The sequence below is a fragment of the Pseudomonas sp. NFPP04 genome (genome assembly GCF_900113815.1).
Lineage (GTDB): Bacteria > Pseudomonadota > Gammaproteobacteria > Pseudomonadales > Pseudomonadaceae > Aquipseudomonas > Aquipseudomonas extremorientalis.
Window position 1 is genome coordinate 283751 of sequence record NZ_FOQS01000005.1, and the last position, 55692, is coordinate 339442.

General features: G+C 59.7%; 57 protein-coding genes (2 of these 57 only partly in view). 23 read left to right on the forward strand and 34 right to left on the reverse strand.

What is annotated here, in order from left to right; translation table 11 throughout:
• The 5 genes in view from BM017_RS13440 to BM017_RS13460 are tightly spaced (at most 54 nt apart) and all read left to right on the forward strand, a layout consistent with a single transcriptional unit that may run on beyond the window.
• Positions 1-448, forward strand: the 3' portion of a protein-coding gene (locus tag BM017_RS13440; RefSeq protein ID WP_071491921.1) for an alpha/beta fold hydrolase. The gene continues 314 nt to the left of window position 1, outside the view; the window shows 448 of its 762 coding nt (coding positions 315-762); its start codon lies off the left edge, out of view; the stop codon is at positions 446-448.
• 26 nt (positions 449-474) lie between these two features.
• Positions 475-756 carry a BufA2 family periplasmic bufferin-type metallophore gene (locus BM017_RS13445; protein ID WP_092245013.1) on the forward strand — a complete coding sequence of 94 codons (282 nt, stop codon included), beginning with the start codon at positions 475-477 and terminating at the stop codon, positions 754-756.
• Between the two features lie 54 nt (positions 757-810).
• Positions 811-1635 carry an MNIO family bufferin maturase gene (locus BM017_RS13450; protein ID WP_071491920.1) on the forward strand — a complete coding sequence of 275 codons (825 nt, stop codon included), beginning with the start codon at positions 811-813 and terminating at the stop codon, positions 1633-1635.
• Positions 1632-2381, forward strand: coding sequence for an HvfC/BufC N-terminal domain-containing protein (locus BM017_RS13455; RefSeq protein WP_092245016.1), 750 nt, complete (start codon positions 1632-1634; stop codon positions 2379-2381). Before BM017_RS13450 ends, BM017_RS13455 begins: the two co-directional genes overlap by 4 nt.
• Positions 2374-2826, forward strand: a complete 453-nt coding sequence (locus BM017_RS13460; protein ID WP_092245019.1) for an alpha/beta fold hydrolase — start codon at positions 2374-2376, stop codon at positions 2824-2826. Before BM017_RS13455 ends, BM017_RS13460 begins: the two co-directional genes overlap by 8 nt.
• Here the strand turns inward: BM017_RS13460 and BM017_RS13465 are convergent, their stop codons facing one another.
• Entirely contained in the window at positions 2827-3552 is a 726-nt protein-coding gene (locus tag BM017_RS13465) for a carbonic anhydrase (protein ID WP_092245022.1), read from the reverse strand.
• A 179-nt stretch (positions 3553-3731) separates the two neighbouring features.
• Between BM017_RS13465 and BM017_RS13470 the strand changes: the two genes are divergently transcribed.
• Genes BM017_RS13470 through BM017_RS13480 form a run of 3 tightly spaced genes read left to right on the forward strand, consistent with a single transcriptional unit; the run spans position 3732 to position 6757 of the window.
• Positions 3732-5096: an MFS transporter gene (locus tag BM017_RS13470; protein ID WP_092245025.1), complete on the forward strand. Its 1365-nt coding sequence runs from the start codon at positions 3732-3734 to the stop codon at positions 5094-5096.
• Between the two features lie 46 nt (positions 5097-5142).
• Positions 5143-6273, forward strand: a complete 1131-nt coding sequence (locus tag BM017_RS13475) for an MFS transporter (protein ID WP_092245028.1) — start codon at positions 5143-5145, stop codon at positions 6271-6273.
• 16 nt (positions 6274-6289) lie between these two features.
• A complete protein-coding gene (locus tag BM017_RS13480) occupies positions 6290-6757 on the forward strand; it encodes an MEKHLA domain-containing protein (RefSeq protein ID WP_256572974.1) in 468 nt (155 codons plus the stop codon).
• Here the strand turns inward: BM017_RS13480 and BM017_RS13485 are convergent.
• Positions 6754-7275: a DUF3087 family protein gene (locus tag BM017_RS13485; protein WP_092245035.1), complete on the reverse strand. Its 522-nt coding sequence runs from the start codon at positions 7273-7275 to the stop codon at positions 6754-6756. The two genes, BM017_RS13480 and BM017_RS13485, sit on opposite strands and share 4 nt — an antisense overlap.
• Before the next feature lie 113 nt (positions 7276-7388).
• Here BM017_RS13485 and BM017_RS29120 point away from each other — a divergent pair, with 113 nt between their 5' ends.
• A complete protein-coding gene (locus BM017_RS29120) occupies positions 7389-7565 on the forward strand; it encodes a hypothetical protein (RefSeq protein ID WP_170856076.1) in 177 nt (58 codons plus the stop codon).
• Positions 7566-7579: 14 nt separating this feature from the next.
• Positions 7580-7780: a DUF6021 family protein gene (locus tag BM017_RS13490; RefSeq protein WP_083351478.1), complete on the forward strand. Its 201-nt coding sequence runs from the start codon at positions 7580-7582 to the stop codon at positions 7778-7780.
• 21 nt (positions 7781-7801) lie between these two features.
• On the opposite strand, the gene BM017_RS13495 is transcribed toward BM017_RS13490, so the two are convergent.
• The 4 genes from BM017_RS13495 to BM017_RS13510 form a co-directional block, all read right to left on the reverse strand.
• Positions 7802-8311, reverse strand: a complete 510-nt coding sequence (locus tag BM017_RS13495) for a flavin reductase family protein (protein ID WP_092245038.1) — start codon at positions 8309-8311, stop codon at positions 7802-7804.
• A 70-nt stretch (positions 8312-8381) separates the two neighbouring features.
• Positions 8382-9416 carry a methionine synthase gene (locus BM017_RS13500; protein WP_092245041.1) on the reverse strand — a complete coding sequence of 345 codons (1035 nt, stop codon included), beginning with the start codon at positions 9414-9416 and terminating at the stop codon, positions 8382-8384.
• A 27-nt stretch (positions 9417-9443) separates the two neighbouring features.
• The gene (locus BM017_RS13505) at positions 9444-10427 is read right to left on the reverse strand and encodes a DUF1852 domain-containing protein (RefSeq protein WP_092245044.1); all 984 of its coding nucleotides are present in this window, start codon (positions 10425-10427) and stop codon (positions 9444-9446) included.
• Positions 10428-10641: 214 nt separating this feature from the next.
• Positions 10642-10878: a DUF6555 family protein gene (locus BM017_RS13510; protein WP_058425027.1), complete on the reverse strand. Its 237-nt coding sequence runs from the start codon at positions 10876-10878 to the stop codon at positions 10642-10644.
• A gap of 120 nt (positions 10879-10998) precedes the next feature.
• Here BM017_RS13510 and BM017_RS13515 point away from each other — a divergent pair, with 120 nt between their 5' ends.
• Positions 10999-11832, forward strand: a complete 834-nt coding sequence (locus BM017_RS13515; protein ID WP_092245047.1) for an arylamine N-acetyltransferase family protein — start codon at positions 10999-11001, stop codon at positions 11830-11832.
• 126 nt (positions 11833-11958) lie between these two features.
• Entirely contained in the window at positions 11959-12711 is a 753-nt protein-coding gene (locus tag BM017_RS13520) for an outer membrane beta-barrel protein (RefSeq protein WP_092245050.1), read from the forward strand.
• A 354-nt stretch (positions 12712-13065) separates the two neighbouring features.
• Here the strand turns inward: BM017_RS13520 and BM017_RS13525 are convergent, their stop codons facing one another.
• From BM017_RS13525 to BM017_RS13635, 23 genes are all read right to left on the reverse strand, one after another.
• Positions 13066-13380: a helix-turn-helix domain-containing protein gene (locus BM017_RS13525; protein ID WP_071491908.1), complete on the reverse strand. Its 315-nt coding sequence runs from the start codon at positions 13378-13380 to the stop codon at positions 13066-13068.
• The gene (locus tag BM017_RS13530) at positions 13370-13720 is read right to left on the reverse strand and encodes a type II toxin-antitoxin system RelE/ParE family toxin (protein WP_092245053.1); all 351 of its coding nucleotides are present in this window, start codon (positions 13718-13720) and stop codon (positions 13370-13372) included. Before BM017_RS13530 ends, BM017_RS13525 begins: the two co-directional genes overlap by 11 nt.
• A 239-nt stretch (positions 13721-13959) precedes the next feature.
• On the reverse strand, positions 13960-15423 hold the full coding sequence (gene nuoN / locus BM017_RS13535; protein WP_058425023.1) for an NADH-quinone oxidoreductase subunit NuoN: 1464 nt from the start codon (positions 15421-15423) through the stop codon (positions 13960-13962).
• A gap of 7 nt (positions 15424-15430) precedes the next feature.
• Positions 15431-16963 (reverse strand): NADH-quinone oxidoreductase subunit M, encoded by a 1533-nt coding sequence (gene nuoM, locus BM017_RS13540; RefSeq protein WP_010209575.1) that lies wholly within the window; start codon positions 16961-16963, stop codon positions 15431-15433.
• Between the two features lie 49 nt (positions 16964-17012).
• Complete coding sequence (gene nuoL, locus BM017_RS13545) at positions 17013-18866, reverse strand: NADH-quinone oxidoreductase subunit L (protein ID WP_071491906.1); 1854 nt, start codon at positions 18864-18866, stop codon at positions 17013-17015.
• On the reverse strand, positions 18863-19171 hold the full coding sequence (nuoK, locus tag BM017_RS13550; RefSeq protein WP_003174727.1) for an NADH-quinone oxidoreductase subunit NuoK: 309 nt from the start codon (positions 19169-19171) through the stop codon (positions 18863-18865). Before nuoK ends, nuoL begins: the two co-directional genes overlap by 4 nt.
• 2 nt (positions 19172-19173) lie before the next feature.
• Positions 19174-19677 carry an NADH-quinone oxidoreductase subunit J gene (gene nuoJ, locus BM017_RS13555; protein ID WP_016974048.1) on the reverse strand — a complete coding sequence of 168 codons (504 nt, stop codon included), beginning with the start codon at positions 19675-19677 and terminating at the stop codon, positions 19174-19176.
• A gap of 9 nt (positions 19678-19686) precedes the next feature.
• Positions 19687-20235, reverse strand: coding sequence for an NADH-quinone oxidoreductase subunit NuoI (gene nuoI / locus BM017_RS13560; protein ID WP_003174725.1), 549 nt, complete (start codon positions 20233-20235; stop codon positions 19687-19689).
• An 11-nt stretch (positions 20236-20246) separates the two neighbouring features.
• The gene (gene nuoH, locus BM017_RS13565) at positions 20247-21254 is read right to left on the reverse strand and encodes an NADH-quinone oxidoreductase subunit NuoH (RefSeq protein ID WP_071491905.1); all 1008 of its coding nucleotides are present in this window, start codon (positions 21252-21254) and stop codon (positions 20247-20249) included.
• Complete coding sequence (gene nuoG / locus BM017_RS13570) at positions 21251-23965, reverse strand: NADH-quinone oxidoreductase subunit NuoG (protein ID WP_092245056.1); 2715 nt, start codon at positions 23963-23965, stop codon at positions 21251-21253. The genes nuoH and nuoG overlap by 4 nt, the downstream gene beginning before the upstream one ends.
• A 135-nt stretch (positions 23966-24100) precedes the next feature.
• Positions 24101-25456, reverse strand: coding sequence for an NADH-quinone oxidoreductase subunit NuoF (nuoF, locus tag BM017_RS13575; protein ID WP_025858970.1), 1356 nt, complete (start codon positions 25454-25456; stop codon positions 24101-24103).
• The gene (gene nuoE, locus BM017_RS13580) at positions 25453-25950 is read right to left on the reverse strand and encodes an NADH-quinone oxidoreductase subunit NuoE (RefSeq protein WP_003174721.1); all 498 of its coding nucleotides are present in this window, start codon (positions 25948-25950) and stop codon (positions 25453-25455) included. Before nuoE ends, nuoF begins: the two co-directional genes overlap by 4 nt.
• A gap of 2 nt (positions 25951-25952) precedes the next feature.
• A complete protein-coding gene (gene nuoC, locus BM017_RS13585; RefSeq protein ID WP_092245059.1) occupies positions 25953-27737 on the reverse strand; it encodes an NADH-quinone oxidoreductase subunit C/D in 1785 nt (594 codons plus the stop codon).
• A gap of 72 nt (positions 27738-27809) precedes the next feature.
• Entirely contained in the window at positions 27810-28484 is a 675-nt protein-coding gene (locus BM017_RS13590) for a NuoB/complex I 20 kDa subunit family protein (protein ID WP_003174719.1), read from the reverse strand.
• A 10-nt stretch (positions 28485-28494) separates the two neighbouring features.
• Positions 28495-28908: an NADH-quinone oxidoreductase subunit A gene (locus tag BM017_RS13595; RefSeq protein WP_003219575.1), complete on the reverse strand. Its 414-nt coding sequence runs from the start codon at positions 28906-28908 to the stop codon at positions 28495-28497.
• Between the two features lie 599 nt (positions 28909-29507).
• Positions 29508-30833 carry an isocitrate lyase gene (gene aceA / locus BM017_RS13600; RefSeq protein WP_003174717.1) on the reverse strand — a complete coding sequence of 442 codons (1326 nt, stop codon included), beginning with the start codon at positions 30831-30833 and terminating at the stop codon, positions 29508-29510.
• A 491-nt stretch (positions 30834-31324) separates the two neighbouring features.
• Positions 31325-32062 carry a secretin N-terminal domain-containing protein gene (locus BM017_RS13605; RefSeq protein WP_092245062.1) on the reverse strand — a complete coding sequence of 246 codons (738 nt, stop codon included), beginning with the start codon at positions 32060-32062 and terminating at the stop codon, positions 31325-31327.
• A gap of 229 nt (positions 32063-32291) precedes the next feature.
• Entirely contained in the window at positions 32292-32714 is a 423-nt protein-coding gene (locus BM017_RS13610; RefSeq protein ID WP_092245065.1) for a GNAT family N-acetyltransferase, read from the reverse strand.
• Positions 32707-33873 carry a ribosomal protein uL16 3-hydroxylase gene (locus BM017_RS13615; protein ID WP_092245068.1) on the reverse strand — a complete coding sequence of 389 codons (1167 nt, stop codon included), beginning with the start codon at positions 33871-33873 and terminating at the stop codon, positions 32707-32709. Before BM017_RS13615 ends, BM017_RS13610 begins: the two co-directional genes overlap by 8 nt.
• Positions 33874-33957: 84 nt before the next feature.
• A complete protein-coding gene (purB, locus tag BM017_RS13620; protein WP_092245071.1) occupies positions 33958-35328 on the reverse strand; it encodes an adenylosuccinate lyase in 1371 nt (456 codons plus the stop codon).
• Positions 35329-35453: 125 nt separating this feature from the next.
• Positions 35454-36077, reverse strand: a complete 624-nt coding sequence (gene hflD / locus BM017_RS13625; RefSeq protein ID WP_058425015.1) for a high frequency lysogenization protein HflD — start codon at positions 36075-36077, stop codon at positions 35454-35456.
• Positions 36074-37198 (reverse strand): tRNA 2-thiouridine(34) synthase MnmA, encoded by a 1125-nt coding sequence (mnmA, locus tag BM017_RS13630; protein ID WP_071491899.1) that lies wholly within the window; start codon positions 37196-37198, stop codon positions 36074-36076. Before mnmA ends, hflD begins: the two co-directional genes overlap by 4 nt.
• Before the next feature lie 59 nt (positions 37199-37257).
• A complete protein-coding gene (locus BM017_RS13635; protein ID WP_092245074.1) occupies positions 37258-37704 on the reverse strand; it encodes an NUDIX hydrolase in 447 nt (148 codons plus the stop codon).
• 110 nt (positions 37705-37814) lie between these two features.
• Between BM017_RS13635 and BM017_RS13640 the strand changes: the two genes are divergently transcribed.
• The 5 genes from BM017_RS13640 to BM017_RS13660 all read left to right on the forward strand — a co-directional run bounded on the left by BM017_RS13640 (position 37815) and on the right by BM017_RS13660 (position 43456).
• Positions 37815-38792, forward strand: coding sequence for a DMT family transporter (locus BM017_RS13640; RefSeq protein WP_092245077.1), 978 nt, complete (start codon positions 37815-37817; stop codon positions 38790-38792).
• A 39-nt stretch (positions 38793-38831) separates the two neighbouring features.
• Positions 38832-39275, forward strand: coding sequence for a cupin domain-containing protein (locus BM017_RS13645; RefSeq protein ID WP_092245080.1), 444 nt, complete (start codon positions 38832-38834; stop codon positions 39273-39275).
• A complete protein-coding gene (locus BM017_RS13650; RefSeq protein ID WP_092245083.1) occupies positions 39272-40795 on the forward strand; it encodes an acyl CoA:acetate/3-ketoacid CoA transferase in 1524 nt (507 codons plus the stop codon). Before BM017_RS13645 ends, BM017_RS13650 begins: the two co-directional genes overlap by 4 nt.
• Before the next feature lie 84 nt (positions 40796-40879).
• Positions 40880-42436 carry an FAD/NAD(P)-binding protein gene (locus BM017_RS13655; protein ID WP_092245086.1) on the forward strand — a complete coding sequence of 519 codons (1557 nt, stop codon included), beginning with the start codon at positions 40880-40882 and terminating at the stop codon, positions 42434-42436.
• A 141-nt stretch (positions 42437-42577) separates the two neighbouring features.
• The gene (locus BM017_RS13660) at positions 42578-43456 is read left to right on the forward strand and encodes a LysR family transcriptional regulator (RefSeq protein WP_139216857.1); all 879 of its coding nucleotides are present in this window, start codon (positions 42578-42580) and stop codon (positions 43454-43456) included.
• Between the two features lie 61 nt (positions 43457-43517).
• Here the strand turns inward: BM017_RS13660 and BM017_RS13665 are convergent, their stop codons facing one another.
• Entirely contained in the window at positions 43518-45743 is a 2226-nt protein-coding gene (locus BM017_RS13665) for an NADP-dependent isocitrate dehydrogenase (protein ID WP_092245092.1), read from the reverse strand.
• A 493-nt stretch (positions 45744-46236) separates the two neighbouring features.
• Between BM017_RS13665 and icd the strand changes: the two genes are divergently transcribed.
• Positions 46237-47493 (forward strand): NADP-dependent isocitrate dehydrogenase, encoded by a 1257-nt coding sequence (icd, locus tag BM017_RS13670; protein ID WP_028616796.1) that lies wholly within the window; start codon positions 46237-46239, stop codon positions 47491-47493.
• Between the two features lie 76 nt (positions 47494-47569).
• Here the strand turns inward: icd and cspD are convergent, their stop codons facing one another.
• Positions 47570-47836: a cold shock domain-containing protein CspD gene (cspD, locus tag BM017_RS13675; protein ID WP_092245095.1), complete on the reverse strand. Its 267-nt coding sequence runs from the start codon at positions 47834-47836 to the stop codon at positions 47570-47572.
• Between the two features lie 218 nt (positions 47837-48054).
• On the opposite strand from cspD, the gene clpS reads away from it, so the two are divergent.
• Positions 48055-48423, forward strand: coding sequence for an ATP-dependent Clp protease adapter ClpS (gene clpS, locus BM017_RS13680; protein ID WP_071491895.1), 369 nt, complete (start codon positions 48055-48057; stop codon positions 48421-48423).
• Positions 48424-48452: 29 nt separating this feature from the next.
• Positions 48453-50723 (forward strand): ATP-dependent Clp protease ATP-binding subunit ClpA, encoded by a 2271-nt coding sequence (gene clpA, locus BM017_RS13685; RefSeq protein WP_071491894.1) that lies wholly within the window; start codon positions 48453-48455, stop codon positions 50721-50723.
• Positions 50724-50906: 183 nt separating this feature from the next.
• Here the strand turns inward: clpA and infA are convergent, their stop codons facing one another.
• The 3 genes from infA to aat form a co-directional block, all read right to left on the reverse strand.
• Positions 50907-51125 carry a translation initiation factor IF-1 gene (gene infA / locus BM017_RS13690; RefSeq protein ID WP_002553999.1) on the reverse strand — a complete coding sequence of 73 codons (219 nt, stop codon included), beginning with the start codon at positions 51123-51125 and terminating at the stop codon, positions 50907-50909.
• 100 nt (positions 51126-51225) lie between these two features.
• The gene (locus BM017_RS13695; protein WP_071491893.1) at positions 51226-51933 is read right to left on the reverse strand and encodes an arginyltransferase; all 708 of its coding nucleotides are present in this window, start codon (positions 51931-51933) and stop codon (positions 51226-51228) included.
• 55 nt (positions 51934-51988) lie between these two features.
• Entirely contained in the window at positions 51989-52669 is a 681-nt protein-coding gene (aat, locus tag BM017_RS13700) for a leucyl/phenylalanyl-tRNA--protein transferase (RefSeq protein ID WP_071491892.1), read from the reverse strand.
• A gap of 282 nt (positions 52670-52951) precedes the next feature.
• Between aat and BM017_RS28860 the strand changes: the two genes are divergently transcribed.
• The 3 genes in view from BM017_RS28860 to lolA are tightly spaced (at most 54 nt apart) and all read left to right on the forward strand, a layout consistent with a single transcriptional unit that may run on beyond the window.
• On the forward strand, positions 52952-53194 hold the full coding sequence (locus BM017_RS28860) for a hypothetical protein (RefSeq protein WP_139212897.1): 243 nt from the start codon (positions 52952-52954) through the stop codon (positions 53192-53194).
• Complete coding sequence (locus BM017_RS13705) at positions 53169-55577, forward strand: DNA translocase FtsK (protein ID WP_071491891.1); 2409 nt, start codon at positions 53169-53171, stop codon at positions 55575-55577. The genes BM017_RS28860 and BM017_RS13705 overlap by 26 nt, the downstream gene beginning before the upstream one ends.
• Positions 55578-55631: 54 nt before the next feature.
• Positions 55632-55692: the start of an outer membrane lipoprotein periplasmic chaperone LolA gene (lolA, locus tag BM017_RS13710; protein WP_071491890.1), read on the forward strand. The gene runs 563 nt beyond the window's last position; the window shows 61 of its 624 coding nt (coding positions 1-61); it begins with the start codon at positions 55632-55634; its stop codon lies beyond the right edge, outside the window.

Genomic DNA, 55692 nt, shown 5'->3' on the forward strand with positions numbered 1-55692 from the left:
CCGCGACAAGGTCAAGTCGCTGGTCTACGTGTCGGCGCTGCAACCGGAAGTGGGCGAGAACATGGCCCAGTTGATCGGCTCCATGCCGGCGCCCAGCGATGACATCAAGCAGAGCCGCGACGGTCACCTGTTCTTCGACCGTGCCAGGTTCAACGCCGACTTTGCCGCCGACCTGACCACCAACCGCACCGACTTCATGGCCGCCTCCCAGGTGCCCGCGACCACTGCCCTGTTCGGCGGCACCGTGTGGGCCGCGGCCTGGCACAAAAAGCCGACCTACGCGGTGGTCTCCACCGAAGACCGTGCCCTGAGCCCCGACCTGCAGCGCTGGATGTACAAGCGTGCCGGTTCCAAGGTCACCGAAATCAAGGCCAGCCACTCGGTGTACATCTCCCAGCCCGAGGCTGTGGCGAAGGTCATCGAAGACGCTGCGTCCGTTATCAAGTAATTCACCCCAACCCTGGAGAAACACCCATGAACACTGCACTCAAATCCCGCCTGAGCCTCGCTGCCGCTGCCGCCCTTATCGCCATGGCCTCGGCCTCATTCGCCAGCGCCGCCAGCGCCGCCAGCGCTGCCGACCAACAGGAAAAACCCGGGCGCTGCTACGGCGTCAATACCTGTAAAGGCACCAGCCTGTGTGCCACCGCCAAGAACGACTGCAAGGGTCTCAACAGCTGCAAGGGCGAAGGCGTGATCGTCAAGACCCCGTCCGAGTGCCTCAAGGCCGGTGGCACCTTGACCGAACCGAAGTAATCCACCCGGCGGGCCCTGTGTGGGCTCGCCACTTATTCGTTGCGGAGATCCGTCATGTCGACATCCAACCCTCACTTTTCAGGCTACGGCCTGGGGCTGCGCAAGGAGCATTACTGCGACTTCCTGGAGACTTCGGTGCCCGTGGATTTTGTCGAAGTGATCTCCGAAAACTTCATGGTCGCGGGCGGCCAGCCCCGGCACATCCTGCGCCAGGTGCGCGAGCGCTACCCGGTGGCACTGCATGGCGTGTCCATGTCCATCGGCACCGCCGAAGGGCTGGACACCGACTACCTGCGGCGCCTCAAGTCGCTGGTGGATGAAATTGAACCGCTGTTTGTCTCCGACCACCTGAGCTGGTCGCGCAGTGGCGGTTTCAATGCCCATGACTTGTTGCCGGTGCCCTATACCGACGAAGCGCTGGACCGGGTCTGCGCCAATATCCACCAGGCCCAGGACGTGCTGGGCCGTACGATGCTGTTCGAGAATCCCTCGAGTTACCTGGCGTTCGAGGGGGCCTGCATGACCGAGTGGGAGTTCATCACGGCCATGGCCCGGCGCACCGGCTGTGAACTGCTGCTGGACGTCAACAATGTGTTTGTCAGTGCGAGCAATCACGGTTTCGACGCCCTGGCGTTTCTCGACGGCATCCCCGCCGAGCGAGTACGCCAGGTGCACCTGGCCGGCCACAGCCAGGGCCGTGACATCTTGATCGACAGCCATGACAGCCCGGTGTGCACCGGCGTCTGGGAACTGTACGCACGGGCCATGCAACGGCTGGGGCCGGTGGCGACCATGATCGAGCGTGATGATGAGATCCCGCCGCTCGCCGAGCTGCTTCAGGAACTGTCGATGGCCCGGACGTTGGGGGCGGCGCTATGAACCTGGCGCAACTTCAGCAGGCTTTTCGCCGCTGGCTGGTGAACGCGTCAGATGAATCCGCGCAGTTGCTGGGCAGCAATCACGTCGGTTTGGCGGTGTACCAGAACAACTACCGCGCCCAGTTGGTGGGCTGCCTCGAACAGGCGTTCCCCAACCTGCGCCGTTGGCTTGGAGAGCAAGCGTTTCTGGCCGCGAGCATTACCCATATCGACAACCATCCGCCCCATGCCTGGACCCTGGATGCGTACCCCGAGGGGTTCCACGCCACCTTGAAGGATGTGTTTCCACAGAATCCGGATGTGCATGAGCTGGCCTGGATCGAGTCGGCGCTGAATGAGGCCTTTGTCGCCGCTGACGCGCAACCGCTGGCCCTGGAAGCGCTGGCCGAGCTGGACTGGGACACGGCGGTATTGCAGCTCACACCGTCGTTGCGTTGCCACGGCTTGACCACCAATGCCGAGGCTATCTGGTCGGCGCTGTGGCAGGAAACGTCCGCGCCGGAAGCGGTGATGCTGGAACAGGCGGGCGGTTTGCTGGTGTGGCGGCGGCAATTCACCTCGCGGCTGCGTCAGGTCGATGCGCTGGAACTTCAGGCGGTGCAGCAGGTACAGGCTGACGGCAGTTTCGCCGGGTTGTGTGAGTTCCTGGTGCAACGCCAGGGGGAGGACGCGGGCGTGATGCAGGCAGGTGAATACCTGGCCGCTTGGCTGGGCAGTGAATTGATCGTGGGGGTGAGAGATGTTTGACCGTCGTGGTTTTTTATTGCTGGCGACGGTGGTGATCACCGCCCCGGCGTTTGCGCTGCAACAGGTGAGCACGGATGAGGGGGAGGTGCGTTATGAGCAGTTCGGGCCGGAGGACGGCCGCGCGATCATCTTGCTGGCGGCGGATGTGCAGGTGTTTGCGGCGGTCAGCGGGCCGCTGGCGGCGCAGGGTTTCCGGGTGATCGTACCGTACCTGCGCGAGGCCGATGACGTGGCGCTCGGCCAGGATGTGCTGGAACTGATGAACGCGCTGCATATCCCCGAGGCGGTGCTGGCCGGTGTGGAACAGGGCGCACGCGTGGCGACGCACACGGCGACCCTGAAACCGACACGCTGCGTGGGGCTGGTCACGCTCAACACAGTGCCCCAGGCGGGTTTTGCCGAGGCGGTAGGGGTGATGACGAAGACTGGGCACTGGCGAACCTGATCACGCCAGGAACTCCACTTTGCCACTGCGCAGTCGGTAAGTGCCGCCGACAATGCTGAGTTTTCCTTGGGCAAGGGCATCGGCCAGCACGGTCGATTCGCCCTTGAGCCGTGCCACGGTGTCCCGGACATTTTGCGCAATGGCGTTGTCGAGCAGGTTGCCGGGCGCTTTCAGGATTTTGTTCACGGAAGGCTTGATCGCATCCGCCAGACTCTGGATTTTACCGGGGAAGGTCACGTTATCCTTGACGGCCTTGACCCCGGCCGAAATGGCGCCGCAGCTGTCATGCCCCAACACCAGGATCAATGGCGTCCCCAGCATCACGACGGCGTATTCGAGGCTGGCGAGGCCGTTTTCCGTCACGAAGTTGCCGGCTACCCGTACGCAAAACAGTTCCCCCAGGCCGGTATCGAAGATGTATTCGGGGGCAATCCTCGAATCGGCGCAAGCGAGTACTGCCGCGAACGGATGCTGGCCGCTCACCAAGGCCTCGCGCTCCACCATCAGGTCGCGGCGCTTTGTCACGTCGGCGGCGTAGCGGCTGTTACCCTCCATCAACCGCGCCAACGCCTGCTGCGGGTCGATAATGCTGGTTGACGTGTCGGCCGTGTGAGCCGAGGCGATTGGCAACTGACCTGCCAGAAGCACAGCCCCGGCGCTGGTGGCCGCCAGGCGCAGAAAATGCCGGCGTGCATCGCAATGCGCGGTTTCACGATCGTTGTCCATCAGTGAGTTTCTCGTAAGGGCAGAGGAGCGTCACCCTCGCAAAAATTGCAGCGGGACAATGTAGGAGGTCTCTTTCAATAGGCGCGAACATGAAAATACGGACAGTTAGCCAATCGGCCACTGAATAAATTCGCGGCTGCCATTAATCTAACCGCCTTAGTCACCTGCGCGGATTGTTCATGTCTTCTGTTGCCGATGGGTTGCCCCTCGATAAACGCCTGCCGGCCGTGATCGCGATCTCCCTGGGGATCGGCATGGCGACCCTGGACACGGCCATCGTCAACACGGCGTTGCCGACCCTGGCCGAGGGGATCGGCACCGATTCCGCTTCGGTGATCTGGGTGGTCAATGCCTACCAGTTGGCGATCATCGCCACGGTGCTGCCGTTTGCTTCGCTCAGCGATGTGCTGGGGCATCGCCGGGTGTACCTCGGCGGGTTGTTGCTGTTTATTGTGTCGTCGCTGTTTTGCGGGTTGGCCGGCTCGCTGCTCACCCTGACTGCCGCGCGAGTGGCGCAGGGGCTTGGGGCGGCGGCGATCATGAGCGTGAACACGGCGTTGCTGCGGCATATCTACCCGTCAAAAATGCTCGGGCGCGGGCTGGGCTATAACTCGTTGGTGGTGGGGTTGGCCTTTACCCTTGGGCCGACGGCTGCGTCGGCGATTCTGTCGGTGGCGACCTGGCATTGGTTGTACCTGATCAACGTGCCGCTGGGGTTACTGGCCTTGGGGTTGGGCGTGCGCTCGTTGCCGACCCTGCCAATGACCGGGCATGCCTTCGACCGTCTTGCCGCCGTACTGTGCGCCGGGCTGTTCGCCCTGCTGGTGCTGGGCCTGGGCACGGCGGTGCACGGTGCCCAGGGTGCGCTGACGCTGGGTGTGATTGCGGTGGCACTGGTCTGTGGCGTGCTGCTGTTGCGGCACCAGGCCGGGCACCCGGCACCGATGCTGGCGCTCGACCTGTTCAAGCGCCCGGTGTTTGCCTTGTCTTCCTTGACGGCCGTGTGTGCCTTCAGCGCCCAGGGCCTGGCCTTTGTGTCGCTGCCGTTTTTGTTGCAGGCGGTGCTCGGCCATAGCCAGGTGGAAACCGGTTTCCTGATGACGCCATGGCCGGCGGTGGTGGCGGTGATGGCGCTGGTTGCGGGGCGTCTGGCGGACCGTGTGTCCCTGGGCGTGCTGTGCGGCATCGGCTTGTTGATGCTCAGCGTGGGGATGGCTGCGTTGGCCACCCTGGGCAGTGGCGCCTCGGCATTTGATATCGGCTGGCGCATGGCGCTGTGCGGGGCCGGGTTCGGTTTTTTCCAGTCACCCAACCTCAAGGCGTTGATGACCAGCGCACCGCTGGCGCGCAGTGGCGGGGCGAGCGGCATCGTGGCGATTTCACGCCTGTTGGGCCAGACGCTGGGCGCATCGCTGGTAGCGTTGTGTTTCCACCTGTCCGTGGGCAGCGGCCCGCATTATGCGCTGTGGCTGGGCTGCGGGTTTGCACTGTTGGGCGCCGTGGCCAGTGGTCTGCGTTTGTTGCCCTATGGGAAAAAGGGCTGATTAACGCTACCGTGGCGACCTGAATATTTCGGGATGTTTCAGATTTATGTCCAGCCTGGCCCTCCGCACCGCTGATACCCACTCCCGCCGCGCCGCTTTGACCCTGGCGTTATGCCTGCCCAGTGACGTGTTGCTCTACCTGTTGCTGCCCATGGAATCCCAGGCGTTCGGCATCACCCTGGCCCAGGCCGGGGTGTTGCTGGCCGCCAACCGCCTGGTGCGGATTTTCGGCTACCGGCATGTGCTCAATTTCTACGCACGCAACGGCGACCGCCTGACCTGCATGATCGCCGCCGGCGCCGCAGCGTTGTGTGCGGTGGGCAACTCAATGTTGTCCGGGTTTGCCGCATTGCTCTGCCTGCGCCTGGTGTGGGGCTTGTGCTTTGCAGCGTTGAACCTGTCGACCCAAGTGCTGGCCACGTCGGAACCTGCCGGCGCCGCACGCCGCGCCGGGCGCTCACGGGCGTTGATCGCCCTGGGGCCGATGCTGGCGCTGCCCCTGGGCGGCTGGCTGACGCTGTGGGCCGGGCCGCGTCCGATCTTTCTGATTCTGGCCGGGTGTTGCCTGGTGGGCTTGTGGATGGCGCGCGGTTTGCCTACGGTCGGGCATGATTTGCACAGCACCCCGGGCCGACGCTTCAAATGGCCGGACAGTGTGGCAGTGTGGTCGTTTATCGAGGGCGTGGCGCTGGACGGGTTGTTTATCTTCGGCCTGTCGATCCAGGCGCAGAAGCTGCTGGGCGGGGATGCGGTGCTGATCGCCGGCGGCCTGATGGCGTTGCGTTATGTCTCGGAAATGCTCCTGAGCCCTTTGGGCGGTCGAGCGGCCCAGCGGTTTGGCGCCACCTCGATGCTGTTGCTGTTTTCGTTCCTGAGTGCCCTGGCCCTGACGGCGTTCGGCAGTTACTGGGTGATTGTCGGCGCGGCGGCGGTACTGGTGTTGCGCGCACTGCAACTGCCGCTGGTGACTACCCTGGTGGCGGAGCGCAATCCCGGGTCGATGCGGGTGTCGGCCCTGGCCTCGAATGCCGTGTGGCGCGATATCGGCGCCGGCCTCGGCCCCTTGCTCGCCGGCCTGCTGCTGCCGATCGCCTCGGCGCCGTGGGTGTTTGGCCTGGCCGGTGCAGCCATCGCCGTCAGCGCGGTGTTCTGCTGGCGGGCAAAAAATTCCAACTGATGATGTGAGGTTGTACGTGTCCTCTCAAGAAAGCTTCGTAGACGTGCTGGACAAGGCCTATCGACACTGGACCGGCCAGGGACTGCCGGCCCCGGCACACCTGGACGCACAACAGCGCCTGGCCTGGCTGCACCGCGACGCACCTTACAGCCTGCTGGCCCATGACGGCGGCGCAGATCCGCGATTTACGTATGTGAATGAATGCGCCCTGCAGTGCTTCAAATACCCGCGCGAGAGCTTTATCGGCATGCCCTCACGCTTCAGCGCTTCGGCCCTCGACCGCGATGCGCGCCAGCTGCTGCTGGAGCAAGTCACCGCCAACGGCATCGCCGAGGGCTACAGCGGTTGGCGGGTGGATGCGCACAACCAGCCATTCATGATTCATGCCGGGGTGGTATGGACCTTGCTCGATGACGCCGCCCAGCCGTGCGGCCAGGCGGCGCTGTTCTGGCCCGACGAGCAGCGCATCGGCGAGTTGGCTTAAGCGGTTTTCAAGGTTGCCAGCCAGGCGGGGTCGAGACGGGTTTGTTCGGTGTCGATCCCCAGCGCCTGCATCCTGGCCTTGTGCGCCTCGACCTCAGCCACCAACTGCACCTGGGCGCTGGAGTTGGCCTCCAGCTCATGCATCTGCGTCAAGCCCAAGTGGTAGAAGCGCAGCACCTTGATCGCCGCCGGGTCATTGGCCTGCACCCGCTCGATGACCTTGTGCATCACATTGGTCACGCTCATCAGGCTGCGCTTGAGCTGCCAGCCATACACCGCCGGCGCGAGCCACCCCTGGGTCCAGAACGGGCCACGGATCAGGGCCATGGTGATCAGCACCCCGGCGAACACACCGCCGACATTGAAGCGGAAATTGTCACCGCCGGGCTCACCAAACAGCATCACCGCCAGGCTCGACAGCAGCATCGCCAGGGCGACGAACAACACGGCCACGATCAGCGTGCTGCGCCGGGTCTGTTGACGGAAGGTGACAGGGTCGCAGGGTTTGAGCTCGAACATCCGGGGCATTTCTCCAGAAGGGGCCGGCATCATCTCACGCTTGGGCAAACAAGTTGAACGATGCTGCACGGCGGTTTCTCTAAATTGATGTAGACCCTTTGAGGTGAGCCATCATGCCCGAATACAAGCAACCACCGCCCGGTACCCCGAACCCTGACCGCACACCCGGAGAGGAAGAGCGCGACAACGATGCGTTGCGCCCCAACGACCCGGCGGAGCGTCAGGAAGACGACGTGGAGCGCGTCGAGGAAGACCTTGAACGCCTCCATGACAAGGCTCGCCCACTTTAAATGAGGAGAACGCCGTGAGTGACACATCGAAAGGCCCGGCTTCGGGCGAGCATTCCAGTGTTCAGGATGAACTGGGGTTTGATCCGGATTCACCGGATGTATCGGATCCGCAGGTAGACCCGATTGGCCCGGCTATCGCGCCGTTGGATAAGAAAAATACCGACAAGGACGAGCGCAAACCACCTTACGATCCGCTGGGAGATTTGAAGACTTGATCCGGCCACGGTCCTTGCGGCTCATTCTTGCCGACACGCATCGTGCGTGGCGAGGTCGCGATACTGTCCTTTGAAGTACAGCAATGGCCGCGAAGCAGTCGCTTCAGGCGGGTTCATGGCTTTCACTTCGCCGATCACGATCAGGTGATCCCCCGCGACGTGTTCGGCGTGAATTTCGCAATCCAGCCAGTGCAGGCTGCCGGCAATGAGCGGATTGCCCAGTGGTGATGCCTGCCACTCTACGCCGTGCCACTTGTCTGTGCCTCGCCGAGCGAACTGGTTGGAAATCCTGACCTGCTCGCCGGACAGGATATTGACGGCAAACCGGCCGGCCTGGCGCATCCTCGGATAGCTGGCTGAATTGGACATGACGCTGAATGACACCAGTGGCGGGCTCATCGACACGCTGTAGAACGACTGGCAAGTGAAGCCGATCGGCTCGCCGTCAACGTGGGAGGTAATCACTGTGATACCGGACGCGTAGTGCCCGAGGGCTTCTCGAAAGCGCGAGGGCTCGATGGGAGGTGACATGGGCGGTCCTGAATGGGGTGACGTGCGAATGCGCCAGGCAAGGCCTGACATCGTCAGGCCTTGCGTATTCTCAGTACGGGTTCGAGAGTTCGTTTCGGACAATCGCTGCGCCGGCACTCAACGCATTCAGCTTGCCCCTGGCGATGTGACGAGGCAGCGGCGCCATGCCACAGTTCGTGCAAGGGTAGAGCTTGTCGGCATCGACAAACTGCAGTGCTTTTCTCAAGGTGTTGGCGACTTCCTCGGGTGTTTCAATGGTGTGGCTGGCCACGTCGATGGCGCCGACCATCACTTTTTTGCCGCGGATAAGTTCAATCAGCTCCATGGGCACATGGGAGTTGTGACACTCCAGCGAGACGATATCGATACTGGATTGCTGCAGCTTGGGGAAGGCTTCTTCATATTGACGCCACTCTGATCCCAGCGTCTTTTTCCAGTCAGTATTGGCTTTGATGCCGTAGCCGTAGCAAATATGCACGGCGGTTTCGCATTTGAGGCCTTCAATGGCCCTTTCCAGGGTGGCCACGCCCCAGTCGTTCACCTCATCAAAGAACACGTTGAAGGCGGGCTCGTCGAATTGGATGATATCCACCCCGGCGGCTTCTAATTCAAGGGCTTCCTGGTTGAGGATTTTGGCGAATTCCCAGGCGAGCTTTTCACGACTCTTGTAATGGTTGTCATACAGCGTGTCGATCATCGTCATGGGGCCAGGCAGCGCCCACTTGATGGGTTGACTGGTTTGCTGGCGCAAGAACTTGGCGTCTTCGACAAACACGGGTTTCTGGCGGGAAACAGCCCCTACGACCGTTGGCACGCTTGCGTCGTAACGATCACGGATTCGCACGGTCTCGCGTTTCTCGAAATCAACACCGCTGAGGTGTTCAATAAACGTCGTCACAAAGTGTTGGCGCGTCTGTTCACCATCACTGACGATATCAATGCCCGCGTGCTGTTGTTCCTGCAGGGACAGGCGCAAGGCGTCGTGTTTGCCCTCGGTCAATGCCTCATCCTGCAGTTTCCAGGGTGACCACAGTGTTTCAGGTTGAGCCAGCCAGGAAGGTTTAGGCAAACTGCCGGCGGTCGAAGTAGGTAACAACTTTTTCATCAGGGATGACCTTGTAGTATTAATGCGTCAAAGCGCGCAGTGGGCGGACCACTGTTGAAGAACAGCCTGGTAGGGTTTGATAAAGTGCTCTTCAACAAATTTTCCCTGTTCAATCGCCAGGCGGCTGCGTTCTTCTCGATCGTAGACAATCAATGTCAGTGAGTAATCCTGGTGCTTCAAGCTGGGTCGGTAGAATTTGCCGGCGGCAGAATTGGCATTGTAAATTTCGGGCCGGTAAATCTTCTGGAAAGTGTCCATGGTGCTGATGGTGCTGATGAGTTCAAGATTGCTGTAATCCGCCAGCAAATCACCGGAAAAATAAAAGGCCAGCGGCGCAACACTGTTTGAAGGCATGAAGTAGCGAACCTTCAATCCCATTTTATTGAAGTACTCATCGGTCAAGGAGTAGGCGTCCTGTTGGTATTCAAAGCCCAATACAGGATGCTGGTTTTCTGTCCGATGATAGGTCCTGGTGTTCGAAACGCTCAGGCAGATCACCGGCGGCTTCTTGAAGTTTTCTTTGTACGTGTCTGAGTTGACGAAGTGCTTGAACAGTTTTCCATGCAAGTCGCCAAAGTTCTCGGGTGTGCTGAACTCGGTCTGATTCTTGTTGTGTGCTGACAAGGCAACGCTGAAATCGTAGTCGCGAACGTAGGAGGAAAAGTTGTTGCCGACAATACCCTCAATGCGTTCATGGGTGTGTTGATCGACAATCGTCGTTTTCAATATTTCAATCAGCGGGATGGCGTTGCCACGCTGTTCAGGGGCAATGTCCATTTCAACCGAGACGATATCAAGTTCCACTCTGTAGCGATCACCCTTGGGGTTATCCCACTGCGCCAACGCATTGAAACGATTGTTGATCATCCTCAATGTGTTGCGCAGATTCTCCTGGCGACTTTTGCCCCTGGCCAAGTTGGCAAAGTTGGTGGTGATGCGCGTGTTTTTCGAGGGCTGATAATGTTCGTCGAAACGCAGGGTTTTGAGGGTAAAGGCAAACTCGCTGTTCATTGTGGCCTGACATCCTGATTTCCGGAATACACCTGATGGGTTGTTCAGGTGCCAGATTGATTTCTAGAATCAATAATTAGGATGTAGTTTAGGCAGCGCATGGGTCGAGTGAAATTGAATTGATTTCACTGAAGCGTTAGCCCTGTTCATGATGGGCAAATGGTCAACTGCAGAGGGTGTTAAAAGCCCCACCTTGTACGATGGGGCTGTGCACTTACTTGGGTGCGATCCACGTGACATCCGTAATCCCAAACTTCTCCGCCCAGGGCCGGGTGGTTTTCTTGACCTGCTCATGCCCCACGCGCCCCACGCGACTGACATGGGCAATATCGGCATCCACCGCCGCCCAGTGCCAGGCCTCGGCGTTGTTCATCACTTCAGCACGCACCACAAAGGTTTTCGGTTGACCGTGCAGCTGATAATTGATCGTGTAGATTTTTGCGGTACTCATGTTGCCTCCCTGTGTTGTTATAGATGGATAGGGCAGCGTTCAAAAAGGTTCATTCAAAATGACAATCTGCAGGTTGGCGCGGCATAGTGATGCCTTCTTCCTGTGCCCAAGGATCGCGCCATGCCTCTGCTGACCCATAGCCGTCTCTACCTGCAACGCCTGGGTTATGACACGCCGCCGGCGCCCACCCTGCACACCTTGCAGGCCCTGCAACTGCGCCACGTGTGCAGCTTTGCCTTCGAGAACCTGTCGAGCCTGATACGCCTGCCGGTGCCGATCGACCTGCCCAGTGTCGAACAAAAAGTACTGTTGGACGGGCGGGGAGGCTATTGCTATGAGCTGAACCAGATGTTCCTGGCCTTGCTGCAGGAACTCGGCTTCGAGGCGCGTGGCATCACCGGCCGGGTGGTGATGGGCGGGGCGCCGGATGCACGCACGGCGCGTACTCATCGTTTGAGCCTGGTGACCCTGGACGGCGTGCGCTACATCACCGATGTCGGCTTTGGCGGCATGGTGCCCAGCAGCCCGTTGCAACTGGACACCGAAGTGGTGCAGGCCACGGCCCATGAACCGTATCGCCTGACTTTCGACGGGCAGGGCAGTTACACCTTGTGGGCACAAGTGGCCGAGGAGTGGCGTGGCCTGTATGTGTTCGACCTGCAAGTACAGGCGGATATCGATTACGAAATCGGCAACTGGTACGTTTCCACCCACCCGGATTCGGTATTCGTGGGCCAACTGAAAGTCGCACGCCTGGCACCGGGCAAGCGCCATACCCTGAACAACACCCACTATGCGATCCACTCACTGGACCGGCCGAGCGAAAAACGCACGCTTGGCAGTGCCGATGAGGTGGTGCAGGTGCTGACTGAAACCTTCAGGATTCGCGTGCCGGACACGGCAACGCTTCGGCAAACCCTGGATGGCCTGGTCCTGGCTGCCTCCCGGGAATAGTGAGATAGAGCCTCGCTGAACCGTTTTATCTCCAAATCCACGCAAATTAATTCGAACCTTTGGCGCATGCCGGGGTTCGAACCGTTTCCTGAATAATTTGCTCACCAGACAAGGAGATGTAAAACGATGTCCAAGCTATTCGGAAAACTCTTCAAGGGTTCCTCGCTGCTGGCGCTGGTCGCTGCGCCTGCCGTGGTGTTCGCCGCACCGTCCACCGACCCGATCTCCACCTTCGGGATCCTGGGCAGCTACAACGACTTCAAATTCGAAGGCGGCAGCCAGAGCGACAAGGGCCACATGCCTGAGGCGGGCCTGTTCTACAACTTCGGCAACAAGCTCACCGCCGAATCCGGCTTTATCTACCAGGCCGGTATCGAAGCCAAATACGGCGAAAAGAGCGATAACAAACTCAAGGAAGGCCAGGCAGACCTGGATCTCGGCTGGCGCGCCGCGCTGGATGCGCGCAACTTTGTCGACGTGATCGTTGGCGGTGGCTACAGCTGGACCCGCTACGAGCCAGAGATCAACGACCTCGACGTGAAGCTCACCAACAAATCGCCGTTCGCCAAGGCGGCCCTGGGCTATAACCACCAGTTCGATGACATGACCCTGCGTCTCGAAGCCGGCGCCCGTCGCACCATCGACGGTCGTACCAAGCTCAAGGTGGAAGATTTCGGCAGCGACACCGTGGACCTCAAGGACCGCACCAACCCCTACGCCGAAGTCAGCCTGTTGATGAATCAGAAGGGTGACCTGCCGGTGGTCGCGGGCTTGTACTACACCCGCACCGAGTACAAACTCGACGGTAACTCTGAAGTAGCTGACAACACCAAACTCAAGCGAGATGAGTACGGGTTCAAGGTCGGTATCGCGTTCTAAGTGCATCGCCCGGACGTGGGCGGCCAACGCCCACGTTCAACTGTCCCCGCCAGCCCCCCTTTGTGTCCGCCAAAACCCTCAACGCAGTCGCGTCGCTGCCTTAGTGTGGAACCTGCTTTCCATATCCTGAGAAGAGAGGGTGGCCATGCCCCGCATCGCCTACCAGACCCTGGCCTGGGCGATTTTCACCTCGGCGCGTTGGGCGTGGCCACTCGCATCCGCTCGCAGAACCGCACCCCGTATCACCTGCGCGAACGCTAGTGGACCGCCAGGACTGGGGGTGGCTGCGCATAACATGCTCGGCGGCCCATAGTGCTGAATGAAAAAGCTCCGAACCTGTCGGGGCTTTGTTGATCAACCCAATGCAGCGAGTTGCGCAACGGTTTCCGGGAAACGTGCCACCAGGCGAATCAGGGTGGCGGCCTGGGCATTTGGCTTGGCCCGACCTTGTTCCCAGTTTTCCAGGGTGCGGGTGTTGGTGCGCAGGTACATGGCGAACACCGACCGGGAGAGGTTGAGTTGTTGACGCACGGCCACCACCTCCTCGGCGGTAAGCGGCTCCAGTTGATTGAGATGAACCTTATGGGTTCGCAGGGTGACTTTGCCCTGGCGTTCGTTTGCCAGGGCGTCGAAGCCTTCGACCAGTTCGGAAAAGATTTCACGTTTCATGATGTGTTCTCGCTTTGATTTCCCTGTCCAGCATGTGTTTTAGGGCTTTTTTGTGCTGTGGTGTCAGGTCATCCTGTTCGTGCTTGCCGTACAGGGTGAACAGCCAGAATTGCGTGCCGCCCGACCACCAGTAGTAAATGACCCGCAGGCCACCGCGCTTGCCTTTGTTGCGTCGCTCGTCGATGAAGCGAACCTTGCGCAGTCCGCCTGTTCCCTCGATCACATCTCCTGCTTCCGGGTTCTTCATCAACTCTTGTTGAAAACCCTGGAAAAGCTCGTCACTCAGATAGTCCTTGCGATGCCGCTCGAAGGCCGGCAGTTCGATAAATAGAGCAGCCATGTTCTGTACGTAGCCTACGTAGAGTTTGGTGGCCCACCTGCTTATGGTCAAGTGACCTGGCTGTGGGAACTTTCCTAAAACTCAAACACCATACGGCGGGCTTCGGCGTGCATATGCCAGATGAGTAGGCGAGTGGAAGAGGAAATTTCCGTGAGTTGAAAAGGGTGTTTGAACCCATTGCCCAGAATGCAAAACGGCGCCCGAAGGCGCCGTTTTGTTGACTGCATCCCGCTAAGCGATCAAACGCCCAACACCGCGTGCTGCACCAGGGTGAGCAGCGGTTGTGGGTACACACCCAGGAAGAACGCGAGCAGGGCAATGGCCAGCAGCATTACACCGCCTGCCTTCTGTTCCCAGTGCAGTTCGGCATCCACACGGCGCAGGTTTGGCTCGATCAGGTACAGGGTGACCATCACGCGCAGGTAGTAGAACACGCCGATGGCGCTGCCCAGTACCAGGGAGGCAACCAACCACCACTCGTGCGCTTCGACGCCGGTGGCGACGATGTAGAACTTGCCGATGAAGCCCGCCGTGAGCGGAATACCGGCCAGGGACAGCATCATCACGGTCAGGACGGCGGTCAGGTACGGACGGCGCCAGAACAGGCCGCGGTACTCGTACAGGGCGTCGGCGTCACGGCCTTTGAACGGCGAGGACATCAGGGTGATCACGCCGAAAGCGCCGAGGCTGGTGATCACGTAGGTGACCAGGTACACACCCATGGCTTCCACGGCCAGGCCTTTGCTCGCCACCAGGGCGATCAGCAGGTAGCCGAAGTGAGCGATGGACGAGTAACCCAGCAGACGCTTGAGGTTGTTCTGGGTCAGGGCCAGCAGGTTACCGAACAGGATCGACGCGATGGCGATCACGGTCAGCACGTTGCTCAGCACGCCAGTGTTGGCAGCAGGCGAGATCTGGAACAGACGCACCATCACCGCAAACACCGCAACCTTCGACGCGGTCGCCAGGAACGCGGCCACCGGCGCCGGGGCGCCTTCGTACACGTCCGGGGTCCACAGGTGGAACGGCACCAGCGACAGCTTGAACGCCAGGCCGATCAGCATCATGGCCAGGCCCAGTTGGGCAATCGGCGCAGGCAGGCTGGTGGTGGCCAGGGCGTGGCCGATACCGGTGAAGCTCAGGCTGCCGGCTTCGGCGTAGAGCAGGGCCATGCCGAACAACAGGAACGCGGAACCGGCGGCGGACAGCACCATGTACTTGATGCCGGCTTCCAGCGAGCGCTTGTTGAAGAACGCGTAGGCCACCAGGCCGTAGGTCGGGATCGACAGCAGTTCCAGGCCGATGAACAGGCCGGCCAGGTGCTGTGCGCTGACCAGCACGATGCCACCGGCCGCGGCCAGCAGGATCAGCAGGTACAGCTCTTCCTTGTTGCCTGGGTAACCGGTGCCGCCTTCGCCCATGTAGGCGTGGGCGAGGGTGACGCAGGCCAGGGTCGCGACCAGGATCAGCGCGATATACAGCAGGGCGAAGTCATCCACCATCATCAAAGGCGTGACCGCCAATGGCGCGACCTTGAGGGCCGGGATGATCGACAGCAGGGCCAGGTTCAGACCGGCACAGGACAGCAGGAACGTTTGCGAGTGATTGCGGCGCCAGGCGATTGCCAGCATCACCACCACGATGGTGAGGCTGGTGATCAGCAGCGGCGCAAGCGCGATAAAGTGTTGGATCGTGAATTCCATAGCGCTCTTACCGGGCCGAAGCGAGTTGAGAGAAGGCGGTGCCGAACCACTGCTGCACGCCATGCATCGTTGCGGCAGAAGTGTCCAGGAACGGTTGCGGGTACACGCCGATATAGATCAGCAGTACCGCAAGGCCGAGCACCATGATCAGTTCGCGAGCATCCATCCCTTGCAGGACGGTGTCGGACTTGGCCGGGCCGAAGTAGGCGCGGTGGATCATGATCAGCGAGTAGACCGAACCGAACACCAGGCCGGAGGTAGCAATCGCACTGATCCACGGCGTTTGCACGAAGGCACCCATCAGGATCAGGAACTCGCCGATGAAGTTACCGGTGCCCGGCAAGCCCAGGGACGCGGCGGCGAAGAACAGGCTGATCGCCGGCAGGTAGGCGATGCGCGACCACACGCCACCCATTTCACGCATGTCACGGGTGTGCAGGCGCTCGTACAGCTGGCCACTCAGGATAAACAGGGCAGCGGCCGAGACACCGTGGGCCAGCATCTGGATCACCGCGCCCTGCAGCGCCAGTTGGCTGCCGGAGTAGATACCGATCAGTACGAAGCCCATGTGGGAAACGGACGAGAAGGCAATCAGACGCTTGATGTCGGTTTGCGCGAACGCCAGGAACGCACCGTAGAAGATCCCGATCAGACCCAGGGTCATGGCGATCGGCGCGAACTCGGCCGAGGCATTCGGGAACAGCGGCAGGGCGAAACGCAGCAGGCCGTAGGCCGCAGTCTTCAGCAGGATACCGGCCAGGTCCACGGAACCGGCAGTCGGCGCCTGGGCGTGCGCATCAGGCAGCCAGGAGTGGAACGGCACCACCGGCAGCTTCACCGCGAAGGCGATGAAGAAGCCCAGCATCAGGATGTACTCGGTGGTCAGTGACATCTTGGTCTTCAACAGGTCGGCGTAGTTGAAGGTAATCACGCCGGTGTTATTGAAGTTGACCAGTACCAGGCCCAGGATCGCCACCAACATGATCAGGCCGGAAGCCTGGGTGAAGATGAAGAACTTGGTCGCCGCGTAGATCCGGGTTTTCTTGCCGTCCGAAGAACTGTGACCCCAGAGCGCGATGAGGAAGTACATCGGCACCAGCATCATTTCCCAGAAGAAGAAGAACATGAACAGGTCGAGGGCGAGGAACACGCCGACGACACCGCCCAGGATCCACATCAGGTTCAGGTGGAAGAAACCCACGTGACGCTGGATCTCTTTCCAGGAGCAGAGTACCGAGAGGATACCCAGCAGGCCGGTCAGCAGGATCATCAACAGCGACAGGCCGTCGAGGGCCAGGTGCACGTTGATGCCGAAGCGCTGGATCCACACGTGCTTGAATTCAAGCGCGAAGGTCGGATCGACACCCGGTGCCGGAGCAAATGAATAGTCGCCATGGGCCCACAGCCAGAGGCCGAGCGCGAGTTCCAGGGACATGGTCAGCAACGCAATCCAGCGGGGGAGGGTGGCGCCGAAGCGTTCACCCATCCAGCAGAGCAGGCCGCCGATGAAGGGGATCAGGATTAGCCAGGGCAGAATCATGACAGGCTCGTTTCCTTTCGCAAGTTCGCAAAGATCGCAATGTTCATAGTCATATCGCTACCACGACGATGGCGCCGATTACCAGCACGGCACCGGCCGCCATGGAGGCTGCATACCAGCGCAGTTGGCCAGTCTCGCTGCGGCTCAGGGCGGTGTGACCGGCCTTGGCGGCACGCGGGATCAGACCGATGGTCTGGTCGAGCGGGTCCTTGCGCAGAATGTGGCTGATGGCGAGGTAAGGCTTGACGAACAGTTTGTCGTAGATCCAGTCGAAGCCCCAGGCGGCGAACCACCAGGCCGACAGGAAGCGGCCGATGCCACTGTTGGCGACGGCCGTCACGAAGCGACGCTTGCCGAGGAACAGCAGGGCCGCCAGCAGGATACCGGCAATGGCGATGGCGCCCGAGGCGATTTCCAGGCTGTGCTGGGCTTCGCCGCCGGCATGGCCGACGCTTTGCGGCAGTACACCGTGCAGAGGCGGGGTGATCATGGCGCCGACGAAGGTCGACAGGATGATCAGTACCGACAATGGCAACCAGTGCGAGATGCCGTGGCCTGCGTGAGCTTCGGTCTTGGCTTCACCGTGGAAGGTGATGAAGATCAGGCGGAAGGTGTACAGCGAGGTCATGAACGCACCCACCAGGCCTGCGTACAGCAGGTTCTGGTTGCCGCTGGCGAAGGCTTCCCAGAGGATTTCATCCTTCGAGTAGAAACCGGCGGTCACCAGCGGCAGGGCGGCCAGGGCGGCACCACCGACGATGAAGCTGGCATAGGCCAGTGGCAGTTTCTTCCACAGGCCGCCCATCTTGAAGATGTTCTGCTCGTGGTGGCAGGCCACGATCACCGCACCGGAAGCGAGGAACAGCAAGGCCTTGAAGAAGGCGTGGGTCATCAGGTGGAAGATCGCCGCGTCCCAGGCGCCAACGCCCAGGGCCAGGAACATGTAGCCGATCTGGCTCATGGTCGAGTAGGCAAGGATGCGCTTGATGTCGGTCTGTACCAGGGCAGCGAAGCCAGCCAGGACCAGGGTCACGCCACCAACGATGCCGACCAGATGCAGGATGTCCGGCGCCAGGGTGAACAGGCCGTGGGTACGGGCGATCAGGTAGACGCCGGCGGTTACCATGGTGGCGGCGTGGATCAGTGCGGAAACCGGGGTAGGGCCGGCCATCGCGTCCGCCAGCCAGGTTTGCAGTGGCAGTTGCGCGGATTTACCCACGGCGCCGCCGAGCAGCATCAGGGTGGCCAGGGTGATCCAGAAGTCGCCAACCTGGAATTTCTGCGGTGCCAGCACCAGCAGTTCCTGGATGTTCAGCGTGCCCACTTGCTGGAACAGGATGAACAGGCCGATGGCCATGAACACGTCGCCGATGCGGGTGACGATAAAGGCCTTGAGTGCTGCGTTACCGTTGTTGCGGTTGCTGTAGTAGAAACCGATCAACAGGTACGAGCACAGGCCCACGCCTTCCCAGCCGAAGTACAGGAACAACAGGTTATCGCCGAGCACCAGGAACAGCATGCTGGCGATAAACAGGTTGGTGTACGAGAAGAAGCGCGAGTAACCGGCTTCACCGCGCATGTACCAGGACGCGAACAGGTGGATCAGGAAGCCCACGCCGACCACCACGCCGAGCATGGTGATCGACAGACCGTCGACGTAGAGGGCGAAGTTGGGCTTGAAGCCCTCCACCGACATCCACTGCCACAGCACCAGGGTGTAGTGACCGCCTTCCGGCGGCGCCACGTTGAATTGCCAGATGACGTAGGCGGCAACGATCGCCGACAGGCCAATGGAACCCACGCCCACCAGGGCAGACAGGTTTTCCGACCAGCGTCCACGGGAGAACGACAGCAGCAGGAAACCGATCAGGGGAAATACGAAAGTCAGAAAGATCATGTTCATCCGCGCATCTCACTGGCAGCGTCGATATCAAGCGTGTGGAAGCGACGATACAGTTGCAGCAGGATCGCCAGGCCAATGCTGGCCTCGGCGGCTGCCAGGCTGATCACCAGGATGAACATGACTTGTCCATCCGGCTGGCCCCAACGTGCACCCGCAACGATGAACGCCAGTGCCGCAGCGTTCATCATGATTTCCAGGCTCATCAACACGAACAGAATGTTACGGCGGACCATCAGGCCGACCAGGCCAAGGCAGAACAGGATGCCGGCGACCGCCAGACCATGCTCCAAAGGGATAGCAGGCATCGTCATTGCTCCTTGGCTTCGTTGCGGCCCAAGTGGAAGGCGGTGACGGCTGCAGCGAGCAGCAGCATCGACGCCAGTTCGACCACCAGCAGGTACGGGCCGAACAGGCTGATGCCCACGGCTTTTGCATCCACGGTGGTGTGGCCGATGGCCTGGCCGCTCTGGTGAGCGAACAGCACATACAGCAGTTCACCCAGCAGCAGCGCTGCCAGGACAACCGGGCCGAGCCAGATGCCGGGCTTGAGCCAGACGCGTTCCTGGGCGACCGAAGCCGGCCCCAGGTTGAGCATCATCACCACAAACACGAACAGCACCATGATGGCGCCGGCGTAGGCGATCACTTCCAGCACACCGGCGAACGGCGCGCCGAGGCTGAAGAAGGTCATGGCCACGGCGATCAGCGAAATGATCAGGTAGAGCAGGGCGTGCACGGGGTTGGTGTTGGTGATCACGCGAAGCGTGGACACAACCGCGATACCCGATGCGAAATAGAAAGCGAATTCCATCTTTCTTCCTTAAGGCAGCAAGCTCTTCACGTTGATCGGCTCGGCTTCGTTTTGTGCGGCGCCTTTCGGCTTACCGGCAACGGCCATACCTGCAACACGATAGAAGTTGTAATCAGGGTTTTTACCGGGACCAGAGATCAACAGATCTTCTTTCTCGTACACCAGGTCCTGACGTTTGAACTCGGCCATCTCGAAATCCGGTGTGAGCTGGATCGCGGTGGTCGGGCAAGCTTCCTCGCAGAGGCCGCAGAAAATGCAGCGCGAGAAATTGATGCGGAAGAAGTCCGGGTACCAGCGACCGTCTTCGGTTTCAGCTTTCTGCAGGGAGATGCAACCCACCGGGCACGCCACGGCGCACAGGTTGCAGGCTACGCAACGCTCTTCGCCATCGGGGTCGCGGGTCAGTACGATGCGGCCGCGATAGCGCGGCGGCAGGTATACCGCTTCTTCCGGGTATTGCAGGGTGTCGCGTTTGCGAAAGCCGTGACCGAACACCATCACCAGGCTTCGCAACTGGGTACCGGTACCCTTAACGATGTCGCCAATATATTTGAACATGGGTCAAATCCTCACTGAACCGCAGCCGCTGGCGTGTGCATCAGCACCACGGCAGCAGTCACCAGCAAATTGATCAGGGTCAGCGGCAGGCAGAAGCGCCAGCTGAAATCCATCACCTGGTCATATCGTGGACGCGGAATGGAAGCGCGCAGCAGGATAAACAACATGATGAAGAACGCGGTCTTCAGGAAGAACCAGAAGAACGCCAACTGCGGCAGGATGCCGAACGGTCCGTGCCAGCCGCCGAAGAACAGCGTGACCAGCAGGGCCGAGATCAGGATGATGCCGATGTATTCACCGACGAAGAACATGCCCCACTTCATGCCGGCGTATTCGATGTGGTAACCGTCGGCCAGTTCCTGTTCCGCTTCCGGCTGGTCGAACGGGTGACGGTGAGTCACGGCGACGCCAGCGATGAAGAAGGTACAGAAGCCGAAGAACTGCGGAATGATGAACCACAGGTTCTGTGCCTGGTACTCGACGATGTCGCGCATGTTGAACGAGCCGACCTGCACCACGATGCCCATCAGCGCCAGGCCCATGAACACTTCGTAGGACACGGTCTGGGCCGAGGCCCGCAAGCTGCCCAGCAGGGCGAACTTGTTGTTGCTCGACCAGCCGGCGAACAGTACCGCGTAGACCGACAGTCCGGCCATGGCGAAGAAGAACAGCAAGCCGATGTTCAGGTCCGCCACGCCCCAGGTCGGGGTGATCGGGATGATCGCGAAGGCGATCAGCAAGGCGCTCATGGCCACGACCGGTGCCAGGGTGAAGATCACCTTGTCGGCAAACGGCGGGGTCCAGTCTTCCTTGAAGAACATTTTCAACATGTCGGCGGCGATCTGGAACATGCCGAACGGGCCAACGCGGTTCGGACCGTAGCGGTCCTGCCACCAACCCAGCAGGCGACGTTCGACGAAGCTGAGCAGGGCGCCCGCGACGACCACGGCCAACAGGATCACGATGGCCTTGACGACCGAGATGATCACGTCGATCACTTCAGGGGTGAACCAGGTCATTGCGCTGCCTCCTGCAGACCGTCAACGGTTTTGCCAAAGATCGCAGGCGGAATACCGGCGAGGCCTTTTGGCAGTGCAACCAGGCCTGCACCCAACTCATCGTTGATGCGCAGCGGCAGACGCAGGGTCTGGCCGGCCACGTTCAGGCTGAGCAGGGCACCGTCGTTGACGCCCAGGCGGTCGGCTTCGGACTTGGCCAGGGATACGTAGGCTTCAGGAATGCGGCTTTGCACCGGCGCGGCCTTGGAAGAGTTCTCTTCGCTGCCGAACAGGTGGAAGAACGGCACAACCTGCCAGGTGCCCTGGGCCGGGTTGAACGGACGCGGTACGGCGGCGAACCAGTTCAGCGCATCACCGGTGCTTTCGATCAGGCGGGTGCCCGGGTCGCCAGCGCGGAGGTGACCACCGACTTCGTCCTGGAACTTGTTCCAGGCCTGCGGCGAGTTCCAGCCCGGCGACCAGGCGAATGGCACCTGCTGACGCGGCTCGACCGAACCCGAGTAGCCTTCCATGGAGAAGGCGAACGCGGTGTCGTTGTCTTGCGGGGTACGCGGTTCGTGCACGCTGATGTCGGCGCGCATCGCGGTACGACCGGAATAACGCAGCGGTTCACGGGCCAGTTTCAAGCCCTTGATGCGGAACGAAGCGGACGGTGCCGCGTCGACAATCCGCGCCAGTTGCGGGGCGCTGGCAGCGGTGGCTGCGGTGACGTGGTCGAGCTGGGTCCAGTCGATCGGCTGGTTCAGCAGGGTGGCGCGCAAGGCATGCAGCCAGCGCCAGCCTTCGTGAACCAGGATGCTGGCGTCCATGTACTTCGGATCGAACACCTGGAAGAAGCGCTGGGCACGGCCTTCCTGGCTGACCAGGGTGCCGTCGCCTTCGGCGAAGGTGGCGGCCGGCAGTACCAGGTGGGCGCGGTCGCTGGTGGCGGTCTTCTGGTGATCGGCAACGATCAGCACTTTGGCCGCGTTCAGTGCCGCGTCGACCTTGGCGGCGTCGGTGCGGGTGTACAAGTCGTTTTCCAGTACCACGATGGCGTCGGCGTTGCCGTCGGTCACCGCCTGCAGGGCAGCGTCCAGGGACTCGCCACCGAGCATGGCCAGGCCGAGGCTGTTGGCTTCCGGCACCACCAGGCTGATGGAACCGTTCTTGTCGCGCAGCTTCAGGGCCTTGGCGATGTTGGCAGCGGCTTCGATCAGCGCCTTGGAACCCAACGAGGTGCCAGCAATGATCAATGGGCGCTTGGCCGCCAGCAGGGCGTCGGCGATGCGCTGGGCCAGTTCACCGGCTTCGGTGTCCAGGCCTTCGACGGCAGGCGCGCTGGCGTCCAGGGCGTGGGCCACGGCGAAACCGAGGCGGGCCAGGTCGTCCGGTGCTGCGTGCACACATTCTTCGGCGATGTCGTCGAGCTTGGTTTCAGCGATGCTCGCAATAAACAACGGGTTCAGCGCGTGCTGGCCGATGTTCTTCACTGCGGCGTCGAGCCACGGCTGTACGCGCATGGCGTCGGCCATGTCTTCGGCCTTGCCCTTGACCGACTGGCGCAGCGACAGGGCGATGCGGGCGGCGGTCTGGGTCAGGTCTTCACCGAGCACGAAGATCGCGTCGTGGTCTTCGATGTCGCGCATGTTCGGTACGGGCAGCGGGCTGTCGTTCAGCACCTGCAGGACCAGGCGGATGCGCTCCAATTCACCGGCTTCGATACCGCTGTAGAAGTGCTCGGCGCCCACCAGCTCGCGCAACGCGAAGTTGCTTTCGAGGCTGGCGCGGGGCGAACCGATACCGACGATGTTGCGGCCGCGCAGCAGGTCGGCAGCTTTATCCAGCGCGTCGTCCAGGCTCAGCTTGGCGCCGTCGGCGAGCAGTGGTTGGCGAGGGCGGTCTTCGCGGTTGACGTAGCCATAGCCGAAACGGCCACGGTCGCACAGGAAGTACTGGTTGACCGAACCGTTGAAGCGGTTTTCGATGCGACGCAATTCGCCGTAGCGCTCGCCCGGGGAGATGTTGCAACCGCTGGAGCAGCCATGGCAGATGCTCGGGGCGAACTGCATGTCCCACTTGCGGTTGTAGCGCTCGGAGTGCGTCTTGTCGGTGAACACACCGGTCGGGCAGACCTCGGTGAGGTTGCCGGAGAACTCGCTTTCGAGCACGCCGTCTTCAACACGACCGAAGTACACGTTGTCGTGGGCGCCGAATACGCCGAGGTCGGTGCCGCCGGCGTAGTCCTTATAGAAGCGCACGCAGCGATAGCAGGCGATGCAGCGGTTCATTTCGTGGGAAATGAACGGGCCGAGGTCCTGGTTCTGGTGGGTACGCTTGGTGAAGCGATAACGGCGCTCGTTGTGGCCGGTCATCACGGTCATGTCTTGCAGGTGGCAGTGACCGCCTTCCTCACAGACCGGGCAGTCGTGGGGGTGGTTGGTCATCAGCCATTCGACGACGCTGGCGCGGAACGCCTTGGATTCTTCATCGTCGATGGAGATCCAGGTGTTGTCGGTGGCTGGGGTCATGCAGGACATGACGATACGACCACGGGTGTCGTTCTCGTCGGTGTACTGCTTGACCGCACACTGGCGGCAGGCCCCGACGCTACCAAGCGCGGGGTGCCAGCAGAAATACGGGATATCGAGACCGAGCGACAGACAGGCCTGTAACAGGTTGTCTGCCCCATCGACTTCGAGCGCTTTGCCGTCTACGTGGATAGTGGCCATGGTTCAAAGTTCTTCGTTGGCCCGTTGTCAGCGGGCGTGGCTAATGGAATCTTGTTATTCATGGGCCTCAACACAGCCTCTACGGCGTCAGCCCATGAGAAAGCGAAGGGCACGGACCCTTCGCCTTTTAAAGCGTTACGCGCCGACTACGATCGGCCTTGCCAGAGGCGGGACGGCAGCGCTGGTAGGCGCGATGCCGGCTTCGAACTCCGAGCGGAAGTATTTGATTGCGCTGCCCAATGGCTCCACGGCGCCCGGTGCGTGAGCACAGAAGGTCTTGCCCGGGCCGAGGAAACCGACCAGGCCCAGCAGGGTTTCGATATCACCCTCGCGGCCTTCGCCGTTTTCCAGGGCCATCAGCAGCTTCACGCTCCATGGCAGACCGTCGCGGCATGGTGTGCAGAAGCCGCAGGACTCGCGGGCAAAGAACTGCTCCATGTTGCGCAGCAAGGAGACCATGTTCACGGTGTTGTCGACCGCCATCGCCAGGCCGGTACCCATCCGGGTGCCCACCTTGCCGATGCCGCCGGCGTACATTTGTGCGTCGAGGTGCTCGGGCAACAGGAAACCGGTACCGGCGCCGCCTGGCTGCCAGGCTTTCAAGGTGTAGCCGTCGCGCATGCCGCCGGCGTAGTCCTCGAACAGCTCGCGTGCGGTCACGCCGAACGGCAGCTCCCACAGGCCAGGGTTCTTGACCTTGCCGGAGAAGCCCATGAGCTTGGTGCCCATGTCCTCGCTGCCTTCGCGGGCCAACGATTTGTACCAGTCCACGCCGTCGGCGATGATCGCCGGCACGTTGCACAGGGTCTCGACGTTGTTCACGCAGGTCGGCTTGCCCCACACGCCCACGGCGGCAGGGAAGGGCGGCTTGGAGCGCGGGTTGGCGCGGCGACCTTCGAGGGAGTTGATCAGTGCGGTTTCTTCACCGCAGATGTAGCGCCCGGCGCCGGTGTGCACGAACAGTTCGAAGTCAAAACCCGAACCCAAGATGTTCTTGCCCAACAGGCCGGCGGCCTTGGCTTCTTCCACGGCACGGTTGAGGTGCTTGGCGGCGGTGGTGTACTCGCCACGCAGGAAGATGTAGCCCCGGTAGGTTTTCAGCGCGCGGGCGCTGATCAGCATGCCTTCGATGAGCAGATGGGGCAGTTGCTCCATCAGCATGCGGTCTTTCCAGGTGTTCGGCTCCATTTCATCCGCGTTGCACAGCAGGTAGCGGATGTTGATGGATTCGTCCTTGGGCATCAGGCCCCACTTCACGCCCGTGGGGAAGCCTGCACCGCCGCGGCCTTTGAGGCCGGCGTCTTTCACGGTCTGGACGATATCGTCCTGGGCCATGTCCGCGAAGGCTTTGCGCGCAGCCGCGTAGCCGTTCTTGGCCTGGTACTCGTCGAACCATACCGGTTCGGCATCGTCACGCAGGCGCCAGGTCAGCGGATGGGTCTCGGGCGAACGCTTGATCAGGTTGGCCGGGCCGAAAGAAGTCAGGGTCATGGGTAGCCCTCGAGCAATTGGGTCACGCCAGCGGGCTGCACGTCACCGAATGTGTCGTCGTCGATCATCAACGCCGGCGCCTTGTCGCAGTTGCCCAGGCAGCACACCGGCAGCAGCGTGAAGCGGCCGTCCGGGGTGGTCTGGCCGAGGCCGATGCCCAGCTTGTTCTGGATCTCGCTGACCACCGATTCGTGGCCGCCGATGTAGCAGACCATGCTATCGCACACGCGAATGATGTGGCGGCCCACCGGCTGACGGAAGATCTGGCTGTAGAACGTGGCCACCCCTTCAACGTCGCTGGCAGGGATGCCGAGGATTTCGCCGATGGCGTAGAGGGCGCCGTCCGGCACCCAGCCTCGTTCCTTCTGGACGATCTTCAAGGCTTCGATCGACGCCGCGCGCGGGTCTTCGTAGTGATGCAGCTCGTGCTCGATGGCCGAGCGCTCGGTTTCACTCAAGGTGAAACGGTCTGTCTGGATAAGCGTGCTGTTCATGCTTAGCGGTCCACGTCGGCCATAACGAAATCGATACTACCCAGGTACGCAATCAAGTCCGCGACCATCTCGCCTTTGATCACCGAAGGGATCTGCTGCAAGTGGGCGAAGCTCGGGGTACGGATCCGGGTGCGGTAGCTCATGGTGCCGCCATCGCTCGTCAGGTAATAACTGTTGATACCCTTGGTCGCTTCGATCATCTGGAAGGACTCGTTGGCCGGCATGACCGGGCCCCACGAAACCTGCAGGAAGTGCGTGATCAGGGTTTCGATGTGCTGCAGCGTGCGCTCTTTCGGCGGCGGCGTGGTCAGCGGGTGATCCGCCTTGTACGGGCCGGCCGGCATGTTGCGCATGCACTGCTCGATGATCTTCAGGCTCTGGCGCATTTCTTCGACGCGCACGATGCAACGGTCGTAGGCATCGCCATTGGCCGCCAGCGGGACTTCGAATTCGAAATTCTCATACCCGGAGTACGGACGTGCTTTACGCAGGTCGAAATCGCAGCCGGTGGAACGCAGGCCGGCACCGGTGACGCCCCATTCCAGGGCTTCCTTGGTGTTGTACTGCGCGACGCCGATGGTACGCCCCTTGAGGATGCTGTTATCCAGCGCGGCCTTTTGGTATTCGTCCAGGCGCTTGGGCATCCAGTCGATGAATTCCTTGACCAGGCGTTCCCAACCGTTCGGCAGGTCGTGGGCCACGCCGCCGATGCGGTACCAGGCCGGGTGCAGGCGGAAACCGGTGATGGCTTCGATGACCTTGTAGGCGCGCTGACGGTCGGTGAAGGTGAAGAACACCGGGGTCATGGCGCCGACGTCCTGGATATAGGTCCCCAGGAACAGCAGGTGGCTGGTGATCCGGAAGAACTCGGCCATCATGATGCGGATGGTGTCGACGCGGTCCGGCACCTTGATACCGGCCAGTTTCTCGACCGAGAGCACGTACGGCAGGTTGTTCATCACGCCGCCGAGGTAGTCGATACGGTCGGTGTACGGGATGAAGCTGTGCCACGACTGGCGCTCGGCCATTTTCTCGGCACCACGGTGGTGGTAGCCGATGTCCGGCACGCAGTCGACGATTTCTTCGCCGTCCAGTTGCAGGATGATACGGAAGGCGCCGTGGGCCGAAGGGTGGTTCGGGCCCAGGTTGAGGAACATGTAGTCCTCGTTGGTGCCGGAGCGCTTCATGCCCCAGTCTTCCGGACGGAAGCGTGCAGCCTCCTCTTCAAGCTGTTGCTTGGCGAGGTTGAGGCTGAATGGGTCGAATTCGGTGGCGCGCGCAGGGAAGTCCTTGCGCAGCGGGTGACCTTCCCAGGTCGGCGGCATCATGATGCGCGTCAGGTGCGGGTGGCCCGGGAAGTCGATGCCGAACATGTCCCAGACTTCGCGTTCGTACCAGCTGGCGTTCGGCCAGATACCGGTCACGGTCGGCACGCTCAGGTCGCTCTCGGACAGGGCGACCTTGATCATCACGTCGCTGTTACGTTCGATCGACAGCAGGTGGTAGAACACGGTGAAATCGGCGCCGCTCGGCAGCCCCTGACGCTTGGTGCGCAGACGCTCGTCCACACCGTGCAGGTCATAGAGCATGACGAACGGCTTGGGCAGGTTGCGCAGGAAGGTCAGGACTTCGACAAGCCTGGCACGCGCCACCCACAGCACCGGCATGCCGGTGCGTGTGGCCTGGGCGGTGAAGGCGTCAGGGCCAAAACGGTTATTGAGTTCGACGACCACATCCTGGTCGTCTGCCTTATAAGGCGGGATGTACAGAGCACTGCCTGTAGTCATGGTTTTTTATCGCTTTCGGTCAACGTAAAGAATGAAGCCAGGTGTTCGTTCTATAAAAGAAGCGGTGCTGGATCAGACTTCGTCGGGGCTGCGCAGGTTGGTGACTGCGATACGCTGTTCGCGGCGCTGTTCCTTTTGCGACGGCATCTCGGCGCGGTACACGCCTTGATCGCCGACGACCCAGGAAAGCGGGCGACGCTCCTTGCCAATCGATTCCTGCAACAGCATCAAGCCTTGCAGGAACGCTTCAGGGCGAGGCGGGCAGCCAGGCACGTAGACGTCCACGGGCAGGAACTTGTCCACCCCTTGAACGACGGAATAGATGTCGTACATGCCACCGGAGTTGGCGCACGAACCCATGGAGATAACCCACTTCGGTTCGAGCATTTGCTCGTAGAGACGCTGGATGATCGGCGCCATCTTGATGAAGCAGGTGCCGGCGATAACCATGAAATCCGCCTGGCGCGGCGAGGCCCGGATAACTTCGGCGCCAAAGCGCGCGATGTCGTGGGGCGCCGTGAAGGCGGTGGTCATTTCCACGTAGCAGCACGAAAGACCGAAGTTGTACGGCCACAGGGAGTTCTTACGCCCCCAGTTGACCGCGCCACTCAGCACGTCTTCCAGCTTGCCCATGTAGATGTTTTTGTGGACTTGGTCTTCTAACGGGTCGGAAACGGTTTCCCGCTCGCCGATGGGGTACTGCTCGTTAGGAGCATCCGGGTCGATCCTGGTGAGATTGTATTGCATCGCCAAAGCCTCATTGTTTCAGCTTCGCTTGCCGCTTACGACGAGCTTCCGGAGCCCAGTCAAGGGCGCCCACTCGGAATAGGTAGACAAGACCTGCCAACAGAATTGCTATGAAAACGAGGGCTTCGACGAATCCGGTCCAGCCGCTTTCGCGGACGGACACAGACCAGGCAAAGAGAAAGAGGGCTTCGATATCGAAGATCACGAACAGCATCGCGACCAGATAGAATTTGGCTGAGAGCCGCAAGCGGGCGCCACCTGTAGGCAGCATGCCGGACTCGAACGGTTCATTTTTGCTGCGGCCCCAGGCTTTTGACCCGAGGAGGCTGGAAACACCGAGCATGAAGGCGCAGAGGCCGACAACACCGAGGAGGAAAATGGCAAAGCCCCAGTTGTGGGCCATGAGTCCTGTCGCTTCGGTCATGCTGGAAATCCTTAACAGAGAGCAAAGGTCTCTGAGCTCGAAAAAGTAACGATGCAGTGACGATATGTCGCACTGCAATCAATCGCGGTGATTTTATGGCTAAACACCGGGCAAGTAAAATTCCGATAGCGAAATTATTCGATGGAATAAGCACATAGTGCACCTTCTTGGGGCTACAGCCCTTGTGTGGCGGGCATTAGCGGGCATTTAATCAAATGTGTTTTGTTTAACCGGTAACGAAGTTTTCACGAGCTAAATGATAATGAATATTGTTTGCGCGGGTTTTAAGCGGGTGTGTGTGGTGGGGCGGGGGAAGTTGCTGTTACTTGGTTGAATACCGCTTAGTTGCCGACGGGGATCTTTTAACCGATTTGATCCCTGCAAATACCGCTCTGGATCAATGTTTTGCACAAAATCCAGAGCCTCGTCGGCATTTCCAGTGTGTGAGGGGGCTTGCCCCCTCCCACAGGTTGATCTTCATTTTGACAGGGAGGTTTTTCACGGGGCAAAAAAACGCCCCGAACAGGTCGGGGCGTGATCTTTGTGCGGCACTGCGGTTAGGTCTTCCCTGGGGCTGCAGTGGCCGTGTACTCAGTCAATCAGTGGAACTGCTCTTCTTCGGTCGAACCGGTCAGCGCGGTCACGGACGAGGTGCCGCCCTGGATCACGGTGGTCATGTCGTCGAAGTAGCCGGTGCCCACTTCCTGCTGGTGTGCCACGAAGGTGTAGCCCTTGGCGGCGTCAGCGAACTCCTGCTCCTGCAGCTTCACGTAGGCGGTCATGTCGTTGCGGGCGTAGTCGTGCGCCAGGTTGAACATGCTGTGCCACATGTTGTGAATGCCGGCCAGGGTGATGAACTGGTGCTTGTAGCCCATGGCGGACAGTTCGCGTTGGAACTTGGCGATGGTCGCGTCGTCCAGGTTCTTCTTCCAGTTGAAGGAAGGCGAGCAGTTGTAGGACAGCAGTTGGTCCGGGTATTCCTTCTTGATCGCTTCGGCGAAGCGACGGGCTTCGTCCAGGTCCGGCTTGGCGGTTTCGCACCAGATCAAGTCGGCATACGGCGCGTAGGCCAGGCCGCGGGCGATGGCCTGGTCGAGACCGGCACGTACCTTATAGAAACCTTCCTGGGTGCGCTCGCCAGTCACGAATGGCTGGTCGTACGGGTCGCAGTCCGATGTCAGCAGGTCAGCCGCGTTGGCATCGGTACGCGCCAGGATGATGGTCGGCGTGCCGGCAACGTCAGCGGCCAGGCGGGCAGCGGTCAGTTTCTGTACGGCTTCCTGGGTCGGAACCAGTACCTTGCCGCCCATGTGGCCGCATTTCTTCACGGACGCCAGCTGGTCTTCGAAGTGCACGCCGGCAGCGCCAGCCTCGATCATGCTCTTCATCAGTTCGTAGGCGTTGAGTACGCCGCCGAAACCGGCTTCGGCGTCGGCCACGATCGGTGCGAAGTAGTCGATGTAGCCTTCATCGCCCGGGTTCTTGCCGGCTTTCCACTGGATCTGGTCGGCACGACGGAACGAGTTGTTGATGCGCTTGACCACGGTCGGCACCGAGTCCACCGGGTACAGCGATTGGTCGGGGTACATGGATTCAGCGGAGTTGTTGTCCGCCGCCACTTGCCAGCCGGACAGGTAGATCGCCTGGATACCGGCTTTCACCTGCTGGACTGCCTGGCCGCCAGTGAGGGCGCCCATGCAGTTGACGAAATCTTTGTCGGGACGGAAGGACGGCTTGGCACCTTGTGTCACTAGGTTCCACAGCTTCTCGGCGCCGAGTTTTGCAAAGGTGTGCTCAGGTTGAACCGAGCCACGCAGGCGGACGACGTCAGCAGCGGAATAAGCGCGGGTCACGCCTTTCCAGCGTGGGTTTTCAGCCCAGTCTTTCTCGAGGGCTGCAATTTGCTGTTCGCGTGTCAGTGCCATGGAAGTAAACCTCGTCGCGTCTTCGTGTGGTGGAAAAATCCATTTGCCAGCCCTGCATTCAAATGCGTGGGCAGGGCTGCTCGCTGACCAGAAGCTTAGGCGGTCATGTCGGGTCTGACGGGGAATGCGACGGGATGAACGATTGGCGAGAGGGTGGAGCAGGTACAGGTGGACCGAGAACAGTCTCCGGGCGTCGTGGGCCCTCGGGTGTTCAACAGCGTGTAGCCGGGTTACCTGGTTAGCTTCCGTCCCTCGGGACAACTTCGTTCCAGTCGCAACCTCGTCAAACACGCCTTGTGGGCGGTACAGACACGAATCGGCTCGGGTGGGTAGCTTGGAGCGACGATCCGAAGGCCCTTGCCAGGGCCTCTGATTAGCGGGAGCGAGGCCATCATGCCCATGCTTTTTTGGATCGTCAAATGTTTTGTAGTGCTTTTTTTCAAGCACTACATCTTTAGTCTAATACGACTCGTCAGTCAGTTTTTGGTGCTTCAGTTCAGGGTATCGACCTTGACCCGTACTGTCAGGTCATCGCGGCCCTGAGTAGAGTAGCTGCGGGTTGCAGAGGATTTGTCGGCCTGGGTCTCGCGATTGATGCCGGCCAGGGTGATCCATTCACCCAGGCGCCCGCTGACGGTTGTGTCGGTACTCTGTACGTTCACTACATCGGGACGGTCCTGGCTCATGCGGTCACGGTTGGTACTGATCGCCAGGTGTACGGTCTCGCCGGTGACGCTGGCGGTCACGTAGAAGCCCTGGGTCACGTTGCGATACTGGGTCTGGTTCTGCAGGCGGCCATAGCTGTCCTGCTGGGTGGTGGTCAGCGGCACGCTCTGGCCGACCTGGATCAGCGCGGGCACGCCTTCGCTGGCCTGGATCTGCTGGACGCCGCCGTCGCGGCTGGTGGTGCCGTAGCTGATGATGCGGGTCTGGCTGTCACCGGTGTTCTGCTGGTTGTTTTCGTTGGTGTCGACGGTGATCAGCAGGCGTTTGGCTGGCGTATCCAGCTGGGAAAGCAGGGTGCGCAGGTCCTGGATCTTGCCGGGGTCGGCCTTGACGATCAGTTGGTTGCCGTAGGCGCTGACGGTACCGTCCTTGCCGATGAAGTTCTGTGCCACTGGCAGCAGGTCGGCGCTGGTACGGTTGCTCAGGTTGACGACTTCGGTGTCGGCCATGGCCGCGGCGCTGGCGGTCAGGAGGAGGGCGGTGAGCAGGGTGCGTAGGGACATGTCCGTTATCTCTGCGAGTCAAAGGCTGGATAGTGCCAGTTTGTCGGCCTGGCCGGGTGCAAGTTGAATCGTAGACGGCAAAATGCCCTGGCATGGCAGGGCATTGTTGGTGTTGCTGAAATGGCTATCGGGGGCAAGCCCCCTCCCACACTTGGCCGCATTCCAAAGGACTTACTCGGTCAAAAAGTGGGAGGGGGCTTGCCCCCGATGGCAGCGACGCGATCTCGGATCAGCCCTCGCGCACCATATCCACATGCGGAATCCCGACTTCAAGAAATTCGTCACTGACGATCTTGAAGCCCAGCCGCTCATAAAACGGTGCTGCATACACCTGCGCACTCAGGAACTGCCTGGTCTGGCCACGTTGTTCGGCCACGCCAATCACCGTTTCCATCAGCTTGTCGCCGACCTTCAGCCCGCGCCAGTCCTTGAGGACCGACACGCGGCCAATCTCGCCGCTGGGTAGCAGGCGGGCGGTACCGATCGGAAAATCACCTTCGAATGCAAGGAAATGCACTGCGCCGGCGTCGTCCGCGTCCCACTCCAGCTCCGGTGGAACCGATTGTTCAGCGATAAACACCGCTTCACGAATGCGCCGAATCTCGGCGATATCCTTTTGCCAGTCCGCGACACTTACGTGAATCCTATTCATCGGCAAATCCCAGGCTTCCTTGCTTGACCAATTCACACAGCAGGTCGCGACCGTCTTCGTCTGCCAGCCATTCGCCCAGGTTCTCGCTGTGCAGCGCATCGGCCGAACACACCAGCTTCAGCAGTTCACGCAGCTTGCCCGGCAGGTAACGGCTCTGGCCACTGGCAAACAGCAATACATTGTCGTCCACTTCGGACCAGGCCAGGCGCGCACTCGGGTTGCGCACCAGGATCGCACCGTCCTGCAGGCTGCTGATGAAGTCGTCTTCGCCCAACTCTTCGCCGGCCACCAGTTCAGGATAGCGCGGTTCGGTCATGAACTGGCCGAACCAGGTCAGCAGCATGCGCTCGTCGCTCATGTGCTCGGCCAGCAGGCTCTTGAGGCGGTCCAGGGCGTCGCTCTGGATCTGGTGCGGGTCGCTGACCGGCTGGGCGTCAGCGTCGGTATAGCGCTCTTCGTCGGTCAGATACTGGCTGAGGAAGTCGGTGAAGTGGGTCAGCACTTCGGCCGCGCTCGGTGCGCGGAAGCCCACGGAATAGGTCATGCAGTCGTCTTCGGCAATGCCGAAGTGCGCCAGGCGCGGCGGCAGGTAAAGCATGTCGCCCGGTTCCAGGACCCACTCGGCGCTTTCTTCGAATTCGGCGAGGATACGCAGGTCGGCGTGCTGCAGCAGCGCGCTTTCGGAGCTGCACATCTGGCCGATCTTCCAGTTGCGCTTGCCCTGGGCCTGCAGCAGGAACACGTCGTAGTTGTCGAAGTGTGGGCCAACGCTGCCGCCCGGTGCGGCGAAGCTGATCATCACATCGTCGATGCGCCAGCTCGGCAGGAAGCGGAACTGCTCCAGCAACTCGGCCACTTCCGGCACGAACTGGTCGACCGCCTGTACCAGCAGGGTCCACTCGCGCTCGGGCAGGGTGCTGAAGGCATCTTCGGCGAACGGGCCGCGACGCAGCTCCCACGGGCGCTCACCATGCTCGATCACCAGGCGCGACTCGACTTCTTCTTCCAGCGCCAGGCCGGCCAGTTCGTCGGCGTCGATCGGGCTTTCGAAATCAGGGATGGCCTGGCGGATCAGCAGCGGTTTTTTCTGCCAGTAGTCGCGCAGGAATTCCCGTGCCGTGATGCCGCCCAGAAGTTGAAGAGGGATATCAGGATTCATGTGTAACCTATTGAAAAAAAGCACTTTTCAGACTGGAATAAAAACGCCCGGCGCGGCCGGGCGTCTCAAAGGGTCTTGCGATGATCAGATGCGCTTGGCTTGCTCTACAGCGTTGCCAATGTAGTTGGCCGGGGTGAGCAGTTTCAGCTCGGCCTTGGCGGCGGCTGGCATGTCCAGGCCGTCGATGAAAGTTTGCAGTGCTTCAGGGCTGATGCCCTTGCCGCGCGTCAACTCTTTGAGCTTCTCGTACGGGTTTTCGATGTTGTAGCGGCGCATCACGGTCTGGATCGGCTCGGCCAGGACTTCCCAGCATGCGTCCAGGTCGGCGGCGATCTTCTGCTCATTGAGCTCAAGCTTGCTGATGCCCTTCAGACTGGCTTCGTATGCGATCACGCTGTGAGCGAAGCCCACGCCGAGGTTGCGCAGCACGGTGGAGTCGGTCAGGTCGCGCTGCCAGCGGGAGATCGGCAACTTGCTGGCCAGGTGCTGGAACAGGGCGTTGGCGATGCCGAGGTTGCCTTCGGAGTTTTCGAAGTCGATCGGGTTGACCTTGTGCGGCATGGTCGACGAACCGATTTCACCGGCAATGGTGCGCTGCTTGAAGTAGCCCAGGGAGATGTAGCCCCAGATATCGCGATCGAAGTCGATCAGGATGGTGTTGAAGCGCGCAATGGCGTCGAACAGTTCGGCAATGTAGTCGTGCGGTTCGATCTGCGTGGTGTAGGGGTTGAAGCCCAGGCCCAGCTCGTCTTCGATGAAGGCGCGGGCGTTGGCTTCCCAGTCGATCTCCGGGTAGGCCGACAGGTGGGCGTTGTAGTTGCCTACGGCGCCGTTGATCTTGCCCAGCAGCGGTACGGCGGCGACTTGAGCGATCTGGCGCTCCAGGCGGTACACCACGTTGGCCAGTTCTTTGCCCAGGGTCGTCGGCGACGCCGGCTGGCCGTGGGTGCGCGACAGCATCGGCACGTCGGCAAAGCGGATGGCCAGTTCGCGGATGGCATTGGCGGTCTGGCGCATCAGCGGCAGCATCACGTCATCACGGCCTTCGCGCAGCATCAGGGCGTGGGACAGGTTGTTGATGTCCTCGCTGGTGCAGGCAAAGTGGATGAATTCGCTGACCTGGGCCAGTTCTGGCAGCTTGGCCGCTTGCTCTTTGAGCAGGTATTCGATGGCTTTTACGTCGTGGTTGGTGGTGCGCTCGATCTCCTTCACACGCTCGGCGTGCTCCAGGGAGAAGTTTTCCGCCAGGGTGTCGAGCACAGCGTTGGCTTGCGCGGAAAACGCCGGCACTTCGCTGATGGCGGGGTGAGCGGCCAGGCGCTGGAGCCAGCGCACTTCAACCAGTACGCGAGCACGGATCAGGCCGTATTCGCTGAAAATAGGGCGCAGGGCCTGGGTTTTGCCGGCGTAGCGGCCGTCTACAGGGGAAACCGCAGTGAGCGAAGAGAGCTGCATGGGGTGTTCTCGGACAGTCGGGCAACGAAATGGGGCGCGTATCATACATGAAAAAATTCGCCGGTCCGTTGCCAACTGACCGGCGTATTACGCGTAACGGCTTGAAAATGGCCTGTTGCTGCGACTTATTCGTTGCGCATCAACGGGTAAAGCTCTTTGAGCAATTTGCGACGGCTGATCACCAGTTGCCAACGATGACCACCCAACTGGCGCCACAACCGCGCCGAGCGAATACCGGCCAGCAGCAGGGCACGGATTTTCGAGGCGTTGTTCGGTTGCTGCAGGTTGCGCATGTCGCCGTGGACCTGGATGCGCTGGCGCAGGGTGCTCAAGGTGTCCTGGTACAGCGCGCCACAGGCCGCGATCACGTTCTCGTGGGCCGGGCCGAAATGTTCCACCTGGGACTGGATCTGCGGCAGGCGCTTGCCGATGACCTCCAGCATGTCCTCGCGCTTGGCCAGCTGGCGCTCGAGGCCGAGCATCGACAGGGCGTAGCGCAACGGCTCGCGCTGCAGAGTGCTGGGGTCGCGCTCCAATGCGCCGATCAGTGCGCGATAACCTTCGCGCAGCGCCAGGTCGTCGCCGCCGTAGACCTCCAGGGTGTCCTTGGGGTCGCGGATCAGCAGGCTGCCGAGCATGCAGGTCAGGCCGGCCTCGGTGACCTGGCCGGTCTTGGCGATCTTGTCCACCAATACCGCGGCGAGGAACACCCCGCCCAGTGCCGTCAATTGCTCCTGGGTCGGGCTCATGCCTTCTGGCTCCAGGCTTCGGCGATTTCAATCACGCCGCCGCCCAGGCAGATTTCGCCGTCGTAGAACACCACGGACTGGCCAGGGGTGACCGCGCGTTGCGGGTCATCGAAGGTGGCGCGGTAGCCGGTGGCGGTTTTTTCCAGGGTGCACGGCTGATCACTCTGGCGATAGCGCACTTTGGCGGTCAGGCGGCGTGGCGTGCTCAGGTCGATCGGGTTGACCCAATAGATTTCCGAAGCGAGCAGAGCGCCGGAGAACAACAGCGGGTGCTCGTTGCCCTGGCCGACGATCAGCACGTTGTTTTCCAGGTCCTTGACCAGCACGTACCACGGCTCTTCACCGGCGTCTTTCAAGCCGCCGATGCCCAGGCCCTGGCGTTGGCCGATGGTGTGGTACATCAGGCCATGGTGACGGCCGATGACGTCGCCTTCGGTGGTGTGGATCTCGCCCGGTTGCGCCGGCAGGTATTGCTTGAGGAAGTCGCTGAAGCGGCGCTCGCCGATAAAGCAGATGCCGGTGGAATCCTTCTTCTTGGCGGTGGCCAGGCCGTGTTTCTCGGCGATCCTGCGCACTTCGGGTTTTTCCAGCTCGCCTACCGGGAACAGGGTCTTGGCGATCTGTTCGCCGCCGACGGCATGCAGGAAGTAGCTCTGGTCCTTGTTCGGGTCCAGGCCCTTGAGCAGTTCGGTGCGGCCATCGATGTCGCGGCGGCGCACGTAATGGCCAGTGGCGATCAGGTCGGCGCCGAGCATCATGGCGTAGTCGAGGAACGCCTTGAACTTGATTTCACGGTTGCACAGGATGTCCGGGTTGGGCGTGCGGCCGGCCTTGTATTCGGCCAGGAAGTGCTCGAACACATTGTCCCAGTACTCGGCGGCGAAGTTGGCGGTGTGCAGCTTGATGCCGATCTTGTCGCACACGGCCTGAGCGTCCGCCAGGTCGTCCATGGCGGTGCAATATTCCGTTCCATCGTCTTCTTCCCAGTTCTTCATGAACAGGCCTTCCACCTCATAACCCTGCTCCATGAGCAGAACGGCGGAAACGGAAGAATCCACGCCGCCGGACATGCCGACGATGACGCGCTTCTTTTGTGTGTCAGAAGGGGCTGGATCACGCATAGGGTTTCAACGGGTGTCTTGAAAAAGGACGCGATTCTATCAGGCTCAGGCCTTCAAGGCTAAAGAGAAGGGCGGATCAATTCGAGGCTATGGCGCTGGCCGGCCAGATAATCATCGATACAGCGGATGATCAGCTCGCTGCGCCAGTCGTCGCGCAGGTCCATCAGTTCGTCGCGGGTCAGCCAGCGGGCACGCAGGATACCTTCGTCGAGTTGATAGTCGGGGTGGTGTTTCAGGGCCTTGGCGATGAAGCAGACCCGTTGGTAGGTCACGCCGTTGCTCGGGGCGGTGTACAGGTAGATGCCGACGATACCGGTGGCCTCGACGTCCCAGCCAGTTTCTTCGAGGGTTTCGCGCACGGCGGCTTCGGTGAGGGTTTCGTGCTGGTCGAGGTGGCCGGCCGGCTGGTTGAGCACGGCGCGGCCACCCTTGAGTTCTTCGACCATCAGGAACTTGCCGCCGTCTTCGACGAGGGTGGCGACGGTGATGTGGGGTTGCCAGGTCATAAGCGGCCTCAAGGATGATGTGGTTGGAGAAGCTCGGTCAATGTGGCAGCAGGCAAGCCAGCGCCCACATTTGATTGGGTTGCTTCAGTGAGTCTGCATAAGCAATTCGCATGATGGACCTGACATTTTATGATTTTACGGATGTCAGGGGCTGGCGCAGTTTACCTCTTCAAATCAATTTGGAGAGTGTCATGAGTCCGGTTGCCCACAAAAGCTACGAAGTACGTCTCACCTCACCGTTCCCCATTGCCTTCATCCTGCTGTGGAGCTCCGGTTACATCGGCGGCGCGTTTGGCGTCCGTTATGGCGAGCCGTTCACCATGACGTTCTACCGATTTGCCCTGGCGGCGCTGGTTTTCCTGGGGGTTGCATTCGCGATTAAAGCGCAATGGCCGAAAAAGCTGACGCCTTACCTTCATGCTGCTGCAGTTGGGTTGCTTCTACAGGCATTGCAGTTCGGGGGTTTGTACACCGGCATCAGTCATGGCGTTCCAGCAGGACAAGCCGCATTGATCGTCGGGTTGATGCCGGTATTTGTTGTGATCGGTGCTTATTTCTTTTTAGGTGAGCAATTGAGTTGGCGCGACCTGCCGGGGTCGATCCTGGGTGTCGGCGGTGTGGTCATTGTCGTAGCCAGCAGCCTTTTTGGCACCGAGGCGTCATTAGGTGGATATGGCGCAGTGGGCCTGGCGTTGCTAGGTATCACGCTTGGCACGCTGTATCAGAAGCGCTTTCTAGGTGGCGTGAACCTGTGGGTGGGCTGCTTCATTCAGATGGTTGTCGCGTCGCTGGTTATGTTGGTACTGGCTTATGCCACCGAAACCATGCGCGTGACTGAATGGGCGCCCTTTGCAGCATCGGTAGCCTGGATCACGTTGATGAATTCAGTTGGGGCGCTGACGCTGCTGTATTTGATGATTCGACGGGGTGAGGCAAGTAAGGCGACCAACTTGTTTCATGTTATTCCGGCGGTCACACAGATCATGGCGTCGCTAGTGTTGGGGGAAGTGCCGAGTGCGGTGGCGGTTGCGGGATTTGTTGTTTCGGCGGTTGGGGTTTATTTGATGAATCATGCTCGCGCGAAATGATTGATAAGCAGTTCATTCGTGAAAAGGCGGAGAACGGTCATGCATACAATAGGCAGTAGCGAAATATTTGACATTCAGATGAGTGAGTTGGGCGGTGGATTGTCTACCGACGATCTTGAGCATTTAAAGTTTGAGCCTTATCAAATTGATGGTCGCGAGGGCGTTTCGATATTTTATCTGTACGACGCCCGGCAAGGTGCGCAAGGGCCCGCCGCAGCTTTGGTCCGCTACAAGGCGGGGGCCTTTACCCCAAGACATATGCACATGGGGTGGGAGTTGGTTTTTGTATTAAAGGGTGAGCTGCTTGATGATCGGGGGCTTCATACAGCGGGCGTATTGCAGATTTATCCGCCCGGTTCTTCGCATGAACTCTGTTCGATGACAGGTTGTACGTTCCTGGTTGTTTGGGAGCAACCCGTTCAGGTTGTCATGTCACCCGAAGGCAGTGCAGGCGCCGCCTCAACTCCTGAGGCCGACATATGAAAGTCATTAGCGAGCAACAAGCGGCGGACTTGATCGAAGACGGTTGGACAATCATCCCTGGTGGTTTTGGAAGTTGCGGGCATCCAGATGGCCTCACGCGCGCAATCAGTGAGCGTTTCAAGCGCGAAGGGCGACCGCGCCAGATTGGTCTGCTCTTCGCATCGGCCTCTGGGGATCTTGAGGGGCGAGGTGTCGATCTATTTGCTCAGCCAGGGCTGGTGGCCAAGGCGATTGGCGGTTTTTGGGGGTTGGTTCCGCGACTGGGCGAGATGGCGCGGTGCGGCGAAATAGAAGCGCATAATTGGCCGCAGGGTGTTATCAGTCAGCTCTTTCGTGCCATCGCAGCCAAAAAGCCCGGGGTAATATCGAGCATCGGGCTCAATACTTTCGTTGATCCCAATAATGAAGGGGGCTGTTTGAGTGATCGAGGGGGCGGTCCGCTTGTTCAAAGAGTTGATATTGCGGGAGCGACAACACTTTTCTATCCCGCGCTTGACGTTAATTGTGCGTTGTTGAGAGGTACCTGCTGCGATCCTGATGGGAATATCTCAATGGAGAGGGAAGTTTCTTATAGTGACTCGCTCGCGCAGGCGATGGCTGTTAAAAATTGCGGCGGCACCGTAATCGTGCAAGTTGAAAGCTTGGTAGGGTTGCATGAGATAGAGCCACAACATGTAAAGATTCCAGGCATGCTAGTAGACTACGTCACCGTGTCTCGCCCCGGAGAACATCCTCAAACCTATGCCGAAGTCTACAACTCCGAATTTATATGTCCGGGAGTTCAGACACCTGATAGGGGGGCAATATCCTGTGCCGAGCGGATTATTGCCAAGCGCGCGCTACAGGAAATTCGCCAGCAAAACGTTCAAGTAGTCAATCTCGGTATTGGTATGCCCACGGTTATTGGTCGAGTGGCTGAGGAGAGTGGCTGTCCGGGGAGCGAGATCTTTACTGTTGAGTCTGGAGTTGTGGGAGGTAGGCCTGCTTTCGGGTTGTCGTTTGGAGCCAGTTATAGACCGAGTGCTGTGATCGAGCAGGCAGCGTTGTTTGATTTTTATGAAGGCGGCGGCATTGATGTGGCGTGCTTGGGTTTTGCTGAAATTGATGCCGCTGGCAATGTCAATGTCTCGCAGTTTGGCAGCAAGTTGCAGGGCGCTGGCGGTTTTATAAATATCTCACAGTCCGCGCGCTTCATTATATTTTGCGGAACTTTAACCGCTGCTGGGCTGAATGTCGAAATGGGTGCAGAGGGGCTGCAAATTGTCCAGGAAGGGCGCATCAAGAAGTTTGTACGCCAGGTTTCGCACCTGACATTTAACGGTGGCTACGCTCAGTTGTTGCGTCAGCGCGTAATGTTTGTGACGGAGCGCGCTGTTTTTTCGTTGCGTAATGGAGTTATTTATTTGGATGAGGTCGCGCCGGGTATTGATATCGCGCGGGATATTGTACCGTGCATCGAAGGCGGATTTGTTATCTCGGCTGATTGCAAGCGCATGAAGGGCGATGTTTTTTTAATTTAGGGTTGCGGGTTGTTGTGGGGTTTGAAGTTGGATGGCGTTGTGAGGTGTTAGCGGAGTGATCAATTCGATTTAACGGAGGCTGTTATGTCAAATAACGTGATTACAATCATCGGCGGTGGCGCATCGAGCGTTGCGTTTATCTATTCGTTGTTGGAAGGTCTCGGCAGGTCGGGTTGTTACTCGAGTGTCTCTTTGTTTTTAATCGACAGGCAGCCTCAATGTGGGCGGGGGCTCGCCTATTCAGAGGACTGCATCACGAATCTTTTAAATACTCGGGCTGAGTTCATTTCGCCTTTCGCCGATCAGCCTGGGCATTTCTATAAATGGTTATCGAATAATCGGGAGGTTTGGGAGGATGACTTTCCAGGTATTGAATTATTGCCTCAGTCCTTTCTACCCCGGCCGCTATTTGGGCTTTATCTTGCGCATATGATTCGGTGGTTGGTTAATAGGGCAGTGGCACTCGGCTGTCAATTGATTCAGGTTCAGGATGAGGCGGTCAGCCTGAGTTTTGCGCACGATGGTAAAGTGGTGGTTTTAACCAGAGGAAATCTTTCCTTTCCAAGTGATCACGTGGTACTCAGTTGCGGTAATGCCCGCAGTCTGGAGTATCGGCATCTGGATGCTTCAGAGGGTTTTTTCAACAGTCCTTACCCTCTAAGGCGTACATGTCGATTGATTCCAAAGCATGCAAGTGTGGCTATTGTTGGTTCAAGGCTCAGCGCCATCGATACACTGATCGGGCTCACCACTAATGGGCACGTGGGGCCAATCACATTGCATTCGCGTACCGGTGCGTTGCCCTATGTTCGTGGGACCCAGGCACGCTATAAGCCGAAAATTCTGACGCCTGAAACGGTCAAGTCGTGCATTTCTAGGTGTGGGGTGGTCCGACTTGACGATGTGATGCGCTGGACGTTGCAGGAGTTCGCTTTAGGTGGAGAGGCAATTGGCGCCATTGATTGGTCATCCAAGTGCACCCAGAAGCCTGCCATTGAGTTTCTGACCGACGAGATCGCGCAGGCACAATATCCCAGATTTTGGCAGTCAGTACTTTATTCTACCAATGCGGTACTTGATTTGATTTGGCCTGCAATGCCTGATGAGGACAGGCGAAGATTTTTAGGTTATTCAAGTTGGTGGATGATCTACCGCGTTTCCATCCCGGTTGAGAATGCAGTAAAAATAAAGGTGTTGCTTGAGGCGGAACAATTGTCGATCTTCAAGGGTGAGCTTAAGGCGGTGGAGTGTGACGGAAGGTTTACCTTGGTGGTGGATGATTGTTCAGGTATTCGTCGCTGCGAGTATGACGCAGTGGTTATTGCGACTGGTACGCCTCGTGACGTCAAAAAGTTCGACAACCCTATTGTCCAAAATATGCTTCATCAGGGCCTTGCCAGTGTTGATCCCTTCGGAGGTGTCAGGGTTTCTGCTGAAACAGGTGGACTGATTAATCAGCTAGGTTATGTGGATGACAGAATTACAGTGCTAGGTGAGCTCACGAGCGGAGCATTCTTTTTTACCAGTGCGTTGGAAATCAACTCCCGCCATTCGGCGAGACGAGCTAACGACGTCCTATCGAGGCTGTCACTTGTTCGTGATGGAAGTTCCCGTAGTTCAGGGTCACGCTTGTTTGCATAGGGTGTAGGAGAAACTACAGGGGTACACGTTAAGTTTGATCTTCCTACGCGAGTAACGTCTCTACCTAGCCGAACAGTCAGTTGTAAGTGCCGCAAGGAATTGCCACACTTCGAAGCGTTACTCCTCGGTGGGTGGTGTGTCATGAGGGTCAATCTTGATGTTCAGTCCTTGCGCAGTTTTATCAAGGTGGGTGAAACCAAAAGCTTTACGCGTGCTGCGCAAGCATTGAGTTTGACTCAGCCCGCGATCAGTCAGCAGATCAGGCGTCTCGAGGACTTGCTGGGTGTCGAGCTCTTCGTAAGGGAAAGGCGTCAGGTGCTGCTTACCCTGGAGGGGGAAAAGCTATTTGGCTACGCCAAGGATATTGTTGCTTGCAACGACAAGATAGGTGGGCTGTTTGAAAAGGAAAAAAGAAGAGAAACAGTCGTACTGGGTATGCCTGAACATTTTTGTGAGCGCGTGCTACCGTATATCATTTCCAATATGGCCATCCAGTTTCCATCTACGCAGATGGTGGTAAAGGTCGCAAGGTCTGGCGTGTTGTTGGAGGCCGTAAAGGGCGGTGAGATCGATTTATGTTTGGTTATCGATGAGCTGGGTATTGCGAGCGAGCCGCCTTGGCATACGTTATCGGTCAAATGGTTTGGCAGTGCGCAGGTCAGCTTAGGCGATGATTTGAAAGATTTGCCCTTGGTGTTGTTTAAGCCCCCTTGTGGATTCCGCAGTTTGGCGATCAGGAGTCTTGAGGCGTGCGGGCTAAAATGGCACTGCGTCTATGAATCGGAGGACTTGATGTCATTGCGCTCTGCGGTGCAAGCGGGTGTGGGGGTGACGTTGCTGCCTTATGTTGCGCAGGTGCTGGGTTTGAGAAGCCTCGAGGGTGTTTCCAGCCTGCCGAGGCTGCCCGAGTTTGCCGTGATGCTAAGGGAGCGAGCAGGTTGGAATCCTGATTGTCGGCCGCAGATACTGGACCTGATTCGCACGGCATGGGCTTCTGAGTATATCGATGGCCCCCTTTGATTAAGGCCTGAAGGCACAAACCCCGGCACATGGCCGGGGTTTGTGATGTCACCTTACAACTTTACTTCAACTTGGCAATCGCCGCATTGAGGGTGTTGCTTGGGCGCATGGCCTTGCTGGTCAGTTCCGGGTTCGGCGCGTAGTAGCCGCCGATGTCCACTGGCTTGCCTTGGACGGCGTTGAGCTCGGCAACGATGGTTGCCTCGTTCGCGGTCAGGGTCTTGGCCAGTTCGCCGAACTGCGCTTGCAGTGCAGTGTCTTCGGTCTGGGCGGCCAGGGCTTGAGCCCAGTACAGCGCCAGGTAGAAGTGGCTGCCGCGGTTGTCAATGTTGCCGACTTTGCGCGATGGCGACTTGTTGTTGTCGAGGAACTGGCCGGTGGCCTGGTCCAGGGTCTTGGACAGGACCAGGGCTTTCGGGTTGTTGTACGTCACACCCAAATGCTCGAGGGACGCAGCCAGGGCAAGGAACTCGCCCAGGGAATCCCAGCGCAGGAAGTTCTCTTCCACCAGTTGCTGTACGTGCTTCGGCGCCGAACCGCCGGCACCGGTTTCGAACAGGCCACCGCCGTTCATCAGTGGCACGATGGACAGCATCTTCGCGCTGGTGCCCAGTTCCATGATCGGGAACAGGTCGGTCAGGTAGTCGCGCAGAACGTTGCCGGTCACCGAGATGGTGTCCAGGCCCTTGCGGGTGCGCTCCAGGGTGAACTTCATCGCGTCGACCGGCGACATGATGCGGATGTCCAGGCCTTCGGTGTTGTGGTCTTTCAGGTAAGCCTGAACCTTCTCGACCACGACGCCGTCGTGTGCACGCTGAGGGTCCAGCCAGAAGATGGCCGGGGTGTTGCTGGCGCGGGCACGGTTGACGGCCAGTTTGACCCAGTCCTGGATCGGCGCGTCTTTGGTCTGGCACATGCGGAAGATGTCGCCGGCTTCGACTTTCTGTTCCATCAGCAGGTTGCCCTTGCTGTCGGTGACGCGGACTACGCCGTCAGCCTTGATCTGGAAAGTCTTGTCGTGGGAGCCGTACTCTTCGGCTTTCTTCGCCATCAGGCCGACGTTCGGCACGCTGCCCATGGTGGTTGGGTCGAAGGCGCCATTGGCCTTGCAGTCTTCGATGACCGCCTGGTAGATGGTGGCGTAGCAGCGATCCGGGATCACCGCCTTGGTGTCGTGCAGCTGGCCGTCGGTGCCCCACATCTTGCCGGAGTCACGGATCATGGCCGGCATCGAGGCGTCGACGATCACGTCGCTCGGCACGTGCAGGTTGGTGATGCCTTTGTCGGAGTTGACCATCGCCAGGGCAGGGCGAGCCGCGTAGACGGCCTGGATGTCAGCTTCGATCTGCGCTTGCTGCTCGGCCGGCAGGGCCTTGATGCGCGCGTACAGGTCGCCGATGCCGTTGTTCAGGTTGAAACCGATCTGCTCCAGCACGGTGGCGTGCTTGGCCAGGGCGTCTTTATAGAACTCGGCGACGATCTGGCCGAACATGATCGGGTCGGAGACCTTCATCATGGTGGCTTTCAGGTGAACCGACAGCAGCACGCCTTGTTTCTTGGCGTCTTCGATTTCAGCGGCGATGAACGCACGCAGGGCTTTCTTGCTCAGCACGGCGGTGTCGATGATTTCGCCGGCCTGTACCGAGGTCTTTTCCTTCAGGACGGTGGCGGTGCCGTCCTGGGCGATCAGCTCGATTTTGACAGCATCAGCGCCTTCGATCTGTACGGCTTTTTCGCTGCCGTAGAAGTCGCCATTGCTCATGTGGGCGACGTGCGACTTGGAGTCGGCAGCCCAGGCGCCCATTTTGTGCGGGTGCTTGCGCGCGTAGTTCTTGACCGACAGCGGTGCGCGGCGGTCGGAGTTGCCTTCGCGCAGTACCGGGTTCACGGCGCTGCCCTTGACCTTGTCGTAACGTGCGCGGGTTTCTTTTTCCGCGTCGGTGGTTACGGTTTCCGGGTAGTCCGGCAGGGCGTAGCCCTGGGCCTGAAGTTCCTTGATCGCGGCTTGCAGCTGCGGGGTCGAGGCGCTGATGTTAGGCAGTTTGATGATGTTGGCTTCAGGCGTAACGGCCAGGTCGCCCAGTTCGGCGAGGTGGTCCGGGATAGCCTTGGCACCCAGTTGCTCGGGGAAGCTTGCGAGGATGCGCGCGGCGAGGGAGATGTCGCGGGTTTCCACGGCAATATCAGCGGAAGCGGTGAAGGCCTCTACGATAGGCAGCAGTGAATAGGTGGCGAGGGCCGGGGCTTCGTCGGTGAAGGTGTAGATGATCTTCGAGCGGGTGGGCATATTCGGATTAACTCTCTTCTTTGCTGAAAGCGTGCGCAGAAACTCGAGATGCGCCGGGTGGAGCGCGTTCGTTCAAAGTCATCCATGAGCGAAATGTCGAGGTTTCTTCGCGGTGATGTTGGGTTGCATCAGTCGAGCGTCAAGCGGGTGGACTATTGTAATAGTCCTGCTTTGTAGCGGAAGGCTGTGTTCTAGAGCGGTCCGCCGTCGTGACTCTTTGGTCAGCGGCGGCATTATACATAGGTCGCTATGCTTACGCCGAGCCTTCATACAAAAGGTGTGTCGTCCATTGGTCTAAAGGTCGCAGGTACCCGATTGCGACGAAAGTCGCACGATGTGCTCAAGATTGGCGATTTTGCCTTTGCTTTCAGGCTTGTAGGCGACAAATTATGCTGTTTTCGATGCAAATGAGCATGGCGCGAGGTTTCAGTCGCCATTTATCTGGAGTAGGCTCGAACGCAGCCAGATGTTCAATCCATAGATGGAGTTCAGCATGGGATACAAGAAGATTCAGGTTCCGGCAGTCGGCGACAAAATCACCGTCAATGCAGACCATTCTCTCAATGTTCCTGACCAACCGATCATCCCTTACATTGAAGGTGACGGTATCGGTGTCGACATCAGCCCGGTGATGATCAAGGTAGTCGACGCCGCTGTTGAAAAGGCCTACGGCGGCAAGCGCAAGATCTCCTGGATGGAGGTTTATGCTGGCGAGAAAGCAACTCAAGTCTACGACCAGGACACCTGGCTGCCCCAGGAAACCCTGGATGCGGTCAAGGATTACGTGGTCTCCATCAAGGGTCCGCTGACCACCCCGGTGGGTGGCGGCATCCGTTCGCTGAACGTGGCCCTGCGCCAACAACTCGACCTGTATGTGTGCCTGCGCCCGGTGCGCTGGTTCGAAGGCGTGCCCAGTCCGGTCAAGAAGCCTGGCGATGTGGACATGACCATCTTCCGGGAGAACTCCGAAGATATTTACGCCGGTATCGAGTGGAAGGCCGGTTCGCCTGAAGCGATCAAGGTGATCAAGTTCCTCAAGGAAGAAATGGGCGTGACCAAGATCCGTTTCGACCAGGATTGCGGAATTGGCGTGAAGCCGGTCTCGAAGGAGGGTACCAAGCGCCTAGCGCGCAAAGCCCTGCAATATGTAGTGGATAACGACCGCGACTCGCTGACCATCGTGCACAAAGGCAACATCATGAAGTTCACCGAAGGTGCCTTCAAGGAATGGGCCTATGAGGTGGCGGCTGAAGAATTTGGTGCGACGCTGCTGGATGGCGGCCCATGGATGCAGTTCAAGAACCCCAAGACTGGCAAGAATGTGGTGGTCAAGGATGCTATCGCCGACGCCATGCTCCAGCAGATCCTGTTGCGTCCGGCTGAGTATGACGTGATCGCCACCCTCAACCTGAACGGCGACTACCTGTCTGATGCGCTGGCGGCGGAAGTGGGGGGGATCGGTATTGCGCCGGGTGCCAACCTTTCGGATACCGTGGCGATGTTCGAGGCGACCCACGGTACTGCGCCGAAGTATGCGGGCAAGGATCAGGTCAACCCGGGTTCGCTGATTCTGTCGGCCGAGATGATGCTGCGCCATATGGGTTGGACCGAGGCGGCGGATTTGATCATCAAGGGCACTAATGGCGCGATTTCTGCCAAGACTGTGACTTATGACTTCGAGCGTCTGATGGATGGCGCCACCCTGGTGTCTTCGTCTGGCTTCGGTGATGCGCTGATCTCGCACATGTAAGCGACAGGGGTAAAAAACCGGCCACACCGTAAACGGGATGGCCGGTTTTTTTATTGGGCGCCTGCTCGGTGGCTGATCAGGCTAATTGCTCTTTTGATTTTTGAGCGACGCCCTCTTTGGCTGTGCCGATGGTGACTGGCGCACTGATTTCGATCGCGTGCTTGCCTTTGGGCCCCTGAATAATGTCAAAGGAGACCGGCTGCCCCGCTTTCAGCGTTTTATAACCGTCCATTTTGATCGCTGAGTAATGCGCAAAAAGGTCTTCATCCTTGCCGTCTTCAATAATGAAGCCGTACCCTTTGGCATTGTTGAACCACTTGACCTTACCGCTTGCCATACCCATATCCCTCTGCACCAGACTCCATCACTGGAGTATCATCCAGTTTATCCGTCCTAACCCGAATAAATAAGGTTGACTGCGCGGACCTTTTTTACCCAATGTGGGTTCTATTGGTTGTAACACCGTTTCGCCGATAGTCAAGGCGACCAGTCGGTCAGAGTTGAAATTCTGACAGGTCGCCCCCACCACTGTATTTGAACCACTGACGAACCTTTCTTTCCATGCATGCAAACAGCCAGATTCGACTAACATTCAATCAGGATCGACCGGATCAGCAACATGATGACGACGGTTCTGCAGGCATTGCTGTTCAGGAGGCCAAGCCTGCTCTACAGGCGCCGCCGATGTACAAGGTGGTTTTGTTCAATGATGACTACACACCGATGGATTTCGTGGTCGAAGTGCTCGAGGTGTTTTTTAACCTGAACCGCGAGTTGGCGACCAAGGTAATGCTGGCCGTTCACACAGAAGGACGGGCAGTATGTGGAGTGTTTACCCGCGACATCGCCGAGACAAAGGCCATGCAGGTCAACCAGTACGCCAGGGAAAGCCAGCATCCGCTACTCTGTGAAATCGAGAAGGACGGTTAACGCCGACCACTTGGGTATGAGGTGAAGCTATGTTAAACCGCGAGCTCGAAGTCACCCTCAATCTTGCCTTCAAGGAGGCTCGTTCGAAGCGTCATGAGTTCATGACCGTCGAACACCTGCTGCTGGCACTTTTGGATAACGAAGCTGCCGCCACCGTTCTACGTGCGTGCGGCGCCAACCTCGACAAACTCAAGCATGACCTGCAGGAGTTTATCGACTCCACAACGCCACTTATTCCAGTCCACGATGAAGACCGTGAGACCCAGCCAACCCTGGGCTTCCAGCGGGTGCTTCAGCGTGCCGTGTTCCATGTTCAGAGCTCCGGTAAGCGTGAAGTCACGGGCGCCAATGTGCTGGTGGCGATTTTCAGCGAACAGGAAAGCCAGGCAGTGTTCCTGCTCAAACAGCAGAGCGTTGCCCGTATCGATGTCGTCAACTACATCGCCCACGGTATCTCCAAGGTGCCCGGGCACGGCGATCATTCCGAGGGTGAGCAGGATATGCAGGACGACGAGGGCGGTGAGTCTTCTTCTTCGGGCAATCCACTGGATGCCTATGCCAGTAATCTCAACGAACTGGCGCGCCAGGGGCGGATCGATCCGCTGGTGGGGCGTGAGCTCGAGGTTGAGCGTGTCGCGCAGATCCTCGCGCGTCGTCGCAAGAACAACCCGTTGCTGGTGGGCGAGGCAGGCGTGGGTAAAACCGCGATTGCCGAAGGCCTGGCCAAGCGCATCGTGGATAACCAGGTGCCGGACCTGCTGGCCAACAGCGTCGTCTACTCCCTTGACCTGGGCGCCTTGCTCGCCGGGACCAAGTACCGTGGCGACTTCGAGAAGCGCTTCAAGGCGCTGCTCGGTGAGCTGAAAAAACGCCCGCAGGCGATCCTGTTCATCGACGAAATCCACACCATCATTGGTGCCGGTGCGGCCTCCGGTGGGGTGATGGATGCCTCCAACCTGCTCAAGCCGCTGCTGTCGTCGGGTGATATACGCTGCATCGGCTCGACCACGTTCCAGGAATTCCGTGGCATCTTCGAGAAAGACCGTGCCCTGGCACGTCGCTTCCAGAAGGTCGACGTGTCCGAACCTTCGGTAGAGGACACCATCGGCATCCTGCGCGGGCTCAAGGGGCGCTTCGAGGCGCACCATGGCATCGAGTACACCGATGAAGCACTGCGTTCAGCCGCTGAGCTGGCGTCGCGCTACATCAATGACCGGCACATGCCGGACAAGGCCATCGACGTAATCGACGAAGCCGGTGCCTACCAGCGTCTGCAGCCGGTCGAGAAGCGTGTAAAACGCATCGACGTGCCGCAGGTCGAGGATATTGTGGCGAAGATCGCGCGGATTCCGCCAAAACACGTCACCAGCTCCGACAAGGAGTTGCTGCGTAACCTGGAGCGCGACCTCAAGCTGACCGTGTTCGGTCAGGATGCGGCCATCGACTCGCTGTCCACCGCGATCAAGCTGTCGCGTGCAGGCCTCAAGTCGCCGGACAAGCCGGTGGGTTCGTTCCTGTTTGCCGGCCCGACCGGTGTCGGCAAGACCGAAGCGGCCCGGCAACTGGCCAAGGCCATGGGTATCGAGCTGGTGCGGTTCGACATGTCCGAATACATGGAGCGTCACACCGTGTCGCGCCTGATCGGCGCGCCTCCGGGTTATGTCGGTTTCGACCAGGGCGGCCTGTTGACCGAGGCGATCACCAAGCAACCCCATTGCGTGCTGCTGCTCGATGAAATCGAGAAGGCCCACCCTGAAGTCTTCAACCTGCTGCTGCAGGTGATGGATCACGGGACCCTGACCGACAACAACGGGCGCAAGGCGGATTTCCGCAACGTGATCGTGATCATGACCACCAACGCCGGTGCCGAAACGGCCGCGCGGGCTTCCATTGGCTTCGCGCACCAGGATCACTCGTCCGATGCGATGGAAGTCATCAAGAAGAGCTTCACGCCTGAGTTCCGCAACCGCCTGGACACCATTATCCAGTTTGGTCGCCTCAGCCATGAGGTTATCAAGAGCGTGGTGGACAAGTTCCTCACCGAGCTCCAGGCGCAGTTGGAAGACAAGCGCGTGCAGCTGGAGGTCACGGACGCGGCGCGCAGCTGGCTGGCCGAAGGCGGCTACGATGCGGCAATGGGCGCACGCCCAATGGCGCGTCTGATCCAGGACAAGATCAAGCGGCCGCTGGCCGAAGAGATCCTGTTTGGCGAGCTTTCCGACCATGGTGGCGTAGTGCACATCGACCTGAAGGACGGCGAGCTGACCTTCGAGTTTGAAACTACAGCTGAAATGGCCTGATCCATAGCGGCGAGCTTCAATGTGGGAGGGGGCTTGCCCCCGATAGCAGTGTTTCAGTCGCTACATGGGTGACTGATTCACCGCTATCGGGAGCAAGCCCCCTCCCGCATTGGGTGGTGGCACTTGGTAAATAGCACGCACACAAAAACGCCCGGCATAACCGGGCGTTTTGTATTGACTTGCTTAGCGAGCGCGGTAAGTGATGCGCCCTTTGCTCAAGTCATAGGGCGTCAGCTCGACGCGCACTTTGTCACCGGTAAGAATACGAATGTAGTTCTTGCGCATCTTGCCGGAGATATGCGCGGTTACGACGTGCCCATTTTCCAACTCCACACGAAACATGGTGTTGGGCAGGGTGTCGACGACAGTGCCTTCCATTTCGAAGCTGTCTTCTTTCGACATGCAGTAAAGCCCTCGGTATCCAGTGAATGGCCCGGTGCAACTGCGCCAGGCAAAAGCGGCGTGCATTGTGCCCGAAAAAGGGTGTTCAAGCCAAGGGGTTCTAGTTAAGCACGACCCATCTTTGATTAATCAGCAGTTCAATGGGCCGATATTGGGTCTTGTAGTTCATCTTTTTGCAGTTCTTGATCCAGTAGCCGAGGTACACCGCCTCCAGTTCCTGGCGCAAGGCTTCGCCAATCTGCCAGAGGATCGCAAAGCGTCCCAGGCTGCGGCGTTCTTCGGCGGGTTCATAGAAGGTGTAGACCGCCGACAGGCCGTTAGGCAACAGATCGGTCACCGCGACAGCCACCAGCCGGCCGTCCGCACGAAATTCGTAGAAGCGCGAGAAGGGCAGGTCGCGGACCAGGAACGTGGAAAACTGATCGCGGCTGGGCGGGAACATATCGCCGTCAGCGTGGCGTTGTTCGATGTAGCGCTGGTAAAGGTCGAAATATTCTTCGGTGAAGCGCGGCTTGGCCGACGTCACCGTCAGGTCTGCGTTGCGCTTGAGGATGCGTTTCTGGTTGCGGTCCGGCAGAAACTGCGCAACGGGGATGCGTGCGGGCACGCAGGCATTACAGTTCTGGCAATGCGGCCGGTACAGATGATCGCCACTGCGCCGAAACCCCATCTCCGACAGGTCGGCATACACATGCACGTCCATAGGCTGGCTGGGGTCGAGGAACAGCGTGGTGGCCTGCTCGTCGGGCAGATAGCTGCAAGAGTGGGGTTGAGTGGCATAAAACTTCAAACGCGCCAACTCGGTCATGATCAACCCTCGGATAAGCTTTGAAATAAGTGTAAGCCAGGAGCGCGGATGTCGCCTAGGAAACCCACGGTCCGGCGTTGGGCTGGTCCAGATGGTCGTGCAGGAACCCTGCGAAGTCGCTGCGGGATATGGCGCGGGCACCCAGGCTGTGCAGGTGATCGTTGGGCATCTGGCAGTCGATCAGCACAAAGCCCCAGGCCTGCAATTGATGGGTCAGCGTGGCAAAGCCGAATTTCGAAGCGTTGTCGGCGCGGCTGAACATGGACTCACCAAAAAACAGCTGGCCCATTGCGAGGCCGTAGAGGCCGCCTACCAGTTCACCCTTGTCCCAGACCTCCACCGAATGCGCGTAGCCGCGCTGGTGCAGTTCCAGATAGGCGCTCTGGATGCCTTCGGTGATCCAGGTGCCATCGGCATAGGCGCGTGGCGCCGCGCAGGCCTGGATAACGGCGGCGAAGTCCTGGTCGAAGGTCACGCTGTAGCGCTGTTGGCGCAACAGTTTGCCCAGGCTGCGCGATACATGCAGTTCGTCGGGGAATATCACTGTGCGTGGGTCGGGCGACCACCAGAGGATCGGTTGGCCCTCTGAAAACCAGGGGAAGCAGCCGTGACGGTAGGCTTGGATCAGCCGTTCGGCGCTGAGATCACCGCCGGCGGCGAGCAAGCCATTGGGTTCGCGCATGGCCTTGGCCAGTGGGGGGAAAGTCAGTGAATCGCGTTGTAACCAGGTCAGCATGGCATCCAGGCTTTACGGAAGGGGAGGGGAGTGGCAGGAATGACACCTGCGGCGGCAGTGCTGATTATTGTCGACCTGGCGCCATCGGACCAGCCCGGATCGGACATTAAGGTGGATTAGCGTGAGCAGGTGTTTCTGCAACTCTATGCCGGGGGCGTGGTCGTAATCGGGTCTGTTCCATGCAGGCCATTTGCCAAGCTTGCCTCGATTGGTAAAAACAGCTCATAAGCCTTTGTCAGCAAAGACAATGCATGCTCAAATTGAACATCTTGTGACACACAATTGGCTATGCTGCTGGAAGAGCGCCAAGCGGCGTGGCATCAGGGACACAAACCCGTACAATGCGGCCATTGTGGCGTTATCGTCATTTCATCCAGCAATAGTCCGGTGTTAAACAGTAGATTCAACGACGCTCGTTCATTTTTCAGCTGCTCGGATTGGGCAGTATTTGCAGTCATTCAACAGATGGACGCGCTAAAGGCGCAGGAAAAGACCCGTTTTGAAGAAATCCGCCGCAACACCTAAAGCAGCAGTCGTGCCGGCCTGGCGCCAGCACCTGCATTATCGCCTCAAGGAAGGTGCGCTGATCGCGATCGGCGCGCTGTGCCTGTTCCTGATGATGGCCTTGCTGACCTATGGCAAGGACGATCCGGGCTGGAGCCACAACAGCAAGATCGAAGACGTGCAGAACTTCGGTGGCCCTGCCGGTTCCTACAGCGCCGATATCCTGTTCATGGTGCTGGGTTACTTCGCCTATATCTTCCCGTTGCTGCTGGCGATCAAGACCTGGCAGATCTTCCGCCAGCGCCATGAGCCGTGGCAGTGGAGCGGCTGGCTGTTCTCCTGGCGCCTGATCGGCCTGGTGTTCCTGGTGTTGTCCGGCGCGGCGCTGGCGCATATCCATTTCCATGCACCCACCGGCCTGCCGGCGGGCGCCGGTGGTGCGCTGGGCGAAAGCCTCGGCGACCTGGCGCGCCGGACCCTGAATATCCAGGGCAGTACCCTGATGTTCATCGCCTTGTTCCTGTTCGGCCTCACCGTGTTCACCGACCTGTCCTGGTTCAAGGTGATGGACGTGACCGGCAAGATCACCCTCGACCTGCTGGAGCTGTTCCAGGGCGCCGCCAATCGCTGGTGGGCGGCCCGTGTCGACCGCAAGCGCATGGTCGCCCAACTGCGTGAGGTCGACACCCGTGTCAACGAAGTGGTGGCCCCGAGCACACCGGACCGGCGTGAGCAGGCCAAGGTCAAGGAACGCCTGATCGAACGCGAACAGGCCTTGAGCAAGCACATGTCGGACCGCGAGAAGCAGGTGCCGCCAGTGATTGCTCCCGCGCCGCCCAAGCCGGCCGAACCGAGTCATCGCGTACAGAAAGAGAAACAGGCGCCGTTGTTCATCGACAGCGCCGTCGAAGGCACCTTGCCGCCGATCTCGATCCTCGACCCGGCCGAAAAGAAACAACTCAACTATTCCCCAGAGTCCCTGGCGGCCGTCGGCCACCTGCTGGAAATCAAGCTCAAGGAATTCGGCGTCGAAGTCTCGGTGGACTCCATCCATCCCGGCCCGGTGATCACCCGTTACGAAATCCAGCCGGCCGCCGGTGTGAAGGTCAGCCGCATCGCCAACCTGGCGAAAGACCTGGCCCGCTCTCTGGCCGTGACCAGCGTGCGCGTGGTGGAAGTCATTCCCGGCAAGACCACCGTGGGTATCGAGATTCCCAACGAAGACCGCCAGATCGTGCGCTTCTCCGAAGTGCTGTCGACGCCCGAGTACGACAACTTCAAGTCGCCGGTCACCCTGGCCCTGGGCCATGACATCGGCGGCAAGCCGGTGATCACCGACCTGGCGAAGATGCCCCACCTGCTGGTCGCCGGTACCACCGGTTCCGGTAAGTCGGTGGGGGTGAACGCGATGATCCTGTCGATCCTGTTCAAGTCCGGCCCGGAAGACGCCAAGCTGATCATGATCGACCCGAAGATGTTGGAACTGTCGATCTACGAAGGCATTCCACACCTGCTGTGCCCGGTGGTCACCGACATGAAGGACGCCGCCAACGCCCTGCGCTGGAGCGTTGCCGAGATGGAGCGCCGCTACAAGCTGATGGCGAAGATGGGCGTGCGTAACCTGTCGGGCTTCAACGCCAAGATCAAGGAAGCCCAGGAACGCGGCGAGACCATCGACGATCCGTTGTACCGGCGCGAAAGCATTCACGACGAAGCGCCAAAGCTGACCAAGCTGCCGACCATTGTGGTGGTGGTCGACGAATTCGCCGACATGATGATGATTGTCGGCAAGAAGGTTGAAGAGCTGATCGCGCGTATCGCCCAGAAGGCCCGTGCCGCCGGTATTCACTTGATCCTTGCCACCCAGCGGCCGTCGGTGGACGTGATCACCGGCCTGATCAAGGCCAACATCCCGACGCGCATGGCGTTCCAGGTGTCGAGCAAGATCGACTCGCGGACCATCATCGACCAGGGGGGCGCCGAACAACTGCTCGGCCATGGCGACATGCTCTACATGCCGCCGGGCACCAGCCTGCCGATTCGGGTGCACGGCGCCTTTGTCTCCGACGATGAAGTGCACCGTGTGGTGGAGGCCTGGAAACTGCGCGGCGCACCGGAATACAACGATGACATTCTTGCCGGTGTTGAAGAGGCCGGCAGTGGCTTCGATGGCGGCAGTGGCGGTGGCGACGATGATGCCGAGACCGATGCGCTGTACGATGAAGCCGTGGCGTTCGTGCTCGAAAGCCGTCGAGCCTCGATTTCCGCGGTGCAACGCAAGCTGAAAATCGGCTACAACCGTGCCGCTCGTATGATCGAAGCCATGGAAAACGCTGGCGTCGTGACCGCAATGAACACCAACGGCTCGCGTGAAGTCATTGCCCCCGGGCAGATGCGCGACTGATCCCGCGCCGCGTGACAGCACGCGGCGCGTCCTGACTACTCAATGAGGACTCCCATGCGCTTTATCCGCATGCTGTTGTTGCCGGCACTGGCCCTGACCGCTGTTTCGGCTCACG

What these genes read in the sequence shown, in the direction of transcription:
- BM017_RS13640 (WP_092245077.1), top strand. Translation starts at nt 37,815, where the DNA reads ATGATGGACCTGACATTTTATGATTTTACGGATGTCAGGGGCTGGCGC.
- clpS (WP_071491895.1), top strand. Translation starts at nt 48,055, where the DNA reads ATGCATGCAAACAGCCAGATTCGACTAACATTCAATCAGGATCGACCG.
- BM017_RS13525 (WP_071491908.1), bottom strand. Translation starts at nt 13,380, where the DNA reads ATGAAACGTGAAATCTTTTCCGAACTGGTCGAAGGCTTCGACGCCCTG.
- nuoL (WP_071491906.1), bottom strand. Translation starts at nt 18,866, where the DNA reads ATGAACATGATCTTTCTGACTTTCGTATTTCCCCTGATCGGTTTCCTG.
- BM017_RS13475 (WP_092245028.1), top strand. Translation starts at nt 5,143, where the DNA reads ATGTCCAGCCTGGCCCTCCGCACCGCTGATACCCACTCCCGCCGCGCC.
- clpA (WP_071491894.1), top strand. Translation starts at nt 48,453, where the DNA reads ATGTTAAACCGCGAGCTCGAAGTCACCCTCAATCTTGCCTTCAAGGAG.
- BM017_RS13450 (WP_071491920.1), top strand. Translation starts at nt 811, where the DNA reads ATGTCGACATCCAACCCTCACTTTTCAGGCTACGGCCTGGGGCTGCGC.
- BM017_RS13645 (WP_092245080.1), top strand. Translation starts at nt 38,832, where the DNA reads ATGCATACAATAGGCAGTAGCGAAATATTTGACATTCAGATGAGTGAG.
- BM017_RS13605 (WP_092245062.1), bottom strand. Translation starts at nt 32,062, where the DNA reads ATGTCCCTACGCACCCTGCTCACCGCCCTCCTCCTGACCGCCAGCGCC.
- BM017_RS13530 (WP_092245053.1), bottom strand. Translation starts at nt 13,720, where the DNA reads ATGGCTGCTCTATTTATCGAACTGCCGGCCTTCGAGCGGCATCGCAAG.
- BM017_RS13650 (WP_092245083.1), top strand. Translation starts at nt 39,272, where the DNA reads ATGAAAGTCATTAGCGAGCAACAAGCGGCGGACTTGATCGAAGACGGT.
- BM017_RS13465 (WP_092245022.1), bottom strand. Translation starts at nt 3,552, where the DNA reads ATGGACAACGATCGTGAAACCGCGCATTGCGATGCACGCCGGCATTTT.
- hflD (WP_058425015.1), bottom strand. Translation starts at nt 36,077, where the DNA reads ATGAGCCCGACCCAGGAGCAATTGACGGCACTGGGCGGGGTGTTCCTC.
- nuoN (WP_058425023.1), bottom strand. Translation starts at nt 15,423, where the DNA reads ATGGAATTCACGATCCAACACTTTATCGCGCTTGCGCCGCTGCTGATC.
- mnmA (WP_071491899.1), bottom strand. Translation starts at nt 37,198, where the DNA reads ATGCGTGATCCAGCCCCTTCTGACACACAAAAGAAGCGCGTCATCGTC.
- BM017_RS13590 (WP_003174719.1), bottom strand. Translation starts at nt 28,484, where the DNA reads ATGCAATACAATCTCACCAGGATCGACCCGGATGCTCCTAACGAGCAG.
- BM017_RS13660 (WP_139216857.1), top strand. Translation starts at nt 42,578, where the DNA reads ATGAGGGTCAATCTTGATGTTCAGTCCTTGCGCAGTTTTATCAAGGTG.
- BM017_RS13695 (WP_071491893.1), bottom strand. Translation starts at nt 51,933, where the DNA reads ATGACCGAGTTGGCGCGTTTGAAGTTTTATGCCACTCAACCCCACTCT.
- BM017_RS29120 (WP_170856076.1), top strand. Translation starts at nt 7,389, where the DNA reads ATGCCCGAATACAAGCAACCACCGCCCGGTACCCCGAACCCTGACCGC.
- infA (WP_002553999.1), bottom strand. Translation starts at nt 51,125, where the DNA reads ATGTCGAAAGAAGACAGCTTCGAAATGGAAGGCACTGTCGTCGACACC.
- aat (WP_071491892.1), bottom strand. Translation starts at nt 52,669, where the DNA reads ATGCTGACCTGGTTACAACGCGATTCACTGACTTTCCCCCCACTGGCC.
- BM017_RS13510 (WP_058425027.1), bottom strand. Translation starts at nt 10,878, where the DNA reads ATGAGTACCGCAAAAATCTACACGATCAATTATCAGCTGCACGGTCAA.
- nuoH (WP_071491905.1), bottom strand. Translation starts at nt 21,254, where the DNA reads ATGACCTGGTTCACCCCTGAAGTGATCGACGTGATCATCTCGGTCGTC.
- BM017_RS13610 (WP_092245065.1), bottom strand. Translation starts at nt 32,714, where the DNA reads ATGAATAGGATTCACGTAAGTGTCGCGGACTGGCAAAAGGATATCGCC.
- BM017_RS13520 (WP_092245050.1), top strand. Translation starts at nt 11,959, where the DNA reads ATGTCCAAGCTATTCGGAAAACTCTTCAAGGGTTCCTCGCTGCTGGCG.
- BM017_RS13665 (WP_092245092.1), bottom strand. Translation starts at nt 45,743, where the DNA reads ATGCCCACCCGCTCGAAGATCATCTACACCTTCACCGACGAAGCCCCG.
- BM017_RS13495 (WP_092245038.1), bottom strand. Translation starts at nt 8,311, where the DNA reads ATGTCACCTCCCATCGAGCCCTCGCGCTTTCGAGAAGCCCTCGGGCAC.
- nuoF (WP_025858970.1), bottom strand. Translation starts at nt 25,456, where the DNA reads ATGACCCTGACTTCTTTCGGCCCGGCCAACCTGATCAAGCGTTCGCCC.
- BM017_RS13515 (WP_092245047.1), top strand. Translation starts at nt 10,999, where the DNA reads ATGCCTCTGCTGACCCATAGCCGTCTCTACCTGCAACGCCTGGGTTAT.
- BM017_RS13615 (WP_092245068.1), bottom strand. Translation starts at nt 33,873, where the DNA reads ATGAATCCTGATATCCCTCTTCAACTTCTGGGCGGCATCACGGCACGG.
- BM017_RS13595 (WP_003219575.1), bottom strand. Translation starts at nt 28,908, where the DNA reads ATGACCGAAGCGACAGGACTCATGGCCCACAACTGGGGCTTTGCCATT.
- nuoG (WP_092245056.1), bottom strand. Translation starts at nt 23,965, where the DNA reads ATGGCCACTATCCACGTAGACGGCAAAGCGCTCGAAGTCGATGGGGCA.
- cspD (WP_092245095.1), bottom strand. Translation starts at nt 47,836, where the DNA reads ATGGGTATGGCAAGCGGTAAGGTCAAGTGGTTCAACAATGCCAAAGGG.
- nuoJ (WP_016974048.1), bottom strand. Translation starts at nt 19,677, where the DNA reads ATGGAATTCGCTTTCTATTTCGCATCGGGTATCGCGGTTGTGTCCACG.
- nuoM (WP_010209575.1), bottom strand. Translation starts at nt 16,963, where the DNA reads ATGATTCTGCCCTGGCTAATCCTGATCCCCTTCATCGGCGGCCTGCTC.
- BM017_RS13500 (WP_092245041.1), bottom strand. Translation starts at nt 9,416, where the DNA reads ATGAAAAAGTTGTTACCTACTTCGACCGCCGGCAGTTTGCCTAAACCT.
- purB (WP_092245071.1), bottom strand. Translation starts at nt 35,328, where the DNA reads ATGCAGCTCTCTTCGCTCACTGCGGTTTCCCCTGTAGACGGCCGCTAC.
- BM017_RS13445 (WP_092245013.1), top strand. Translation starts at nt 475, where the DNA reads ATGAACACTGCACTCAAATCCCGCCTGAGCCTCGCTGCCGCTGCCGCC.
- BM017_RS13455 (WP_092245016.1), top strand. Translation starts at nt 1,632, where the DNA reads ATGAACCTGGCGCAACTTCAGCAGGCTTTTCGCCGCTGGCTGGTGAAC.
- BM017_RS13655 (WP_092245086.1), top strand. Translation starts at nt 40,880, where the DNA reads ATGTCAAATAACGTGATTACAATCATCGGCGGTGGCGCATCGAGCGTT.
- nuoC (WP_092245059.1), bottom strand. Translation starts at nt 27,737, where the DNA reads ATGACTACAGGCAGTGCTCTGTACATCCCGCCTTATAAGGCAGACGAC.
- BM017_RS13485 (WP_092245035.1), bottom strand. Translation starts at nt 7,275, where the DNA reads ATGTTCGAGCTCAAACCCTGCGACCCTGTCACCTTCCGTCAACAGACC.
- BM017_RS13470 (WP_092245025.1), top strand. Translation starts at nt 3,732, where the DNA reads ATGTCTTCTGTTGCCGATGGGTTGCCCCTCGATAAACGCCTGCCGGCC.
- nuoI (WP_003174725.1), bottom strand. Translation starts at nt 20,235, where the DNA reads ATGTTCAAATATATTGGCGACATCGTTAAGGGTACCGGTACCCAGTTG.
- nuoK (WP_003174727.1), bottom strand. Translation starts at nt 19,171, where the DNA reads ATGCCTGCTATCCCTTTGGAGCATGGTCTGGCGGTCGCCGGCATCCTG.
- BM017_RS13460 (WP_092245019.1), top strand. Translation starts at nt 2,374, where the DNA reads ATGTTTGACCGTCGTGGTTTTTTATTGCTGGCGACGGTGGTGATCACC.
- BM017_RS13635 (WP_092245074.1), bottom strand. Translation starts at nt 37,704, where the DNA reads ATGACCTGGCAACCCCACATCACCGTCGCCACCCTCGTCGAAGACGGC.
- nuoE (WP_003174721.1), bottom strand. Translation starts at nt 25,950, where the DNA reads ATGAACAGCACGCTTATCCAGACAGACCGTTTCACCTTGAGTGAAACC.
- BM017_RS13505 (WP_092245044.1), bottom strand. Translation starts at nt 10,427, where the DNA reads ATGAACAGCGAGTTTGCCTTTACCCTCAAAACCCTGCGTTTCGACGAA.
- aceA (WP_003174717.1), bottom strand. Translation starts at nt 30,833, where the DNA reads ATGGCACTGACACGCGAACAGCAAATTGCAGCCCTCGAGAAAGACTGG.
- icd (WP_028616796.1), top strand. Translation starts at nt 46,237, where the DNA reads ATGGGATACAAGAAGATTCAGGTTCCGGCAGTCGGCGACAAAATCACC.